Origin of the sequence: Sutterella wadsworthensis, assembly GCF_003315195.1 — a bacterium.
GTDB classification, from domain to species: Bacteria; Pseudomonadota; Gammaproteobacteria; order Burkholderiales; family Burkholderiaceae_F; genus Sutterella; species Sutterella wadsworthensis.
The window spans coordinates 1-57,671 of record NZ_QNRV01000008.1; the positions used below are offsets into that span (position 1 = coordinate 1).

Genomic DNA, 57,671 nt, shown 5'->3' on the forward strand with positions numbered 1-57,671 from the left:
CCCCGCGTTGTGGATACCAATCCGATTCAGGCCACGCTGGGCGTCTCCGCTCAGAACGGCGCCTGGACGTTTGGTCTCAACTACGGTCTGACGGCCGGCGGCGACGATCGCATGAACAATGCCTTCAACGCCAACCTCCGTTACTCGTTCTAAAAACGCGCATCGAATTGAGGAACTTATTCCTCAGTCGTGAGCTCCAAGCCTCCGTCGGCCGTACTCCAAGGGTCGGCGGAGGCGGGTGAACAACCAATGAACTGAAGCGAGACGGACTGTATGGCAGTTCGATCCCGCCTCATATCTCGCGCCCGTCTGCCGCCTGTGCGGGGGACGGGCTTTTTTTATCTTGAATTCGGATTGCGAGGTTCAAATGCCGTTCTCAGCTCCTTCATCTCCGCCCGAAACGTCCGTGCGCAACCGGCTGCGTCCGAAGTACTGCAACCCAGCCCAGCTTCGCGGAAGCGCCGTTAAGCTCTTTGAAGCCGGATTCGGTTACGTGCGGGCTGCAAGGATGCTCAATATTCCGGCCAATACGGTGAAAGACTGGTCAAACGCTTGGAAAAAGGGCACTTTCAAAACGGAAATTTCGCCGTCGCTCTTTCGCTATAACCGCTACATCAAAGAGAAGGCTGTCCGTTTGCGGCTGACCGGCCATACCCTCAAAGAAGTGTCTGAAATGACCGGGGCATCACAGACAAGCGTGAAGCGGTGGGTAGAAGCCTATGTCGCCAAAAAAGGTCTGCAAGGATCGGTGTTTAGTTCCAGAGTGCAGGAGGACGGCGGCATTAAACAATAAGCCGCAGCTTCGGGCGAAGCGGGCCATTGCGCGGACAAAACGATTTGCGGTTGGGCGGAAAGCCGTAAGAATGCCGGCGCTTTTAAGCGCCCGAACGGCCTCTTCAAAAGCGCATTGATGCATCAAGCAGTCATAGACGGCCCCAAAGACGACGAGCCGGCTTTTCTCAGCCTTTCGGTGAGCCTCTGAAGTACTCTTCTTACGCCCCATGCGGACGGCCGATCTGAGCCGATATCGGATAGTCTACCGATGGCTGAAATCATTCCCGTCCATGCCTGACGAGGCAAACATCTGCGGTACCGCTGGAGCCGTCTATTCAGCTCATCACTATTTGAATCAAGCTGGGATTGACGGCTTCATTTTGAGTGCAGAATGCATTTCTGCTCAAGATTATTTCTGCATCAAAACGCCCCTTCGAATAAAAAGAGCGCGTTTGGCCAATAGCCCGTTCCTCAGTGTTTGGAGCTCTTCACTTTCAAGATGACGGACAGAAGAAGGGCTGCCGCCATCAAACCGGCAAAAACCAGCATCGTTTGGTGGTAGCTCCCGGTCGTTTCCTTAATGACGGATAAGAGCATCGGCCCGGCAATGCCGGCCAAAGCCCAAGCCGTCAGCATGATGCCGTGAATGGAGGAGAGCTGGCGAACACCGAACAAATCCGACAGGAAGGCCGGCATGCAGGAAAACCCGCCGCCGTAGCAGCTGATGATCGTGAGAACGAGGATATAAAAAACGGCTTCCGACGGGGTTTGGGCGAGCGCAAAGAAGGCTGCCGTTTCAATCACAAAGAAAAACACATAGGTCGCGGCACGTCCCATCCAATCGGAAAGCGTGGACCAGGCGAGTCGGCCAAGACCATTGACGATGCCGATGGCGCCCACAAGGGCGGCAGCTCCGGCAGCATTCATGCCGACGGCTTCCTGGGCCATCGGAGATGCCACGGCGAGGAGTCCGATACCGCAGGTGATGTTGGTGAAGAAAAGCCACCAAAGCGACCAAAATTCCCAGGTCTGGACGGCTTCACGGCGCGTGTACTGTCTGCCGGTTTGGGCGGCAGCGGCTTTTTTGAGTTTGTCTGATGCATCGTCGGAAAGCTTCGTGAGATCAACCGTTTCACCGGCTTTCGGAGGCATCAAATAAAGCGAGGAGAGCGTCATGACAACTGCGTAAGCCCCTCCCATGATGAGAAAGTTCGCTGATAGGCCATAGAGGGCCGTGAGCTTTTGCATCAGCGGCCCGCCGATGAGCGAAGCAAAGCCGAACCCCATAATGGCCAGGCCGGTTGCAAATCCGCGGCGAGCGGGGAACCATTTGACTAAAGTTGAAACCGGCGTGATATAGCCGATGCCGAGCCCAATGCCGCCGATAGTACCGTAAAAGAAATAGAGGAGCGCGACGCTCTTCATCGAAACGGCGAGCGCCGTGCCGGTCAGACCGGAACAGAAAAAGAGCATGGAAAGGAGGCCCGAAGCACGAGGGCCGATGCGTTCAACGAACTTGCCGAGGAACGCCGCAGACAGCCCGAGAAACAAAATGGCGATGGAAAACGCCCAGGTCGTGCTCGAGAGCGAGATGCCCATCTCTGCCATCACAGGCTTCGTCAGTACGCTCCAGGCATAGACGCTGCCGATGGACGCATGAATGCCTACAGCGGAAAGGGCAATGCCGACTCGGTTTCGCTTCATTAAATACTCCGGCTGAGCCGCAAAGAAAGCAGCATTTTTATGGGGTCTTTTGGACGGCAGAGCAGACATCAAAGCAATGGGAAAGGATCCTCTTAAAGATCGGACTTCGATGTGCCTGCTGCCGCTTGGGGGGCGAACAGATGGTTTACAAAGCCTAAAAGAGTCCGCCGTTTAAAGTCAATGACATTAGATCTTGTTTCTTTTATGTAAATGCAAAAAAAGGCGAAAATAGATATTTCAGCCTAGTTATTTTGGTGATCAAAACGCAGGAATTTTCGTATTCCGATGTCGCTCTCTGCCGGCGTTTCAGGAAGTCAGTACTTTTCTGATTGAGCGAACACCATAAACGGATGCGGGAGATAACCAGCCCAATCGCGCCGTCAGTGAGGCGGACACTAATGCTCCAAGGCATGGATCTGCGGCAGACCGCACGATGCCAACGCGAATTTTCAGCTCTTGAAAAAGGCGTTCCAAATAACACTCACGGCAAGCAGCCAGAAAAGAACGGCGCTGATGCGGTTGAGCCAGAAAGAGAACTTTGGGCCGGCGAGCCGCTTGGCGCCGGCAGCGGCGATCCAGCTGTAGCCCAAATGCACGACGAAGCAGACGAGCACAAAAAGCGCCGAAAGCATGACCGCCTGCGGGAGGTACGGCTGATCCGTGCGGATAAAGGGCGGCATCAGTGAGAGCAGGAACACAATCAGCATGATGTTGGAGGCCTGCAGAACCACGGCTCCCCAAAAAATCTTCCGGAATGTGAAGCGCTCCTGGCCGGAGCGCAGTCCCTCACGCGCGGCTGAATCACCGGCAGCGGAAAGGTCAAGCGCGCCCGAGCGCCAGCTCTGAAGGCCGAACCACACCAATACCAATGCGGAGACCACCTGAAGCACGCTGTAAGCCGCCGGGGAATTGGCTATCAGGGCGCCTAGTCCCGTAGCGGAAAGCGCTGACATTAATGAACACCCCAAACACGTGCCGAGCGGAGACGCCAAAACGCACTTCATGCCGCCGCGGAATCCGCTTGCAATCGTGTAGAGCACGCCGGATCCCGGCGTGATGCAGGCAACGAAAGAAACGAAGAGATATAGCGCGATGCTCTTGTCCATGGCTCTCGGGGTCCTTCAGGTTCGAGCGTTAAATGCCGGACGAAGAAAGCGAAAAGATAGACTTAATTTCGTCGTCTGTCAGGTCACCGATCCAGGATTCGCCGACACCGACGGCAAGGTCGGCCAACTCACGCTTTTTCTTAAGCATTTCGTTCACCTTTTCTTCAAAGGTGCCGGCTGTGATGAAGCGATAGACCACCACATCCCGTCGCTGACCGATTCGCCATGCTCGGTCCGAGGCCTGATCTTCTACAGCCGGATTCCACCAAAGGTCATAGTGAATGACGGCGGAGGCGGCTGTGAGGTTCAGACCCGTGCCGCCCGCTTTGAGCGACAAAATGAAGACTTCCGACTCCGGGTTGTTCTGGAAGGCATCTACCATTTCCATGCGCTTGGCCGCGGGCACGCCGCCATGGAGAAATTCGGGCTTGCGGCCCGTGGCATCTTCAATCCATCGAACCAGTCGTTCGCCCATTTCGCGGAACTGCGTAAAGACGAGCGCCTTGCGCCCAGACTGGCGGCAGCGGCGAAGGAGCTCGAGGAGCGCTTCAGCTTTGCCGGAGTCGGGTTTATCGACAAATTCTTTTTGGAACTGCGAGGGCGAATTGGAGATCTGCTTAAGGTTAAGAATCATGCGCAGAATCTGTCCGCGGCGTGAGAGCCGCGCCTGCGCCGCATGGAGCCTGTCGCCCGCGGCTTCCTGCTCGCGGGATTCGCGGTCAAGGGTTTCGAGCGACTCCAGATTGGCCTTGAGGCATTCTTCATAGAGCGCCACCTGCTTGGGCGTGAGCGTCGTGAAGTAGTCGACCACATTCTTTTCAGGGAGTTCATCGAGAATGCCCGGGTCCGTCTTCACGCGGCGGAGGAGAAAGGGCGACGTAATGCGGCGGAACCGGTCAATCGCTGCTCGGTCGCGATGTTCTTCAATCGGCATGACAAAATCACGTCGGAACTGCGCGGGCGACCCCAAGAGACCGGGCTCCACAATAGAAAAGATGGACCAGTACTCTGCGAGCCGGTTTTCAACCGGCGTGCCCGTGAGCGCGATGACGGAATCAGCAGGAAATTCCTGTGCGGCCTTCGCCTGGCCGGTTTTGGCGTTCTTTACCGCCTGGGCTTCGTCGAGCACCAAGAGACGGAACTGCATCTGCGAGAGCTGCGGGAGTTCGCGCTTCAAAATGCCGTAAGACGTGATGATGACGTCCGGGCGGCTATGGTCGAGCGCAAAGATCGTGCGGTCCTTGCCGTGATAGATCTGCGCAGTGAGGCCGGGCGCAAAGCGCTCAATCTCGCGCTCCCAGTTGACGAGGAGAGACGCGGGCGCGGCGATCAGAACTTTGCCGCGGTCAAGTTCTCCACGGGCTTTAAGTTCTGCAACGCAGGCAATGACCTGCACTGTTTTGCCTAGACCCATGTCGTCAGCCAAAAGGGATCCGAGCCCAAGCATGGCATTCTGAACGAGCCACGAGAAGCCGCGGATCTGATAGGGGCGAAGAACCGCATTGAGTTCCACTGGGGGCGGCAGTTCCTTGACGGCAGCCGATTCGCGAATGCGCTCAAGGAGCGCCTCGGCGGCTTCTACCCGTCGGCCGTTGGAGGACCCTGAAAGCAGGGCGCGGAGCTTGTCCCAGTTGGAAAGTTCCTTCTTCTGAGCTTCCGCCCATTCGGCCACCAAGCGGTCCAGATCTTCCTTAGTGAGGTGAAAGAGCGCGCTCCCGGAGGTGAGGAGTTCTCCCTCTTGATTGATGCGTGCGCGAAGCTCAGCGAGCGTCATGCGTTCGTCGCCCACCGCGATTTCCCAGCGGAAGTCTGCAAGCGCTGCGGCATTGAGCATGCCCTGAGTGGCCAAGCGCTTTTGCATTCTGGCATTGCCGGGCGCCGCCGCCGTGAGGACGATTTCGGGTTTTTCGATCCGCCGCATGCTCTCAGGCAGCACCGCGTCGACACCGCAGGCAGAAAGCTCCGGGAGCTCGGTAAAGAGAAAGTATTCCCAGCGGCTGCGCTCAATCCGGCTCGGCTGATCGAAGTTCGGACCGAATTCAGCAAAAAGCGGGTAATCCGCCGCCAGAAGCTTCAGGGCCTCACGAACAATGCTGTTGGGGCCTGCGCCAGCCGCACTCCCTTCAGTGCCATCCCAGTCAGCGAGCGTGAGCGGTTCACCCTTGCGCGGACCTTGCCGCGGGGGAAGACTGAGCGTGAGCTTCAGTGCGCCGTTTTCGAGTACGCCCGTCAAGAGGAGCTTGGCCGGAAGCGCCGCGCCGGCGATGGGGAGTGCGAAAAAGCCCGCCAAAACGTTTTTCAGGTCCGGCAGCGATGCGGCATTGGGAGCAAAACCCTCGCCGGTAAGCGTACTGCGCACGCGGCGCCCGACGAGGTGACGCGCTATCTCCCGGTTTCGCTTGGACGTATGCCGCATGAGCGAAGTAATGAGGAGCGTGAGCGCAAGATAAACGCCCGCATAGGGCGCGTCGGGGTGATCGCTGAGGCCGGCAAAGGCTCGGCACTGCGGTGCGAGCGGCTGCAGGGGGAGGAGCGGTCCGATTAAAGCACTCACCTGCGCGAGGAGGTTCTTTACGCCCGGCGCATTCAGTGCGGGATGCCAATAGACACACATGCCGTCGGCGGACTGATCCGCAGCGTCGGATTCGTAATGCGCCGGGGCAGGGAGCGGCAGCACAGCGCGGGCCGCCAAAATCTGCGCAGCCGCTTCAGCGAGTGCGCGCCAGACGACAAACGAGGCATCCGCCCCCGCCAGATCCCGGCGGGTCGGGATCAGAAGCGCCATGATCATGTCGCCGCTTTCCTCAGCCCAATGGACCGACTGGTCTTCCGTCTGCAGGGCAAACACTATGCGGTCCCAGGGGTGGTGCCCTGAGAGGAGCTTCAAGGAGGGGAGTTCCGCGGACGGCTCCTTCTCAATGGTGGTGAGCAGAAACCGAGTCCATTTGCTGTTGGGAGAAGCGGTACCGAGCCGCTCCTGTCGAGCCTCGCGGCGGGCGAGCATCTTCAGGGCTTCGTCCGCGGTGAGCGATGCTGCCGAGAGGAGGTTCTGCATGAAGGTTCGCGCCTCAATGTCGCCGAAAGCGCACCAGGAACGCTTAGCCTGAACAGCAGAGAGCCCAGAGGACGGCAGTGCGGAAACAATCGTGGGCGAGAGCATCGGTACGCCCGGAACCTGCCAAAGCCGCAGACGCGTGAGATTGGCCTCTGCGCCTAAGTCCGGAATATCGGCTGGCGCAATGTCTGCGCTCAGCCGAAGCGCATCGTCCTCAAGATCGGCGAAGGGGAAGGTGCCTGTGAGCGCTTCGCCCGCAGCAAAAAGCGGCTCTTGAGCATGGGCGGCCGACGCCGCGTTCGTTTGGGCTTCGGAGAGCGTTTCCGCAGCGGGACCATCTGGAGACTGAGGAGCAGCATGGTTAACGCCCTCGGCTGAAAGCGCTTCATCGGCGCTCTTTTGAAAGTCGATGCCGATAAATTTGAACCAGCGCCCCGGATCGAGCTCCAAATCATGCATGAAAGCGGCAATGAGGAGCGCGCATTCGCTCGACATCATGCCGGGATCAAATTGAATCGAGCCGGGACGGCGCATGAAAATGTCGAGCCCAGAAGCATTAATGGCTTCAAGGAGCGGCGCAGGCAGGTCGCCCGCCCGAAGGCATTCCAGAAGGCCCGGAATCTTGGCTGCAGCTTCAACGATCGGGGCGGCAGCATGCACGGCACCCGGATAGAAATGCATGGCAAGCGTATAAGGCTGTCCGCGTGAATTTTTAAGCTTCAGGCGCACTGTTCGGGTAGTGGCATCCCATTCGAGCTTAGCTCCCCGAAGCGAGGCAAGGCGCTCCTCAGCTGCTATCCAGATGCCCGGCTGGGTGTATTGGGGAAAGGATTCCGAAAACGTGCGGAACCACTCATCCGTTTCCCAACTGATGCCGCTCGTGAAGGTCGCCATGCGCGTCGTCCTATGCCTTGGTTTTGTATTTACATTTTTGCTCAGGCGCAATCGGCGTTTCAACGCACTGCCCGGCTGCTGAATCTGAAGCAAAGAGTGCAATTTTAAACCAGGCGCTTCCTCTTGGGGCCGCTCAGCGCTTTGAGTCGGGCGCATTGGCCTTCATGCTTTGATTGTCTTTATGCGTCTAAGATCGACGCAGGCGTGCAGATAATGATCTTGTCAGAAGGAAATAAATCAAAACACGGAGTGAGGAGAGACGCTCTGAGCAGTCGTCTCACCCGACATCCGGAAGGAAAAAAGCAATGCGCAAACGCAGAAGAACGTGTACCACTATTTATCTGGGCAGCAATGACAAGCGCTTTGAGTACGTTACCGACGGCAATGTCAAATTGGCTGATTCGGTCACCATTGAGCGTTGGGTTGTGCGCCTCATGGCCTGCACCAAAGCATGGATGCGGTTAGATGCCGATGGAATGCGGACGATTCACGGCACGCGTATCGAGGGGCTTCTCAATATCGAACTCCAATGGCTGGCGGAACTCACCAAGGCCCGAACCATCGAAAGTGAAGCTTTCAGCGTAGATGACGATGACGACGACGATGACGGCGACGACAAACTCAAGCTGCGTCCGCTCACGGCCCGGGCCATCGTCGCTGCTGAAAAGGATCTCGATAAGCGCTTTGCCGATTTTGAAGTCGCCGGGGAAGCGGTGACATGCGTCTGGGAGGATGAAGATTTTGGTTCGCTCGGAAAAGATATCCCGCAGCGCTTGAAGCAGCTGGGCTTTAAACGCACGGCACCGCGGGCGCTCGAATTCTGCCGAAAATTGGTCTTCGGCAATGGCGATATCTCAACAGCGGAGGCGTCTGCGGAGGACATGGTTGCCGGGCTGCCTTCCACTTTCGGCCGGAACATCCGTCTCATTGCCGAAGCTTTTGATCTGACCCGTGATGAGCTTGAAACGCTGGCCTTTCTGGCGGTCGTCAAACATTTTGCCGGACTGCGCTCTATTTGCAATGCCTATGACTATGAGCGCCGCGGACTTGACTTGGTGGTTGAAGTGCTTTCGGCCGCATTCGGCCGCAAAGTCAGCAAAACTGTTTTTTCAAAATCGAAAACATTGTGGAATACCGGACTGATCAGCGGCATTAACAGCAGGACCCCGGATTTTGAAGATCAGATTAGCTTTCTCGATGACGGGGATTTGCTCGACACCATCTTTACGATTCCGCAGACGCTCGAGGAGATGTTTGCGCATGCCGTCACCGCGGCGCCGCAGTCCATCTTGACGCTCAAGGACTTCAGCCATCAGCCGGAAATTGAATCCTACCTGCTGCCCTACCTTAAAAAAGCTTTGGCAGAGCATCGGCAGGGCGTCAACGTGCTCCTTTACGGTCCCCCGGGAACGGGCAAAACGGAGCTCGCTCGCCTGCTGGCCAAAGAAACGGGGTCGGCGCTCTTTGAAGTGAGTCCCAAAAGCGGGCCGGACAACGGTTATCGCAGCGACAAAAACAATCGCCTGACGCGGTGGCACTGCGGGGAACGACTCTTTGCCAACACGTCTCATACGATGCTTCTGCTCGATGAGGCTGATGACGTTTGCAATGCAGGACTCATTTCCGTCTTCGGCATGGCAACGACCGCCCGCACCAATAAAGCTGAGCTCAATAAGACGCTCGAGACTGCACCGGTGCCTACGATTTGGGCGTGCAATTCCACCGAGTCCATGGATCCCGCTCTGATGCGCCGATTCGATGTGGTGCTCGAAATTCCGATTCCGCCCGAAAGCGTGCGCCGGCGCATCTGCCGCAAGGCGTTTGACGGCGCCGTGTCAGAACACTTCATTGACCGCTGCGCGGCCTGCGAAGAACTGTCACCCGGCGTTGCCGCCAGAACGGCCGGCGTAGTGAAGACTTTGTCGGGCGAGGTGGATGCGGATGAAACAGCTGAAAAACTCATTAACGCTACCCTCATGGCGCAGTTCGGCAAGGAGCTCCCCGCAGCCTTAAACAATGTGTCAGACATGTACAGCACTGCGTTTGTCAATACCGACGCTGATCTTGACGCCATCGCAGAGGGACTTAAACGCACCCGTTCGGGGCGGCTTTGCCTCTACGGGGCGCCCGGGACAGGCAAGTCCGAGTATGTCCGGTGGCTGGCAGCCCGTCTGGATATGCCGCTCGTGATTAAACGCGCGAGCGACCTCTTGTCGCCCTATGTCGGCATGACGGAAAAGCTCATTGCCGCCGCGTTTCACAGTGCTCGCCAGCAGGGGGCGGTGCTCCTCATTGACGAAGCCGACTCGTTCCTTCAGGACCGAGCGAACGCTCGGGCTTCCTGGGAAGTGTCTCAGGTCAATGAGCTCCTCACCCAAATGGAAAGTTTCCCCGGCATCTTCTGCGCCACGACGAATCTCTTCAAAGAGATCGACCGTGCTTCGCTGCGCCGCTTTGATCTGAAGGCCGAATTTCGTCCCATGACGACGAAGCAGACGGTTGAATTTGCGAAATGCTGCGCGGGAAAGCTTGCTCTTGGTGAAATCAGTGCCGCGGATCTTGCCCGGCTCGAGCGGCTCGACGGACTGACCCCGGGCGATTTTGCCGCGGTTCGCCGCGGCGGGCGGTTTAATCCATTAAAGAACACGGCCGATTTCGTGACTCGGCTCGAGGGCGAAGTTGAGATGAAGGAGGAGGGCCGCAAGAAGCCGCAAATCGGTTTCTACTAATAATGGATGGACTGCAAGAGGGGATTACACAATGTAACAAATATTAATAAATGCGGCTGGGAATGATTCGTATTTGTGATAATAACATTCAGTTACGTTTGTATTCGGGATTGTATGCATTCGCAGTCCCGAATGAAATCCCTCGAACTATCAGCAAACTACAACATCATGCCTGTCCGTTATCAGACACTCTCAAAATCTGCTCTCGCCGCAGCAGTTGCAGCTGCCTGTGTTTCTTTTCCCGCATGGGCTGAGGAAGATCCGGTCGACCTCGGCGCCGTCACGATCACTGCCACTGACATCAGTACCCGAACCGAACGCAATTCGACCTATAAGTCATCTGCCATGAGTACGACTACCGGGCTGGCGCTGTCGCCTCGGGAAACACCGCAGTCGGTTTCCAACGTCACGATGACCCGAATCGAGGATGAGGGGATTACGGACATGAGTGAAGCCATGCGCAAAACCACCGGCATCACCGTTATTCAGAATTCCGGTACGACTCGCTTTCTCTCGCGCGGTTTTTATGTCGACCAGATTCAGGAAGACGGCGTTTCGTCCACAGTGAGCGGCGGCGCCAGCGGGAACCCATACCGCGACGCCCAATCGCTCACCGATCTGGCGATTTATGACCACATTGAAGTGGTCCGCGGACCGACGGGACTGACGCAGTCAAACGGAGAACCCGGCGGCACTATCAATGCAGTCCGCAAACGTCCGACAGCAGATTTTCAGGCTTCGGCGAGCGCCGAAGTCGGGAGCTGGGATACCTATCGTACCGTGGGCGACATCTCCGGAAGTCTCAATGAGGCTCAGACGCTTCGCGGCCGCTTTGTCGGCATCCTCAGCAAAAAAGGCTCCTTCAAAGATGATGTGGGCGAGCAGTCCGGCACGGTGTACGGCATTCTTGAAGCCGACATTGATGAAAACACCTTGGTGACCTTCGGCGCCATTTATCAGAAGAAATCCGAAACCCCCGATTTTTTCGGACTTCCGCTCGACGTTAACGGGAATTCACTCAACCTTCCGAAGGAAACGTATCTGGGGCTGGACTGGACAAAGAGCCACTACAACAAAACCAATCTTTTCGCCGAATTGGAGCACTACTTCAATGACGAGTGGCGCATTGTCGCCAAAGCAAATTATCTGCGCTACGACTCTGACACCGTTCTCGGGGCGCTTGTCGGTCCCGCTGCAGGCTGTGATCCCGAGCATCCGTTGGGCCAAATGAATAATCATCAAAATTATGACAATTCCGGATGGCAGGCAGCCGGGGTCCTCAATGTGAACGGCGTCTATCCGCTTTTCGGGCGCAAACATGATGTGTTTCTTACTGCCAACCTGAATCGAGAACACAGTGATTCAACCTGGCGGCGAGTTTGGGACGACACTCCTTTTGACATCACGGATTTCACCGGCAGCGAAATTGCGGAACCCGATTGGGGCAACGATTCAATTCTCAAGAATCGTACAAGCTACGACGCGGATCGAACCGATCTGGGTCTGCTGCTCGGCACCCGCTACAACCTGACGGACGAGTGGCACATTATTGCCGGCGCCCGTTATGCCAAATTCAAGTCGCGCGGGCACACATACTGGCAGATTTGGAATGGCAAGCCGGATCCCGACGGTACAACAACTTCCGAACAAACCACAACCCACCTGACGCCGTACGGCGGCGTCACATGGGATTTCGCCAAATCCTCGAGTCTGTATTTCAGCTACACCGAAATCTTCAAGCCTCAGTCGGATCGTGATGCTTCCGGAAACTTTCTCGATCCTTTGGTCGGCGAAAACTATGAACTCGGGCTGAAGTCCGAGTGGTTTGACCGCAAGCTCAACACCTCGATTGCGATCTTTCATTTGTCGCAGAAAAACCGCGCGTATTACCCCGATCCGAAGAGCGACATTGCCATTGCGCTCGGCGAAGTCGTGAGCCGCGGCGTAGAGCTTGAAGCCAGCGGGGAAATTCTGCCCGGCTGGAATGTTTTTGCCGGATACACCTTCAACACTTCATCATACGAACATGATCCTTCTAAAGAAGGCGACACCTACAGTCCCTATACAGCCAAACACATTCTGAGGGCTTATACGACCTTTGAGCTCCCCGGACCGGCCTACCGCTGGACGGTCGGGGCCGGCGCGCAGGTTCAAAGCCGAACCAAAAACACGATTAACAAATACCCCTACACGCTGGAGCAGGGCGGCTTTGTTGTTTACGACGCTTCGGTCCACTACAAAATCACCGACAAGATCAAAGCAAGCTTCATCGTCAACAATATCTTTGACCGTCGGTATTTTCTCAACGTGAACAACCGCGCCCTCAGCATGAACAGCTATTACGGTGATCCGCGCAATTTCCTGCTGCGCATCTCGGCCGAATACTGATGAACCCTCCCGCCTAGGGGACCAGAGCCCGTTATCCAATAAGGATTGCGGGCTCAGCGTGTTCCCAGCAACCGTCACCCGCCCTTCGTTTATGAATCTGCTGCGCAACTTTTACCGACTCGCCGCTCCGTTCTGGCTCACGCGTCAAAGCTGGAAAGCCTGGCTGGCTTTGGGATCTGCGATTGCATGCTCGCTCTTATTTGTTCAGGTCGTCGTCCTGGTGGCGCGATGGCAGAAGGCCTTTTTCGATGCCTTGTCCAATTTCGGCGCCAAGGAAATCCCTCAGCTGCTCCTTGAATATCTCCTTTACCTCGCGGCAATGACGGCGCTCATTGTCATTGGCAACTGGATTCTCAAGCGGCTCAAGTTTGCCTGGCGTGAGCACATGACCGTTGCGTTCGAACGCCGCTGGCTTTCTGAACATCGTCAGTATCGTCTGCAGCTCTCTGGAGAACCGGACAATCCCGATCAGCGAATTGCCGAGGACTTGTGGCTGCTCTCGGAACTGACGCTCAATCTCGTCAAAAGTTTCTGTCAGACCATGGCGCGTCTCATTTCGTTTATCGGACTGCTGTGGGCTGCCTCAGGCGTACAGAAAGCCGTCATCGGCGGAGTGGAAATAGAAATTTCCGGTTATCTCGTCTGGTGCGCTCTCGGTTTTTCCGTCGTCTCTACTTTGCTGATGCACTGGGTCGGCAATCCCTTGCGGGCGCTTAATGTGACGCGTCAGCATACGGAAGCGGACTACCGTTCTGCATTGCTGCTCATTCGAGAAAATGCTGCCGAGATCGCCTTTATGAACGGAGAAGAGACGGACCGCATGAGGCTGCGGGACGCGTTCCGGCATATTCGAAAGAATTGGCGCGCGCTGATTAAGCGGGAAGTGAAGGTCGAAACTTTTACGGCGCTGCAAATGCGGCTGACGTGGTTCATTCCCATCGCTGCAACCCTGCCGCTCTACCTGCAGAAAAGCATCACGCTCGGCGGCATGATGCAGGCTCAGACGGCATTTTCAAATGTGGTCGACGGATTCGATTGGTTCATCAACTCCTACCGCAATCTGATTCTGCTGGCCGCTGTTGTGGATCGTCTGTCCGGGTTCCAAAGCGCTATGGATAAATTGCCGGAGGCGCCCGAAAGCGAACGTGTTGATGACGCCGTGCTGAAGCTTGAAAATGTCACGCTCATGAGACCGAATGCGGGCGTCCTCGCCGCCGGCATTCAAGGCGAATTCCGCCGCCCCGGCTGGGTGCGGATCAGCGGGCCGAGCGGCACCGGCAAAACGACGCTTTTGCGAAGCATCGCCGGCCTGTGGCCTTGGCGTACCGGGAAAATCACGCTCTCGCGCGGCGCCTTTTTTGTTCCCCAGAAACCCTACCTGCCTAAAGGCACGCTGAGATCCGTTCTGAGTTACCCGAACCCTAAGGTGAAGAACGGCGCTGAGCTCAAGCGCGTATTAAGGCTGGTTGGTCTCCCTCAGCTCGAGAACGAACTCGACAAGCCCATGGATTGGGGCAAACGGCTTTCCGGCGGCGAAACACAAAGAGTGTCCGCAGCGCGGGTGCTTTTGTGCCGGCCCAAAATGGTTTTTCTCGACGAACCGACTGGTCAGCTCGACTCACGCTCAGCAGAGGCACTTTTGCGGGTGCTTCAGAGTGAACTCCCGGATACGCACTTTTTTGTCATTGCGCATCAGAATGAGGTCGATCAATTAGGCGCTCGAACGTTTGAACTTCATCCTGCAGCGGGTGCTGCCGGTTAAATGAAACAACTGCAGGGACGCGAAATGAAATTGGGGCGCCCCGAAGGATGCCTTCGAGCCGCCCCAGTTTTTTTGGAATCAGGAAGCTTCTGATCAGATCACATCAGGTAAATCGCGGTCGACATGCAGATGATTGCCATCGCAACGGAGAGCGAATTCAAATTAGCCGCTTTGCCAAGATCTCCCTCAAGGGCTGCGGTGTAAATCAGGTTCATGGCCGGAACCGGCGCAAAGGCAACCAGCACCATGGCTCGGCGAACGTCGTAATCCCAAGGCAGGCAGTACCAGAAAAAGAGTGCGAGCCCCACCTGAATCACCAGACGCACGGCGAGGATCTTCAGAATGTAAAGAAGATCCTTGAATGTCACCGACAAATTGATCGATTCGCCGATCATGATCATGCAGAGGAACGTGTTGGCGGCAGCGCCGAACCCTGTAACGGTGGTAACCACTTCGGGCAGTTTGATCTCCAAGAGGCAAAGCACCACCATAAAGAGGAAAGCGACGATCGGTCCGGAGTGGAGGAGGTTGTAGCAAATGCGCTTAGCCATTGAAAGCCAGGACGTTTTCGAACGCATGCTTTCAATGATTGCGTAGGTGCCGCCCGCGGCCATCACCGCGTTGCCGACGTCGGCCATTAAGGTCGTCACCAGTCCGCTCGTCGGGAGAAACGCCTGAACATAGGGCACGGCAAAAGGTCCGATCGAGAGGCCGCAGGTATTGAGCCGGCGAAAATCCCGTTCATCTTTATCCGCAGCACGTATCGTCCAAAGAAAGGCCACAATGAGAAAGGCGATGTTGGCGAGAAAGCCAAGGAGCGCAATCAAGGCCATTTCGCCGCCGATGGTTGTGCCGTTAAGTCCCGTAATGGTTGTGCAGGGCAGCGTCACAAACATCACCAAGCCGCTGATTGCCTGAAAAGCCTCGGGCTTTAAGACGTTGAATTTTCGCAGACACCAACCGAGCGTAATGAAGGAGATAAAGGCAACGACCTTATAAAAACTCGGATCCATGATGACGACAGTGAGCGCGCGCAGGCGCTTCGAAGAAACTAGCGGTGAGTGACAACAAACACTGAAGCGGCTTGGGTCAAGCACCGTGCCCCACGCTTTCAGCATCTCAAACTTAAGCGCATCATTATCGGCGTTTCTGCGCTCTTTTGCCTCATTCCGCCGGAGGAGGTCCGATTGACGCTGGTCACACAGCAGCATCGGCCGGAATACTGAAGCCGCCGCTAGAACGCTTGCAAAACAAACGGCTCACGTCCCAAAGCGCAAAAACCTCCGCAGAAAGGAGTCTGCGGAGGTCTCTTTGAACGAGCACGAATGAGTGTTAAACCTTATCCGTGCCGATTCACTGCTCGAACCGTGCCGGCGGTCAGCTCAGCAGCAAAGCGTTCAGCCGCTTGAGGAACCCTGACGGGTCTTTAAGCGACCCTTCTTCAGCGAGGAGCGCCTGATCGAGGAGCACTGCAGCCCATTCGCTGAATTTCGCCGGATCCGTTTCCTTGAGGGCCTTCTGCACCAGCGGATTTTCCACGTTGACTTCCAGCGTGTACTTTTCTTCCGGCACCGTCTGACCGGCGGCTTCGAGCATGCGGCGCATCTGCTGCGTGAGCATCTGATCGTGAGCGCCGACCACGCATGTGGCGGAGTCCACCAGACGAGCAGAGGCCTTCACGTCGGCAACACGGTCGCCGAGCGCGGCCTTAAAGCGCGCTACCGCAGCGTCTTCATCCGCTTTCGAAGTTTCAACGGCCTGTTCAGCTTCGCCGTCCTTCGTTTTGATGTCGCCGAGCTCGAGGTCAGCTGCCGTCGCGGAGATGAATTTCTTTCCTTCGAATTCGGTGAGTGAACCCATCATCCACTCATCGATGCGGTCCCAAAGGAGGAGCACCTCAACGTTCTTTTTCTTGAGCCCCTCAAGATAGGGCGAGCCCATCGCCGCTTCGCGGCTGCCCGCGATCAGGTAGTAGATCGCTTTCTGACCTTCGGGCATGCGCTCAAGGTACTGTTTGAGCGTGACGTTTTCGCTGCCCTCCGACGCAGTTGACGCGAAGCGCAGAAGCTTAAGCACAGCTTCGCGGTTGTCCGGATCTTCAACAACGCCTTCCTTCAACACGCGTCCGAACTGCGTCCAGAACGTGATCTCTTTCTCTCCCTCGAGTTTTTCAAACATCGAGAGGCAGCGCTTGGTCAGTGCTTTCTTCAGTTTGGCAGCCGTGCGGCTTTCCTGCAGCAGTTCGCGTGAAACGTTGAGCGGCAGATCGTTCGTATCAACGAGGCCCTTGACGAAACGGAGGTAATTGGGAAGGAACGCTTCAGCACGGTCCATGATGAACACGCGTTCTACGAAGAGCTTCAGCCCCTTTTGCACATCGCGGTTATAAAGATCATAGGGCGCCGTCGACGGGCAGAAGAGGAGCGACGTGTATTCAAGGTCGCCTTCCACGCGGTTGTGTGCCCAGCAGAGCGGATCCTGCCAGTCGTGCGTCAGGTGCTTATAGAATTCTTTGTATTGATCATCGGTCACATCTTTGGGCGGAAGCGTCCAAAGCGCCTTGGCGTCATTCACTTGAACCCATTCCGTCGTCTCGGGTTCGCCTTCTTTTTCAGCGGGCTTCGTTTCAAAGAGGTAGACGGGGACCGAAATATGGTCAGAGTACTTCGTGATCGTTTCGCGAAGCGTCCAAGGCATGAGGAATGTCTCTTCGTCCTTCTTCATGTGAAGAATGACGTCGGTGCCGCGTTCAGCACGGGTTGTGAGTTCGCTCGTGAAGGTGCCCGAACCGTCGGATTCCCACTTCACCGCTTCGTTTTCGGCCGCGCCGGCAGCACGAGATACGACCGTTACTTTGTCGGCCACGATAAAGGCCGAGTAAAAGCCCACGCCGAACTGTCCGATCTGCTGCGCATCCTTGGCCTGATCAGCGGAAAGGTGCTCGAGAAAGTCTTCCGTGCCGGACTGCGCAATCGTGCCGAGATGCTGGTTGGCCTGTTCGAGCGTCATGCCGATGCCGTTGTCGGAAATGGTGAGCGTGCCGGCCTCTTTGTCAGCACGGATTCGGACGGCAAAAGCAGGATCGCCCTGAAGGAGTTCAGGGTGCGAAATGGATTCAAACCGCAGCTTATCGATGGCGTCAGACGCGTTCGAGACAAGCTCGCGCAGAAACACCTCTTTGTTGGAGTAGAGCGAGTTGGCGAGGAGCTTAAGGAGCTTGCTCACCTTGGTTTGAAAAGCATGAACTTCTGCAGCCATTTTCTTCTTGTATCTCCGAAAAATGCTTTTGGGCGGGCTTCTCATGTATTCACGTCCTCACGCAGAGCGCCGAAAAGCCCGATCAATAGGGGCTATATGGGGACGGCTTCTTGATTTTCAAGTCCTGCGGCATAGAGATGCTGCGCTGTTCGGTCAGGGCGCATGGAAAAGAAGGCAGCGCTTCAGAAAAACGCCGTTCGAAAAAAAGCGGTCTCAACCGCAAGGGCAGACCGCTTCCAAGAGATTAATGCTCTCAAAAATGAAGCCTTGAAGGCTTATCCATCAGAACTTGTGCACGATGCCCGCGGTGAACTGATAAATATCTTCGGCAGCAGCGGGCTTCTGGGCCTCATAGGCGCTCGAATTGTTCGAATGGATCCAGCCGGCGGCCGTATAAAGCGTCGTGCGGCGGCTGAGCGAATACGTATAGCCGACGGCAGTCTGGCAGGTTTTCATCGAGATTGCGCTGTCGCGGCTCGCTTCGAAATCGCCGTACCCGAAAGAGGCCTTGAACGTACCGCCAAAGAGCGGCACATCTGCGCCGATGTTGACGCCGAAACCGTCAACGCCCGAATCCTGATGGAAGGTCGTCGTCTTCGCGGCATTCGCGTAGTTTTCGAAAATCTGTCCGTAGACAAAGAATTTTGCCCAGCCGGCGTTGTAGTTCGCGCCGAGGTTATAGGAGAACGCGTCGTCAAGCTGAGCTTCATCGGCTGCGGGCTGGGCATGGTTGATGCTTTCAATGCCGGCAGCGACCATCAGCGCTTCATTTTGATAACGCACGGCAGCGCTCAGCATGCGCTCAACGCTCGACTTCCCTTCGACGCCTTTATCGCCGTAGCTTTTCGTGTCGGAACCGAAGGAGTACTGCACCGTGGCGTCAAAGCCCGCCCATTTCGGGGTCGTGTAGGCGACGGCATTGTCAATAAATTCGTAGCCGAGCGAAACGACCTGCAGATGGCCGCCGATATCGCCCCAGCCGCAGGAGAAGGGACTCACGACGTGCCCAAAGCGGGCGTAGGGGCCGTTGCCGCCCACCATGGAGCCCATACGGCCAAAGGACAGGTAGCCGAAGGTCCCGTCGAGAAAGAGCCGGGCATCTCGGCCGAAGAGCCGGCCGTTCTGCCCCAAAGAGCCCGTGTCGGTGCCAAAACCATTTTCAAGCACAAAGCCGACCTTAAGACCATTGGCGAGGGTTTCGGTGCCTTTGATGCCAAAGCGCGAACCGATGTACTGTCCGGAAGTCATCTGCAGCGCTGCAGAATCCGAGCCGTCCGCGTTGGTGCGGTCCTGCCAGGTCAAGCCGTAGTCAAGAACGCCGTAAACCTCAATGTCTGAAGCGGCGGCAGAGACGGCTGCGCAAAGGAGCGCGGCGGCGAGGAGGGTTTGCTTCTTCATGAGCCTATTCCTTTTTTTCTGGAGACCCCCGGCCGCATGTCGCCATGAAGCTTTCGGGGGGCTGCGGTTTGTTGTTGAAAAGATGAGGAAAAAACACAAAAAAACACCCGTTCGAACGGCGCGAAGTCACGCTCGAACGAGTGCTGGGAGCCGAGGCTTATGCAGGCTTAGGCCTCAATGCGGCATGCGTTAAGCCTTGGCGAGGTGCTTCCCGACGAGACGGCCGAAGGTGACCGTGCGGCCGCAGGCCACGCCGGTAGCAAGGTTCGGGTAGGTGTTGGCGAAGAAGCCGCCCGAATCGTTGCCGATAACGTAGAGACCCGGAATGGGATTGCCGTCGGTGTCGATCGCGTTCATCGTCGTGTCAATGCGGATGCCGTCCATCGTGCAGAGGATGTAGCCCGTGTTTTTGGCGCCGTAGAAGGGTGCCTTCGTAAGCGCAGCCAGACGGTGCGGTTCTTTGCCGTAGTCTTCGTCCTTGCCGTTTTGGGCGAGCGTGTTGTAGCGCTCGACCGTGGCTTTGAGCGTCTTTTCGGGGAGACCGAGCTTGCGGGCGAGCTCTTCAATCGTGTCGGCCTTCACTACAAAGCCTTTTTCAATCAGACCCGGGAGCATCTTTTCTGCGAAGACGCTCCAGAGAATGTTGGGATCAGCGCCGTTTTCAAAGGGGTGCACGCGCGAGCACCCGTGCATCTTGAACTGCTTGGTCTGTTCGGGCCAATTGGTGTCAAAGAGCGTGTAGTGGCAGTGCCCCTTCTGATATTCGTCAGCGTGAAGAATGTTTTCGTAGGTGCCCGATTCGTTGAAGAAGCGCTTGCCGTCAGCGTTAACCTTGAGCCAAGGCTGAGAGCCGATCCAGAAGAACCCCGAATCGCCCTTCTTGGCGGTTTCGGCGCCGGTCGGCTGATCAATACGCAGCGCGCAGCGGTCAAAGAGCATCGTCGAATGGGTTTCATCCATCGCCGCACCCGCCCAAAGGCAGGCACGAATGCCGTCACCGCGTGCGCCCGGCAGACCGCCGTTGCGGCCGATGACGCGCAGATTCCAGGGCTGAAGGGCTTCGAGCATCTGGTAGTTCTGCGCGTAGCCGCCGGTGGCGACGACCACGCCCTTCTTGGCGATGTAGCGCACAAACTTGCCGTCGCCCGTTTCGGCGATGCAGCCCGTCACGCGGCCCGCCTGCTTTTCAAGCTTCACCATGCAGGTGTTGTAGTCAAAGCGGGCGCCGAGTTTCTTGGCGTAATCAACCAGCACGATGTTGCCGTTAAGCTTCTTGCCGTCTTCGGTCGTCTTGCCGGCCCAGCGAGGAGAGTGGCCGATGGCAAAGTGTTCGTAGCGGGTATGGTCGTCCTTGTCGCCTGATTCATGCCAGAGCTCGACGCCGCGTTCGGCGAGACGGTCGCCGTACCAGTCAACGACGGCGCCCGACTGCTCGCAGAAGACCTTGACGAGGTCCTGATTGATGTGGCCGGCCGCGTACTGGGTCATCATCGTCACGAAATCAAACTTATCGATCTTCGTGCCCCAGGCCTTTTGATAGCGGGAGTCGAGACCGCCCACGTCGCCGCGCACGCCGGTGCCCGTCGAGAAACGATCGATGCCGATCACCTTGGCGCCTTCTTCGGCAGCCGCGCAGACCGCAAAGAGACCGCCCGTGCCGCAGCCGACAACGAGCACATCGGTGGTATAGGTCGCGGTGATGCTCTTTTCAGCAATCTCAGGCGCCTTGCCGAGCCAATCGCCCGAATCCGCATCGGCATCGGCGCCGTTGGAGACGACTTCAACGGGGATTTCACCCTTGGCCTGCGCAATGCACTTGCCGGCGGCCTTCATGACGGCATTCGACGTGATGGAAGCGCCCGAAACGACATCAATCTGAGCGGATTGGGCCGCCATGAGCGAAGTCTTGAGTCGTTCGGCAGCCGCCTGACCGATGGACGGGGTCTCGTGGGCAACATTGAGAACGACATCCGTGATGCGGTTTTCGTCAAAGGTCATCGTAACGACGATGTCGCCGATGCCGGCTGCCTTGGCCGAATAAGTGCCCGGGATATAAAGCCCCTTGGCAGGTTTGGCGGCCAGGGCGGCTGTGGAGACGGTCGAGACGGCCAGCGTCGCGCCGCCGGCAAGACCCGTTCTCAGGAACGAACGACGAGAGAGATTCGACATGTATCTTCCTTGATGCTTCAAATATTCGTGACCTCGAAAGGCCATCGGAGGTGTTCGCAGGGAATGCGCGCTCGGCGCAGGACCGCGTCGGGTCTTCCACGGCCCAAAGCGGCTGGATGCACGCATGATGGGACTGCGAGTTGTACACAGGTCAAGCGGTAAAATACCAAACGAGATCATCGAGTCGTTCGATACAATCGAACGTAGATGACGGTGCACGTCAGTCCAAAGACGGACGGAGGACAACAAGGAATCTCTTGAATTTACTTAAAATATTGACGAACATGCGGCGATATGCTGCTCAATAGGGCGCTCGATCTGTAGACTTCGCACGCCGGAGCGCTTTTGGCCGCTAAATGTTCAGCTTTCCCGATGGAGACTATGCAACATGTCTGAAATCCCAAAGAAATCAAAGCCTATTTCAGTCAGACGGTATCGCATTGGGGACTACGCCCACTACATGGGGGTAGGGCGCGACTTTTTGAAGCATTATGAAAAATGCGGTCTCCTCAGTGCGGATCACCACGACAACGGCTACCGTCACTTTGGCTTTGAACAGTCGAGTCTCATTTTGGAATGCATGCGGCTGCGCAACTGCGGCTATACCGTCCGTGAAATGGGCGGCATGCTTCGTGATTTGTCGGGCGTGGAAGTGCGCCAATCCCTGCATGAGGCGAGGGAAGCACTCGAAAAGCGCATCAAACACACGCAGGCGATTGCGGCAGAAATCGAGCGCCTTGAGGAATGGTTCGATATCCGGCAGAGCCAGCCCGAAGATTGGGAGGTCACTTCAGCTGAAGGGCGTTACTATCTGCCGCACGCCAACGGATCCCAGTTTCTCGAGGATGAGCGGATCTATGAAATTCTGCCGCAGTGGCTCGACTGGCTCTCGGTTGTAAAGTCTTCGCTTAAGTTCAATGCGCCCGATCAGGCTGGCAACGGTTTTTCATATCAATGGGGGCTTTCCGTTGAGGCGTCAAAAGCAGAGCGCTGCGGCATACCGATCAACGGTGCTGTTCAATTCATACCGCCCGAGAAGGTGTTCGTCTATCACTTCGGCGGTCTTGGCCGGCTTAAGGTTCTCGAACGCCTTGCCAACGGCACTCATCCGCTCTTTGAAGTGCTTCAATCGCTCAATCTCCGTATCACGGGCGACTGCTTCATGAATATCTTTATGACGGCAAACCGCAAAGCGGGCGGCGAAGGCTACGGAGTATTTCGAATTCCAGTGGAGCCGAAAGCATCGCCTGACGCAAAGTCGATCGGCGAAATGAAATGCGTCATTTAAAGCATTCCCTGCAGTGAAAGCCGCTCATTAGTAATGAGTGCATTAAAACGCAGCAATCCTCACACCGTCTCCAAAGGCGGGTATTCGTGCAGGTCACTCTTTAAGAGCGCCATCAATCGGCTGTTAATGAAAAGTTTTTCTCGGCCTGCCGCAGCGGAGTGCAGAATGCCGGCTTGAGTGAGTAAATTGAGGTATTTCATTGCGGTCTGCCGTTTTGCAATACCTGCCTCAGTCAATGCGGCAATTCGACAGCAGGGACGCATAAAAATGATTTGCACTAACTCAGGCGAATAAACGCCTTTGAGCAAAGGACTCGCTTCTATAAAACAGGTTGTCTCGCGCTTTAACCTGGTAATAGCTTCAGCTTTTAGGCAGGTCCAAAGAGCGGTCTCTTCAACAGCCTGAAGCATGAAAAGAATCCAGTCCTCCCAAGCCCCTTCTTTTGTGACGTTGAGAAGAGCGGCATAGTATTTGAGTTTATGCCGGATGATATATCTTGACAAATACAGAACAGGCTGGCTGAGAAGCCCGCTCTCAGCTAAATAGAGAATATTCAGGATCCGCCCCGTACGGCCGTTCCCGTCCGAAAAAGGATGAATGGCTTCGAACTGATAGTGCGCAATCGCCATTTTGACCAGCGGATCCATTTCGCTTGGTGAATGCAGGAATTCGACAAGGTTGTGCAATTTTTCCAAAATAAGCGCTTCTCCAGCGGGCGGCGTATAAATTACCTGACCGGAAGAAGCTGACGCAATGCAGGTTCCGTTAAGTTTTCTTACGGACACCTTTGAGCCGCGCAGCGTTCTTGAGACGGCAGTCATCGTCCGCAAAGAAAGCGGACAACGCTTCAGACTGTCCATTCCTTTCCAAAGTGCCTGCCGATACCGCAGCACCTCTTTGGCGGCATCATCTGCCTGCGAGTCTGCATCTAGATACTTGAACAGGTTGTCCGTCGCCGCAGCGATATTTTCAATTACGCTTGAAGCTTGGGCTTCCAGAACAGGAATAATTTGGACAAAGATCTCCTTCTCTGGGAGAAGCCTCACCGTCTGATGAAGGCGCTCTAGAGCCACGCGGGATTGGGTTGTCTGGCGGAAGATCTTTGCCGTCTCCCTAAATGGAGGCGGAAGCTCCGGAAGATTGTTATAGGGGCTGGCAGGTTTCCACATGGCAGTTTGATGTTTAAAAAGGATCAGACCTTCGACAAGAGGCCTTTTATATGTCGAAAATTGGAGCATCCATGAACATATCCGCGGTCATCTGTCGATGCCATCGACAGATGACCGGCAATCTGTCGAAAAAAACGCAAATCATCGACAGGTCGTTCAAAGCGGAGCGGCTTACCGGATGCCGTCAATCCTGATCGTGCATCGATGTCATTATGCAATTGGCGCTTCGTCGCAGCAGCATGTCAGCACATGACTCGAACAATTCGCGGCGCGGATTTCGAAGAGAGGGCAATGGCAGAGAGCCGCTGCAATGCGCTGGTCGTTACCGCCCGGCATCTTTTCACTGCCGCTCATAGAAGTATTGTTCATTAAACCGGAGGAATTGTTCAAAAGCTTTGAGAGAGAACAGCGTTTAGACACAATAAAGACATAATGCTCATGCCGAATAGAACTTCGAATGGCCGACGGTATGACTGCCAGCTGTCCCTCTCTAATATTGGCTTTGGTCTTCTCAAACGCCGCGAGACGGCCCGATCGTTCTCGAATGACTCGTTCAGCCTGTTTTTCATCGCCAAAGAATGAGCCTGCCCGGAATAATACTGTTTGAGCAGAGCCTCGCACATCAAAGCGCTTAACGGTTATGCCTTCGGCATCAAGCCGTTCTTTTGCCGCATCCGGATTGAATCCCCTTTAATCATTGAGCTCCAATACGAGCATGCATCCGCCTTATAAGACGGCATCAGCACTTACGCGGGCTTATTAAGAACAAGCAGCGCATTCCAAATGCTTCTCCGCCGAATGCAAAAGTTCAATTGCAGGCACTCCGCCGCTCTATCGCCGATGATGAGAGCATTTTCAATTCGGGGCAATGGGATGAATGGATTCCCCATAACATTATTCTCCTTTGAGCTGAATGATTTGATCAGCCAGCGGATACAGAAATGCCTGATGCGTGACGAGCACGATGACGGTATGAGGAAGCTCTTTGCCAAGCAGTTCAATCATTTCACGTGCGTTGACCGGATCCAGCCCGCTGGTCATCTCATCGAGGAGCAGAACATCGGGCTTCGCAATCAGCGCGCGCAGCAGCGAAAGCCGCTGAACCTCACCGCCCGAGAGTACGGTTGACCAGTCCGCGCTTTCGCGGAGCTTATCCGTCAGATGCGTGAGGCGGGCTTTGGAAAGGAGCGCTGCGGCCCTTTCGTCGGTGAGTTCATCGGGGGCTTTAGGATAGGCCAGCGCATCAAACAGTTCGCCTTTGGGGAGATAGGGGGTTTGAGGCATCCAAAGCACGCTGCCGCCGCAGCGGATACAGCCCGTGAAGCTCTCTGAAAAGCCCGCAAGCACGCGCAGCAGCGTGGTTTTGCCGATGCCAGAGGGGCCGGCAATAATGGCGAGGGACCCCGGCTTCAGGCTGAAGGAAACAGGAATCTCAGCATTCAGGGCGGCAGCCTTCCCGCGCGGAATTTTGAGGAGGATATCCGCAGAAAGGCCATCAGAACGCTTGCTGTCTGCGCTGTTGTGCGCTTGAATTTGCCGGCGAGTGTGATCTGCCTGCGTCAGTCCGGACTCCAAACGCTCCAGACGCTCATAAGCAGCGGCGAGTGCTGCCAGCTCTTCGTAGGACATGATGATCCATGAAAGTGACCTTGCAACATCATTAAAGGCTCCGCGTATTTGCATTAAGCCGCCGAGCTGGATTACTCCGGCCAAAAAACTCGGCAGCGCAAAGAAGATCGGAGCGAGATGCGTGAATTGGCCGATGCCGACGGTAAAGAGATTGAGATCTCTTTTGCGCTTAACCAAAGCAATCAAGACACGCAAAAGCTGATGGAAGCGCTCGGAAAGACTGGCCTCTTCGACAGACTCTGCATGTGCGCCGGCGATGGCATCGGCATGACGGCGCTTCTCCATAAGCGCAGCGCGCAGGTTGGCTTCCATATGCTGAGCATTGATGTTGAGCGGTTTGAGCTTTCGGCCGATGAGATGCGTCAGTCCGGAAGCGACAAACGTATAGAGAACGCAGACCCAGAACATGTAGCCCGGGATCGTGAAGCCCCACACTTCGGCCGAGCCCGAGAGCTGCCAGAGGATGACGGAAAAGCTTCCGACCGTCAGCAGCGAATCGTAGAGACTGACGGCAAGGCTGACGGATAAGCTGACGACAAGACGGACGTCTTCAGCGATGCGTTGGTCGGGGTTATCAGGTTCTTCACCGCTCTCGCGAAGCAGGTAATGAGCGCTTTGCGGTGAAAGCCAGCGTTTGAAGAAAACTTCGGTCAGGTCGCGGCGCAGCGCAAGCATCAGCCGATCTTTGATGTAGCCCGCCCAGACTAAAAGGATGATGATGGCCGCAGCCAGACCGATGAAATAAAAGAGTTCGCGAAAGATCGCTGCTTTATTCACCGCCTGGAGCGCATTGAAGAACCGGCCGTTCCAATCGTTGTAGAGAACAGCCAGCTTAATGTTGACTGCATAGGCGGCAAGCACAAGAGCAGCCAGCGCCCAGATTCGCCATTGAGTACGGCTGAAAAGACGGGCAGCGATCAGGCGGCGCAGGCCATTGGGCGCTATGGGTGTCCGCATGTCAGCGAATTAATAGAGGTTAATGCCGAACAGGTCTGCCGCAAAGTCGACACCGATGTGAGGCATGCGGCAGGAACCGTCAAAAGGCGATCGGCTCATCGGAGGCATCGGAGGAAGCGGAGCATGGCTTTGCTCATCCGAGGAGTCGATCGCGCATTGGAAAGTGCTTAGAACTGCGCCGAGAGCCACAGGCGGACGCCGCGGCCGCTGCCGTAGGAGCCGTTCAGCATCCGGTATTCCTTGTCAAAAAGGTTTACCACGGCGATGCCGGCCTGCAGGTTAGCCAGGTCGGCGACCTTTGGGGACCATTCCGCACCGAGCGAGTGTGTGAGGAAGCTTGAGAAATGCAGATTTTTTCCGGTCGCACGGTCCTCCACACTGCTTTCGCCGCCTTTGCTCCAGTGAGCTCGATACCAAACATTGATCGCCTGAGCGGGGAACGCATAAGCGAGCTTCAGATTGGCGGACTGCGGCGTAATGCCGTTCATGCGCTCGTTGGTCTCTTTGTCGACAGCATGGAGAAGACCGTAGCTCACAGAGGTTGAAAACTGACCTGCCGCATAGGTGCCCGAGAGCTCAATGCCTTTGCGGACAACATGGCCGACGTTTTGCGACGAGTAATAGACGGTGGGCGGTGTTGTAGGCTCAAACCAACCCTTGGGCGCAATGAAATCCTTGACGTCGTCATAGAAAAAGACCGCTTTGGCGAAAAGATGGTCATCGCTGCCGAAGACGCCGTCAGCCTTGAAGCTGGAACCCGCCTCATAGTTGAGCGACTTCTCGGGCTTTAAATCCGGATTGGGCACGACAACGGTATGGGTTCCGGGCCAAACCATCGAAAAATAGAGTTCATCGAGGATCGGCGGGCGGTAGCCGGTATTGACTGAAGCCCAAAGGCTCACCGGCTTCGCCGGCTTCACTGTAAGCGTCAGACCCGGCGTGAACTTTGAATCCGAAACAGAGGCGAATCCGGTATTGGATTCGCGCTTATAGTAGTTCCAGCGAAGCACGGGCGTGAGCGCAAGGTAATCGGTAATCGCGTACTGATCCTGGATAAACAGCCCCGCATCGACAGCATCTGAATCCGGCCGACTGGGCGCATTGACCCAATGTCCGCTGCTGTCCGCTTCAACACCGCTTTGAGATTTTTTATAGATGTCGCCGCCCACGGTGAGCGCATGCTGCCCGGCAGCCGAAAATTCGAACGTGTTCTGCAGATTGCCGCCGATTGAATCAAAATTGTTCTGCGCCTTCTTAATGCCGCTGTCAAAGCTGAAGGTTGAATCGACATACTGCACGGCAGCGCTCAGATTGAGCAGCGGTCCGCTGTTGAAATCCCATTTGCCGGTAATGCGGTTCTGTTTGTTTTTATAGAACCAGCGGTCTTGACGCCCCCATTCGTCTTGGGCTTCATCAAAGTTGTAGGCGAGTGAGAAGGCCATTTCATCCGTCGGCAGCGCGGAAACTTTGGCGATGACGGAGGTGTATTCGGCATCCGAATTATTGTCGATTCGCCGGCCGCTCGAGTTCTTCACATTGCCCGAATCCCGGCGATTGACGCCCACGAGTACGTCCCAAATATCATGACGGCCGAAGACATATGCGCTTTTCTGCCATTCCTTGGTGTCAGAGGCGTAGCCGGTCTTTACCTTCACGCCGTAGTTTTTGTCCGTACCGGCCAGAAAATCTGCAGCCGACTTAGTCGTCACAGAAAGGGTTCCCCCGATGCCGCCGTTGCCGTAGAGGGAACTGCCGCCGCCGCGCTTTACTTCCACCTGCTTAAGCAGTTCCGGATCGATAAAGATGCCGATAAATTGATTGCCGGCGGCTGTGGTGTCGTCCTGCCGAAGGCCGTCCACCAGATAGGTGATCTGATTGGGCTCGGAACCGCGAATACGGATGCGGCTGAACATAACGCTGGAGGACGATTCCACATCGACGTTCGGAATGTCGAGGAGTGTATCCGTAAAGGTCTGAGGCACGGTTTCCTCAATATCCTTCGCCTTAACGACCGAAATGGAAGAGGCCGCCTGCGAAAGCGGCTGTGCGGTACGCGTTGCGGTGACTACAACCGGATCCAATTCCAGATATGCGGCCGATTCCGCCCAGAGACTGCCCGACAGTGCGGAAAGCAGGGCGGCAGCAAGCGGAAGCTGCAGCTGCTGCGTCATCGCCGGTGATAGTGATTTGTGCTTGGACATAAAATACGCTGCAGGAACTTGTTGAGCTCGGCTGCATCCAAAAAGATGAAAATAATTCTCATTATCGCAATGTGTCCAAGACTTCTGGGCCGCCTTGTTCAATTAACCCGTCAGTAAACTAATTTACTTAGAAAACAATACCTTGAATGCGGTATGGGGGTGGTGTTCACGAGAGTAGCTCTCGTTTTTTAGACAGCCGATCACAAAAGCACTCAAAAAAATGACAGCGTTTGAGACTGCACTTTTATGCATGACGAATAGGGGGCGCCGGGTTTGCATCACCGATGTTGGTTTTCGGCAAGTGCCCATTTATTAGGCAGCCGCAGACGACGCAGACAGCCGCATCCCAACAGAAATCCGCCGCTAATCAACGTTCGGCAGACGGACGCACTCCGCGGATCTGGTAAAAGTACCAATGACAGTATGTAGGAGATAGCCAAGTGATGGCACTACATATAGTGTTTCTTAAGAAATGATACTTCCACGGGATGCGCGTTACTTCTGAAGCACTACCTATATAGAGGTAATTTGCAGCAATCTTTCAGCAGACTCAAGCAGTTCGAATTTCATCTCTCAATTCAATAGAAAAACCCTATCGATTGAAGCGTCAGCTGAGCGTCTTTTTACCTGTACACTTCCCGTCCAACTTCTGGGAAAGATTGCTGCGGGCAGAAGCGGTGGTCGGCACAGCTGTCGAAACAGCGCGTCGCGGCATTTTTTCTCTCAAAGATCAATTCGCTCGAGAGACCGCATCAGACGGCCGAGCGCTCGAGATAAAAAGAATGGAATCCGCGATGTTCAAGGTACTCAAGAAAGACAATACGCTTGAAGACTTCAAGCCGCAGAAGATCGTCGAGGCCATCATGAAGGCAGCCTTCCGCTGCGACAAGCAGATCCCTGACGAAACCATGTTCGCCATGGCGAACTCGATTTCTGAACGTCTGCAGTCGCGCAAAAAGGTGCCCGTGGCCGAACTTCACGAGCTCGTGATCGGTACGCTCGCAACCTTTGGCTTCAAGGATGTTGCGACGTCTTATGCCGAATACCGCTACTACAAGAACAACTACGCGAAGACCTTCGAGCAGCTGCGTCAGGATGCTGATGATGTTCTGCGTCTCGGCGACCGTGAGAATGCCAACTTCGATTCGTCCCTCGTTTCGACGAAGGGTTCGCTCATCAAGGGGTTCCTCACGAAGAGCCTCTATCGTCAGTTCTATCTCTCTGGGCGCGAAAAAGAATTCACTGACCGCGGCGACATCTACATCCACGACATGCGCGACATGATCCTCGGATGCATCAACTGCTGCCTCTTTGACATCGGTTCTATCCTGCGCGGCGGCTTCGAGATGAGCAATGTGCGCTACACCGAACCCAAAACCGTTCTGTCGGCACTGCAGGTGGTGGGCGACATCACGCTCGTCGCGACGGCTCAGCAGTTCGGCGGCTTTACGCTCGCGGAATTGGACAAGGCCCTGCTGCCTTACGTTCTGAAGAGCTGGAAGACGGCGCACGACAAATACATTGAGCTCGGCCTTTCGGAAGAACGGGCCGCAGAACAAAGCGACAAGGATGTCACCCGCGAGCTTGAGCAGGGCTTCCAGTCGCTTGAGCTTAAGCTCAATACCGTCCCGTGCTCGCGCGGTGACTTCGCTTTTACGACGATTTCCTTTGGTCAGTGGAACTTAAAGGACTACGCGCCCTTTGAGCGCAAGTGGCTCTCGAAGATCAACACGGTCATGCTGCAGGTTCGCCGCAACGGCCACGGTCCGCACCATAAGCCCGTGGTCTTCCCGAAGCTCGTCTATCTGTACGATGCGCCGCAGATTGCAGCCGACCAGTATTCGTCCGCACTCTTCGATGAGGCCGTGAAGACCTCGACCGAATGCATGTATCCGGATTACCTGTCGCTCTCATCGGACTACGGCACGGTTTCGAAGCTCTTCCGCGAACACGGCGTCATTACGAGCCCGATGGGCTGCCGCGCGTATCTCTCGCCCTGGCATGACGAAAAGGGCCGCTATGTGGCAATCGGCCGCTGCAACATCGGCGCTGTGAGCCTCAATATTCCGCTCATCATCCGCCTGGTGCAGCTCGAACATCCTGACAATTGGCGCACCGCTTTCTGGACGGAACTCGACGAGCGTCTGGAAGTAATCCGCGAATTCTTCAAGAAGCGCTACGACATCATCCGCCGCCAGAAGTGCTCTTCAAACCCGCTCGCCTTCACGCAGGGGGGCTTCTATGAGGGCACGAAGGATCCCGACGATGAAGTGGGCGATCTGGTCCGCTACATGACGGCGTCCTTCGGCATCACGGCGCTCGATGAAGCCACCTTCCTCTGGACGGGCAAGCGTCTGCTTGAAGAGGGCGGCGCTTTCTCCGAAGAAGTGCTCCGCCATCTGCAGGCGCGCATCAACGTCTTCAAGAAGGAAGACGGGTGGCTCTATGCGATCTACGGCACGCCCGCCGAAAGCCTCTGCGCGACGCAGGCCAAGCAGTACGACGCCTTCTGCGCCAAGCAAGGCATTGACAATGTCTTCCGCCATACGCCGCACTACAGTCCTGAATACTTCACGAACTCCTTCCATGTGAACGTGACCGAAGAAATCACGCCCTTTGAGAAGCAGGACCACGAGTTCAAGGACTTTCACCTGTGCGAAGGCGGCCACATTCAGTACGTGCGTCTCGACAATCCTGAGAACACGGATGCGGTGAAGGCCGTCATCCAACGCGGCATGGAGCTCGGCTTCTACCAAGGCGTGAATTTTGACAGTGCTTACTGCGGCGACTGCGGCACACACAGCACCAATGTGCTCATGCGCTGCCCCAAGTGCGGGAGCTCAAACCTCTCCGTGATCTCGCGCGTCTGCGGCTACCTCGGCTACAGCAATGTGAACGGCGTTTCCCGCATGAATGAAGGGAAAATGGCTGAGATCCACAACCGCAAGAGCATGTAAAACCTTTAAAGACCGCAGCAGCGGTCTTTAAGGTTCCTCGGGGGAGTTCCGGCTGAGCTCCCCCGATTTATTTATTTCTTTCGTCATGAACTACATCGGTCTATCCGCCTACGACACCGCCAATGGCCCCGGCGTGCGCGTTTCGCTGTTTGTTTCCGGCTGCACGCTTCGCTGCAAAGGGTGTTTCAATAAAGAAAGCTGGTCTTTTACGGCTGGACGCCCATTCACAGCGGAAACAGAAGCGCAGATCATGAAGGCGCTGGATTCGAAGTGGATTGCTGGTTTTTCGCTGCTGGGCGGCGACCCGTTTGAGCCGGAGCACGAAGCGGTTTTGGCCGGGCTCCTCGAGCGCATTAAGGAACGGTTCCCAGATAAAACCGTCTGGGCGTGGACCGGAAGGACCTTTAAGCACGTGGAAAAGAGCAGGCTTTTGCCCTACATTGATCGGCTCGTTGACGGCGCTTATGTGCAAAAGCTTCACCTCGAGAAGCAGGGCGCCTGGCGCGGGAGCTCCAACCAGCGGATTATTCCGCTCTATCAAGGACGTATTGACGAAAGTCCGGCGGCTCAGGCTGAAGCCGCGGCGGCTGAAGCGGAGCACTGACTGACGGGGAGGGCTGTCAAAGATCGAGGCCGGGCGATTTGCCCTTAGGATGCTTTGGCATTGGCAGTTTTGCGATCTGCGCAATATCCCTTTGCGGTGTCTGCCGCTGGACACAGCAGAAAGGCCGCGACGGCGCTCTGTTCAGGCAAACGTTTAAAAGCCGATGAAGAAGGTCTGGCAGAAAAAAAGCTGCTGCGAGTGCTTTAACTTCCGCAGCAGCTCGAAGATACATTGAAAAGCAGTGTGCCGACGGTGTTTCAAGCTTGATCAATCATGCCAAACGCCATCGGGAGCACATCCGTTTCAAGCTGCCGGCAGGCAGTCAGCACCAAACGCTTCGCGGGCCAAACGGTCAAATTCAGGGAGCCACAATTGACGCCAGACGATCTTCGTCTCATCGTCAACCCATGCAGCATCAATGCTGTTGGCTAAGAATCCCCGCAGATCGGCAAGCGAAAATCCCAGCCAATTCATCATCAAAAGCCAGCTCTCAGAAATGGAGATATGGTGCATCGTCGGGTCATCACTGTTGGGAAAGACCTTGAGACCGAGCTCAACCATGCGGCGGATCGGGTGCTTGACCGCCCATTCTTCATCCGTGAAAGTGCGCAGATAGTAGGAATTGGTCGGCACCACGGCAAAAGGGATGCCCCGATCCGCGGCGCGCTCAGCGAGCTCCGGATTGTCTGTAATCGTGTAGCCGTGGTCGATTCGCTCACACTCGAGGAGATCCATGGCGGTTTCCACATTGCGCCAGTGTTCGCCGAATTCGCCCGCATGCGCGGTCAATTTAAAGCCGGCATCGCGTGCCAGTCGATAGGCTTTCCAGAAATTTTCGGGTTCGTGGAGCGTTTCGCGGTAGTCGATCCCCAGACCGATGACCCAGGGAGAGCGGTGAGCGGTCATTTCACGCACCAGTTCAACCGCATCTTCCGGGAGCGCTTCGCGGTCAATCGACGGCACGAGGCGGCCGACAATGCCGTATTTTTCTTCGCCTTCGATCAGGCCGGCCACAATAGCGTCCTGACCTTCGGCATAGGTCATGAAGTGCTTGAGGCCGGTCCAGTTCCAGAAGAGTTCGATGTAGCGCACGCCCTGAGCAGCCGTGCGTTCAAGGTGCTCGAGCGTAATGCGCTTTAAATATTCGGGTTTCTTCAGGATCGACGATTCCAGTGCGCGGAAGATGCGCAGCACCCCCACGGGCTTTTCACCGCGGGTGTAAAAGCCTTCGATTTCAGCCATGGAAATCGGAGCGTCGGAATCGCGGACAAGGTCAATGAAGGTTTCCCGGCTCGTCGTGCCGAGAAGATGACAGTGAAGTTCAGCCTTTGGAAAAGCGGAAAAAAAGGCGAGCTGCTTGGCGGTGAGTTCACGGGTGAAGGGGGAGTCTGGGACAAAGCCGGGGTTGGTGCTGCGCATAAGGGTCATTCTTTTAAGTGTTGGGAGGCACAATCTATAGACGAACGTTTCCGTTTGGTCAAGGCCTCGGGTAAACGATTACGCGCTTCATGATTTCTCCGCACTTGAGACTCAAGTCAATTTGCGAGAGAATCGCCGCTTTCCTTTTTTCGTCGTGCGCGGAGCGCTCTTGACCCCGCCCGGCACGATTCCTCCAACGTACTGCCCGAACGCCGTCATGTTCGCCACTATTTTCGCCATTCTCATCCTCGTGCTCGCCGGCTGGGCGATTGCCAAAAACTACGATGCCAAAGTCGTGCTCTTTGCGGCCGGCTTCCTCTTGATGTACGCCGCGCTCATCATGGGGAGTGACGTTTTGACGGGCAAAGATGCCTCCGGACTCGCCTGGGCGGATCCCTTCAAGGCCGTCAAGGATCTTTTCATCAAGCAGTACGCCAACGCGGGTCTCATCATCCTGACGCTTTTCGGCTTTGCTGCCTACATGTCCAAAATCGGCGCCAACGACAAGGTGATCGAACTTCTGAGCCGCCCGCTCGCGGCCGTGAAGTCTCCCTACATCCTGGTGCCCTTGGTGTTCTGGCTGGGGACGCTCCTCTCCATCATCATTCCGAGCGCTGCGTCGCTTGCCGTGATTCTGATGGCAACGCTCTATCCGGTGCTTAAAGCCGCCAAGATGACGCCGCTCACCGCTGCCGGCGTCATTGCCACAACGGCAACCATTGTGCCGACGCCTTTGGGCGGAGACAATGTAGTCGCAGCCCGGGTGCTCGGCTTTGATCATGTGGTCGACTATGTCTTTTACCATCACGCCGTGATCTCCATTCCGGCGATCATCGTGATGGGCATCGTGCATTATTTCTGGCAGAAGCACCTCGACCGCACCGAAGGCGAAATCAATGCTGCGGTAGATGAGTCGGAACTCCGCCAAGTCAATGCCGACGCGCCCGCGTGGTACGCCGTTTTCCCCGTGCTGCCGCTCGGACTCACGATCTTCTTCTGGGCCTGCTTCAAGCACGCGAAGGTCGGGCTCGTTGAAATCACGCTCTTTTCCTTTGCGCTCGCCTTCATTGCGGAAACCATCCGCCGCCGCGACGTCAAAGCCGCCATGAAAGACGTGTCGACCTTTTTCAACGGCATGGGCGACGGCTTCTCGAAAGTGGTGGTGCTCATCGTTGCAGCCTCGACGATGGTGGCCGGCTTGAAGGCCATGGGACTCATCGATGCCATCTCTGGTCTGGTCACGGGCGTAGAAAATGCCGGCGCCGGTCTGATGCTCGTTTTTTCCGGCATCACCGCACTCATCACATTCGTGAGCGGCTCGGGCAACGCGGTTTTCTATTCCTTCATTGAACTCATTCCGCAAATCGCCGACAAAGCGGGTATCGACCCGATTATGGTTGCACTCCCCATGCAGCTCACCTCCAACGTCATCCGCGCGGCTTCGCCCGTGGCTGCCGTGGTGATCATCGTTGCTGCCGTGGTGAAGGTGAACCCGCTCATGGTGGTCAAGCGCACCTGCGTGCCGCTCCTTTCGGGGTTCGCCGCTGTCCTTCTCCTCTCGCTCATTCGCTACGCGTGAAACTTTAAGGAATCCGAGCTTCGTGCAAACTTTTCCGCGAAGCTCGGCTGCCCCGAAGGACTGCAATCCATCAAGCCGATTTGCCCCGTCCGAGACTGCACCCCTCAATCGCGTCATTGCGATTTTTAATGAATGCACAAGGGCCTTCACGAATTTTGGCCAAGATCCGGAAGAACTTCAGGTCCAACTCAATCGTCCGACAGAGCACTGGAATAGGGGAGCTGAGATCTTTTGCGGATACCGAAAGATACCGAGCTCCCTTTAAAATAAGTCCTTTCGCAGCCGCCCTGCTGAATCCGCCGTCAGCAGGGCGCTTGCTTTCTTTTGCGCTCTTATCTTTCGCTTATGAGCAGAACTCGCAAATTAGACATGCTCAGCGGATCCATCTGGGACAAGATGATCCTCTTTGCGCTGCCGCTCGCCTTTACCGGCGTGCTCCAGCAGCTCTACAACGCCGCCGACGTCGCCGTACTCGGGCACTTTGTATCAGACGAGGCCATGGCGGCCGTAGGCAACAACGTCCCGATCATCGGATTAATCGTGAGTCTCTGTATGGGACTCGCGCTCGGCGCAAATGTGGTGGTCGCTCAAGCCTTAGGCATGCGCGATGAAGAGCGGGCGAGCAGGGGCGTTCACACGGCTTTTTATGTGGCGGTTGTCTTCGGCGTGGTCATGGCGATCGCGGGCGAAATCGGGGCGGACTGGATCATCGCCTGCCTTGAAGTGCCCGAATCGGTGCAGGCCGATTCTGAACTTTACCTGCGGGTCTACCTGCTGGGCATGCCCTTCATTGCGGTCTACAACTTTTTGGCCGCTGTTTATCGCAGTCAAGGGGATACCCAAACGCCGCTTTGGGCACTCTGCTTTGCCACGATTTTCAATATCGCCGGCAATCTCTTTTTTGTGTTGGTCTGCGACATGGGCACTGGGGGCGTGGCCTTTGCCACCGTTCTCGCCAATGCGCTTGCCGCGGGGATTCTTTTCTGGCGCGAATGCCGCATGACGGGACCGCTCAGACTTGAACTTCGCCGGCTTCTGAAGCCAGACGCCGTGTCGCTGCGTTCGATCATCCGCATCGGCTGGCCCGCGGGCGTTCAGGGGGCGGTCTTTTCGTTCTCCAACCTCATCATTCAGGCGGCTATCAACAGCCTGGGAGCGGACGTGATGGCGGGGTCAGTAGCCGCATTCACGATTGAGATCAATGTGTACTGCTTTATCAACGCGTTCGGTCTGGCGGCCACCACCTTCGTGAGTCAGAACTACGGCGCGGGCAATCTGGCGCGCTGCAGACGGGCTACCTGGGTGTCAATGGGGCTCAATTTCTGTGCTTCCGTGATGATGATCGCGGTTGTGCTCATTTTCGAACGAAGCATCCTCAGCCTCTTTACGCACAGCGAAGCCGTGATGGAAATTGCCATTACACGAATTCTCCTCGTCGTGCTGGCTGAACCCATCAGCGTGGTGATGGAAACCGTTTCGGATGCGATGCGCGGCTACGGCTATTCCATGCCGCCCGCGATGGTGACGCTCTTTTGCATCTGCTCGATCCGCATCGTCTGGGTCTATACGGTTTTCGCCGCTGATCCGACGTTTGATACGCTCATGATCGTTTATCCCATCAGCTGGGCCGTGACGACTGCAGCACTCACATGGCTCTATTTCCGCCATCAAAAGATGCTGACGGCTAAGCATGCGCATTCACGGGCAACCTCCCCAGAAGCATTGCCCTTTACGGATTAGCCGCAGCGTTCAGACTGACAGCAAAAGCGCCTTCAGCCGCATCGACTGAAGGCGCTTAAACTGAAATCTAAAAGATTTCAAAAATCACAAGCCTGACAGGCCGCTTCATCAGAACACGTAACGTGCGCCGACGGAGTAGTGATAGTCCTCCTGATAATCAGACCCGTTGGCACGCGTGAGCGACCCATAGAAGGAGAGGTTGTTCGTCGTGCTGAACTGCGCGCCGACCCCGTACGAGAACCAAGTGCCGCCCAGGTCTTCCTTGAGCTTCTGATCCTGTGCACCTGCTTTCGAAGCGGTGGCTTCTGTGTCGCCCAAGAAGTCATGGTTGACCGAAGCCGTCAGATAGATCGATCCGCGGTTATCAGCGAAGTTCGCGCCGGCCTGGAAGCCAATGCGGGCAATCAACGTATCGAAATCGTCCTGAGAAACCTTCATGCCGTTGCTGCCAGTGTAGTCGTCGCCGAATACACGGCCGTAGGCGAGCTCAGCCTGCGGCGTGACATAGAAGATCTGCGAAAGATCAAAGCGGTGACCAACCTCCGCGGACAAGCCAACCGTCGTGTTGTCATAGGAAGCCTTAAACGGCGTGACGGTTGATACATCAATATCGGTGCTGATCCGACCAACACGGCCGATTAAATCGAGATAGCTGCCGGTGGGAAGAACTGCCGTGCCGTAGACGGAAAGGGTGTAGCCGTCACTGTCAGCGCTGCCGTTCGAAAAGTCCGTTGAATTGTCGGTGTAGCCAAATGCGGCGCCGACAATCCACGTGTCACCCACCTTGGCATCACCGCCCACCTGAATCGTATTGTTGGTGAGCTTCGTGGAAACGGCGTCAGAAACCTTAGCGTCCGTACCGTAGACACGAGCCCAAGCACCCAATGCACCGTTTTGGCTTCGCACGTCGCCCAGGCGTTCGCTCAAGTGATTGACTTCATAGCGCCACTGAGCAAGATTCGCTGCGTTGGCATGGGTCACTGCGGTCAAAGTCGGCGACAGACGTGAACCCTCATAGGAAACGTCACCCGTGGCGGCATCGTATTTCCAGGCACCCGTCATGTCGCTGGCTTCGCCGCCGACAAAGTTATCTTTGAGAGTTGAAGCTGCGCCGCCCCCGATGATTGAATCAAGCGCACCTGCGACTTTCTCCGCTGAACCCAGCTTTTCGGTGACAGAAGCGCCGGCTTCGAGCTTGAGATCGCCCGTCAGCGTTTCAACCGTAACGCCGTTTTCTTCTGTTGTATTGAAGGTGAGCTTTGAATTAGAGGCATTGAGAGTACCGACATGGAAAGTGCCGGCAGACTGATGGATATCCTGATTCGTAAAGGTTGCACTTCCGGCAATGGTGACATTGCCGTTCAAGGTAGTGTTGGCGGTCTGTGAGTCAGTTTTGTTTGCCAGCGTCAGAGAGCTGCCTTTATCAAAATTGAGTGCACTTTTATCACCCGAAACGGTCAGAGTGTCAGCCTTAATGGATGCCGTGCCGTTTTCACTGAGAACACCTTCTTCGCCGCCCGTAAATGTGGCATTCGCAGCTTCAGCGTTGAAAGTAATTCCCTTACCTGCAGCATTATGGAGCCATACAGCATTCTTGCCGCCGTTGACCACAAGTGAATTTTCGGCCGTAACGTCTAAAACAGAATCGCGGGAGTTCTCAGTAGAACGATTAGATCGAATGCCGTAAGTACCGCCGTCGATCGAAATATTCTTAGCAGCAAACGATCCCTTAATAGATGACGTTCCTTGGTAATCTTTCGTGTAATCAGTAACCGAAATGCCGGCTGATTGAGTGTACTTTGAGTCAGCTTTAATCACAAGATTGCCGACATTAACGTCCACCGTTTGTTGATCGGCGGAAGCTCCATTATCACCTGCCATGACCATTAATTGAATGGCAGAATAGAGAGAATTCGCAGCCTTTTCTTGAGATTGATAGTTGTCCAGTATCAGCGTGTCAACATCCTTGATGCTCAGACTTGACGTGGACTGCATATTAATGGCTTGACCGCCATCCGTATAAAACGCAAGTGTTTTGATCCCGCTGAAGTCGAGTTTGCCGCCGCCCCAGGAGTTAATGGCCTGATCTCCCTGGAACCGCTTGTTCTGGGTGCCAAAATTGACTTGTTGAACGTCAGTCACAGAAAGACTGCCATTGTAGTTTACTAAAATAGCAACGTTATCAGCACCGTTGCCCGCCTTCCCGATAAGCCTTTCTTCTGTTGAAAAATTGAGTTCGCTGAGTTTGCTGACCGTTAACGATCCACCTGTGCCTGTAAGGTAAACCAGCGAATTCGTTCCTGTTGTTTTATTGACGAAGGACAGAGTATCGGATGAAGCGTTCTGGCCTGAGTAAGTTTCTCCTTTTTTATTCAGATATAAAAAGCCTTGTGTTCCAGCATCGGCATTGGAAAGTACATTGTCAACAACTTTATTTTGCTCGTAGGTTAACAATGGTTCTGCATTAATGTTTTCAGCAGCCATGCCAAAAACACTGGCTATAGCTCCGATAACGGCAAGATGTACTGTTTTAAATTGAAGCACCTGCATCGTAAACCTCCAATAGGATGCTTTAAGTGCATTGCAATTTATATCTATCCCCCCCCCCCGTCAACGTGCAAAAAAAAGAAATGCCCGTTTATCAAAACCAAAACAAAAGTAAATATTGAACTGTATTTAACTTGCAACGAGTATACCTTTAATTGCCGGTATTCATTTACATTGTGTAATCTTAATGTTTATAAAATAGGTTCATAAAGTACATCAAAATAAATAGAAGATTTGATATTATTAAAGTAAACAAATAAAGCAATCTGCGAGAAGTCATTCGGGTCGACAGGCGTACATCAGAACCTGACTTAGATGATCCCAAATAGAAAACACAGAATTCACCATGCCTACCACCAACACTGCACATCTCGATCTTGACCGGATCGATCTGCGCATACTGCGTTTAGTCCTCATTCTGAGCAATACACAGTCCCTCACGAAGACTGCAGCAGCGATGAAACTCTCCGTTTCGCAGGCCTCCCGACTGCTTGCTGATGCGAGGGCTATTTTCGGAACCGAAATTTTCAGCCGGCATGGCCCGCAGATGGTGCCGTCTCCTCAGCTTCTGGAGCTGCTGCCGCGCCTGCAAAATGTTTTCAAAGCGCTGGATTCACTTCTAGGCGGTGCATCCACACTCAATATTCTTGAAAGCAGTGAAGTCATCCGCATTGCTGCCGTCGACAACACGGCCATGGTCTTTATCATGCCGTTCCTCAAGGAACTTCATCAGCGCGCGCCGAAGCTCGGCATCGAAATCGTGCCGTTGGGCAGTCAGTCCGCTGCCGGATTGGGATCCGGTGCGGTTGACTTCATGTATGCCTGCGATCCGCATCTGCCTGCAGATCCCTCGCTGCGTCAGCGTCTGCTGCTTGCTGCTCCTCACTGTGTTCTGGTTCGCAAAGATCACCCGCTTTGCGAGGTGCCTGACGGCATCGTCGGTCCAGAGGAGCTAGCTCGATATCCGATGGTGATTCCTACAGTTAGTCAGCCGTCGGGCCTCAACGCCATGATCATGCCGTTTCACGAAATTTCTTCACAGCGTTTTCTCCAATCGCCGTTCTTTTTGGCCAACGCATGGTCGCTTTTAGATTCTGACGGCTACACCATTCATCCCATTCCGCTCGCAGAAATTTTGACGGAACGGCTGCCCCTCGCTGCATTGAAGCCAAAAGATATTGTGATTCCGCCGTGGGTGCCGCACCTCTATTGGAGCGTGCGCACCGATGCGGATCCACTCCGGCAGTGGGTGCGTTCTTTCCTGATTAGCTGCGCCGGACGGCGATGGAGCCGGTATTGCTCTGACGATGAAGCGGGGTGGCGCGAAGCCATGGCGTCGCTTGAAGCCGCTTCAATCTGCTCGGTGTGCAGCGAGTAGGGTGAAGACGCCATTCTAAAAAATACGCGGTTCATAAAGGGACAGCACCGCCGTTCGCCGATCAGCAGCGTCTTTCTAAACATGAAAGCCGATGTTGCAAGCCGTGCGTGTCGATAGCGGAAATTCGACAATTTTTACACTTCGTTTGGTTTTCTAAACTTTGATTCATTCCGGAACATTGTTTCCGGCAGCGTTATCGGATCAATTAAAGAGAAACAAATGAAGAAGATTGTCCCAATCTGTGCAGCCGTCGCAGCGGCTGCCATGATGCTGTCCATTTCAACCCCCGCCATGGCTATGGGCGGCCCATCGGGTCCTCACGTTACGTATCCGGTGCAGGGCAACATTGGCGAAGTGATTGTCAATCCGTACAAAGTGGCACCGCTCACTGCAGTCATCCGTGACGCTGGATACGATCTTTCGGATGTCACCGTCCGCATCGTGCCGAAGACGAACGGTCAGGAGATTACTTATAAAGTTTCCCGCACAGAATTGAAGACACATGCCGGCATTCCGGTTTTCGGTCTCTATCCGGATTGGCAGAACACCGTCGAAGTGAGCTACACGCGCACGTTCCAGGGCAAGTCTGAAAAGTTCAAAGATACCTATCGGTTTTATGTGCCGAGTGTGTACACGGTTTCAACGGGCATGCCCAATCAGGTAAAGCCATTTGAAGTCAAGCCCGTCCATGTTGATCCGGATTTTTCCGATCGCCTCTACCTCATCAATTCGCAGCTCATGAGCACCATGCCTGTTGGCAGCCGCTTCGTTTGGAACAACCCGTCCGGCGGCGCGGTGGAATGGGCCTTTAATTCCAATATCGGCATCATCGACACGAAGGGCGAAGTCCGCTGGTGGCTCCTGGATCAGGAGATCGGCGACAATGAGAATCCCTGGAAATCGGGATACTTCATGGGGTTCCAGCAGACCAAGGATGGCGCGCTCACCTGGGGCTACGGCCAGAACTACTGCAAGTACGATCTCATCGGCCGCAAGGTATATGACCGTCGTCTGCCGTCGGGTTATTCGGATTTCTCGCACTCTTTTGACAACGCACAGAACGGACATTCCTTCCTGCGCGTCGGTTCTGCAGACTACCGCCGTGCCGACGGCCGACGCGTTCATACCGTTCGCGACGTTATCGTTGAAATTGATCAGGACGGCCGCGTCGTTGACGATTTCCGCCTGATGGAAATTCTCGATCCGTACCGCGACAACGTCATCAAGACGCTTGATCAGGGCGCAGTGTGTCTCAATATTGATGCCTCCAAGGCCGGTCAGACCATCAGCGCCGCTGAACTCGCCGAAATGGACAAAAGCGACAACTTTGGTGACGTTGTAGGTGTCGGCGCAGGCCGCAACTGGGCCCACGTCAATTCCGTCGACTACGATCCGACGGATGACTCAATCATCATTTCGTCCCGCCACCAGTCCGCCGCCATCAAGATTGGCCGCGATAAGAAAGTGAAGTGGATTCTCGGCGCCCCGGACGGCTGGAAGAAGGGCTGGGCAGAAAAAGTTCTGCAGCCTGTTGATAAAGACGGCAAACCTATCAAGTGCGAGAACGGTAAGTGCGAAGGCAACTTTGACTGGACATGGACGCAGCACACGGCCTACCGCATCGACGAAATGTCTGATGCGGATACCCTGATTCTGTCGGTCTTCGACAACGGCGACGGCCGTGGTCTGGAGCAGCCCGCACTCGCCGAAGAGAAATACACCCGCGGGGTGATCTACAAGATCGATCAGAAGAAGATGACCGTGCAGCAGCTCTGGGAAGTGGGCAAGGACCTTGGCCACGAATATTTCAGCCCGGTGACCGGCATCACGAAGTACATGGCCGACAAAAACTCCGTCGTAGTGTTCTATTCCACCGCTGGTCTTCTCGGCCCGTCCGCTGGTCCCAACGTTAAGGAAGAACCGGCTCATCCGTATCTCACGGAATACCGCTGGGGTGAAACGAAGCCGGCTGTTGAACTGAAAATCAACTCGGTCATGGGCTATCAGGCATTTCCGATCAGCGTTGAACAAGCCTTCACGCACTAATCCGTCGTCACGCTGAGACGCTCGATCCTCAACATATTTCGTTCCCAAGAAATCGCAAGAGGGTCGACGCGTCTTCTCACAACTTCCTCTGAAGCCGCAAGCTGATGAATTCACCAGCATCACTCGGCTTCAGATGAACAGCCTCATTTTTTTGCAGCCTGCGGACAAGACCAATTCCGCAGGAAATAAAGGAGCTCACAAATGAAACTCAAGCCTATCAGCAAGGCCATTCTGGCCGCCGCTGCCGCAGCCGGCATCATGCCGTTTGCCGCTCAAGCAGCCGACGTCAATGTGTACGGCCTGGTTGCCACCGGTCTTTACTACCAAAAGACTGAAGGAGCCGACAACGGCAATGTCGGTATGGCGCAATACAAGCAGACGCCGACCGATTCGCACTTCGGCATTACCGGCCGCGAAGATTTGGGCAACGGTCTTTATGTGGGGTTTCAGCTCGAAAACGGCTACAGCACGGATTCGGGCGCCATGTGGGAAAACGACCGTCTCTTCAATCGCGTAGCTCGTCTTTATGCGGGCAACAGTCAGATTGAAGTTTCAATGGGCCGAATTTCAACCTTCACGTGTGCTTCCGATCCGTATTCGGTCTTCCGCAAGCTCCGCGCGAATATGACGGCGTCCGGACTGCCCGGCATGGCACCGGCCACCATGGTCTTCAACGTGGGTGAAATGGACAATGCCATCGCCTTCCGTACGAACGGCGACGACGGATTCTTCGTTCAGGGCTTTTATTCCAATGGTTCGAGCAGCGAAGAAACTGAATACGGCTGGTCCAACAACAATCATGTGATTCAAGCCGCCTTCGGGTGGACGGGTCAGTCACTTCGTATCGGTACGGTGCTCAACTGGGAGCGTCCCAGCCATACTGACGGCACGAAGCCTCGCAAAAACGAAACGGCCGGCATTCATATCCTCGGGAGCTACGATTTTGGCGGCCCGGCTGTTTCAGCCATTTTCTATAAAGGCAGCAATGATTGGCGAATCGGCGGTGCACCGGACATGGCCAATATGATTAAAGGCGTCGGCGGATTGACGAATTACGAAAATTCCGAAGACGGCATGGACCTGACTGTCGGTTTCGTGAGCGTGGGCTATCCCATGGGAGCGCATTTCTTCAGCGCGGGTCTGGGCATCATTAACGCCGATTGGAAGGGCATTTCAACCAACATGAAGGAAACGAAGGGCACGGCTTATCAGGCTTCGCTCATGTACTACTACAACCTTTCCAAGCGCACGCAGCTTTATTCGGGCGTCTCATATTCTGACGGCGACAAGCTGCTCGATACGGTTGACCGCTTCAATCAGATCTTCGGAACGGTCGGTCTGCAGCACCGCTTCTAATTCTTTTTTGCGGGAGAGAGCCAAGGCGCTTTTGCGGTGTTTGGCTCTTTCGCCTTAGAAACCTTGGGAGGGAAGGCTGCTCATAAAAGGGCGTTGACGGTTTAAGGGGACTGATGAGATTTCAGAGCATCTCATCATTTCCGGGCATGATCTTTGAGCCGCCAACGCCGTTATCTTTCACGAACTGGGCTGGTGCACCGCAGCGATGCTTCAGCCCAATTTTTTTCAGCAGTCTGCTTTAAGCTGACCGGCGCTTCCATTTGAGCAGGAAGGCCGAGTTGATAATGACAAGCACCGAGCCGGCATTGTGCACCAGTGCGCCAACGACCGGATTAAGAATGCCCAGCATCGCCAGAATGATCGCGATGAAATTCAAAATCATCGAGAAACTCATGTTCACCTTGATGGTTGTCAGCATGCGCTTAGAGAGCGCTATGAGGTGCGGCAGCTCTTTGACATCGTCATCGACGAGCACAATGTCAGCAGCATCCACGGCAATGTCGCTCCCAATACCGCCCATGGCAACGCCGACATTGGCTTTCTTCAGAGCAGGGGCATCATTGATGCCGTCGCCGATCATGCAGACGTTTTCCAGACGCTTTTGATAGGTGCTGATCCAGTTCAATTTGTCTGCAGGACGGCAGTTGGCGTGTACGTCGCGAATGCCGAGTTCCCCGGCAATGGCTTGTGCGGCGCTGTGATGATCGCCGGTCAAGAGCACGGGCGAAACGTGGAGCCCTTCAAGAGCTCTAATCATTTGAGCCGCTTCATTTCGAACGGTATCGGCGAGCGCTGCGTAGCCGACCATTTTCTGATCGACGGCAATATAAACAATCGTGTGGCCTTGACTGAGATGTGTTTGAACAGCAGCTTCAGCTTCTTCGGGCACTGCACCGCCGTGTTCAGTAAGGAGCTCCCGGCTGCCGGCCAATACGGCATGACCATTAACTGAAGCACTGACGCCTCGGCCCGGCAGCATTTCAAAAGCTTCACACGGATCAATGGCGGCTCTGACATCGCTCTTAAAGCACCGCACTACCGCTTTGCCGAGCGGGTGTTCGGAGAATTGTTCTGCAGCAGCACAGACGGCATAAAGGTCATCCGCAGTGAAATCTGCAGAAATCGATTCAACATGCACCACTTTGGGCGCTCCGTAAGTGAGCGTCCCTGTTTTATCGAAAGTAATCTTGGTAACTGCAGCCAGGCGTTCAAGCGCGTCGCCTTCACGGACGAGAAAACCGTGTTTCGTTGCGTTCCCAATGGCAGCCATGATGGCCGTCGGCGTCGCCAGAACCAATGCGCAAGGACAAAAAACGACGAGAATCGTCACCGCTCGGATAATTTCGCCGGTGAAAAACCAAGTCAAAGCGGCAGAGGTTAGGGCGATGACGACGATCCAAGTGGCCCAGCGATCCGCAATACCGACAATCTTGGCTTTGCCGGCATCAGCCGACTGAACCAAACGAATCATGCGCTGAATGGAGCTGTCTTCGCCCACTTTGGCAGCACGCATGTCAAAAGCACCGAATTGATTGACTGTACCGCTCGAGACTTCGTCGCCGGGCTCTTTGTCAACAGGAAGCGATTCTCCGGTCATAACGGCTTGGTTTACGGATGTATGACCGGAGATGATCACGCCGTCAACCGGAATCGTCTCCCCGGGCAGAACACGGAGGAGATCCCCCACTTTAACGGCTTCGGCCGGCACGATCTGCTCGTTCTCAGGGGTGATTAACCGAGCTTTCTGAGGTGTGAGATGCACGAGCTTTTCAATGCCGGCACGAGCTTTGGCAACTGTGAGTTCTTCGAGGAGGCTCCCGAGCTGCATAATGAACGCCACTTCGCCTGCAGCGAAATCTTCTCCAATGATGACCGAGGCGATTAGGGCAAGGGATACCAAAAGGTCCGCTTTGATATCGAATTTCGTAATGATGCCGATGAAGGCTTCGGTGACAATCGGCACGCCGCAGAGGATGATGGCTACCCAGGCAGCGGAGAAGGGAAGCGGAGCGTCAAAAAGACTTAATAAGAGGGCAACGCCCGAAATAATGAGAAAGGCGATGTCGCGTTTCATGCCGCCGAGCCCGAGAAGATATTCAAGGCCATCGACGAGTTTGCTGACGAAGTATTTCATGACTGCAGACGGATGTGGTTTGCCGTGTTTTCGACCTCGTTTAGGCTGACCGAAAACCCGTTTCGATATACCCCCACGGGTATTTGTTTCGTACGCATGATACCTATAGGGGTAACGGTACGCAAGTGAAATCGAGCGGTTCCTATCTGCAAATCCGACAGCTGCCAAAAAAAAGAGCGGCAAATTGCCGCTCATTTCATCGGGAGGTTCGTCCGTCAAACCAACATGCCGTTAAGTCATGTTGGCGAAGCGTTCGACCGCCTTGGTAAAACTGTCAATGGTTCTGTCGGCATCACCATGTTCAATGCCGTCACGCACACAGTGTTTGATATGTCCCTCAAGAACAACGCGGCCGCAGCCGTGCAGTGCTGACTTGGCAGCATTGATTTGGGCGAGGACATCTTCGCAGGGGACATCTTCATCAATCATGCGGTCAATGGCCTGGACTTGACCCAGAATTTTTTTCAGGCGGCGATGCAGATTTTCTGCATCCATACACTGACGCATCGAAGCTCTCCGTTTTATTTGAAAAAAATGAAGCTGTATGAGCACCGTAAGGACGACAGTATAAATCTTCATACGGATGAGAAAATCGGATGAAATCTTCATTATTCAACATAACGACTATTATGTTGAATAATATTTGGAGCAAATCACCGGTATTGAACGCCTGTCGAAAACCTCAGGTATGACGAGTCCGCTTGCCCCGCAAACGGCGGCGCGCCATGCGCATCGTATAAACTTACGTTTTTTGCAGTTTGGATCAGTTTTGCGCGGCTTATAGCGCAGAACTGAGGTGCTTCATCGTTGGGTTTCAACCCGACTCCGCTGCTTCAAACACCTGCCGGCGTCCTTATGGAATGACGGCAGGCATATGCGGGATGCGGATTCCCTCGACATCCATCCTGCACAAACAACTAAAAGGATACGGCATGGAACAACGACAAACCTGGAGCAGTCGGCTGACCTATATTCTGACCGTAGCGGGCGCTACGATCGGATTCGGCGCAACTTGGCGCTTCCCCTATCTCGTTGGTCAGAACGGCGGCGGTGCCTACGTCCTGATGTTCATTTTGGTGATGCTTTTTGTGGGCATTCCCATCATCCTCGTCGAAAATGTCATTGGCCGCCGCGGGCAGGCCAACAGTATCGACGCCTTTCTGCCTGATGGCTCTAAATACTCTCCGCTCTGGAAGTTCTTCGGCTACACAGGCATTCTGGGTGCATTCGGCATCTTGTCCTACTACATGCCGTTAGGCGGCTGGGTCATAACCTATATCTACCACCTGATTCTTGGACTTTTTGGCATAGAGGGCGGTCTTGACCTTTCCTCCCCGGTCACAAAAGAGCTGACGAGCACCTTCTACCACGCCAATATTGAGCAATCCCCTCTCATGATCACCATCTGCACAGCCGTCTTTGTGCTGATCAACTGGGTGATTCTCCGCAAGGGCATTATCGCGGGCATTGAAAGATCGGTGAAATTCTTAATGCCGCTGCTTTTTCTCTGCCTCATCGTGATGGTTGCCCGCAATCTAACGCTTGACGGCGCTTGGGAAGGCGTTCGCTTTTATCTGATGCCCGACTTCAGCAAGCTTTCGGGCAAGCTCCTCCTTGACGTGCTCGGGCAGGTGTTCTTTGCACTCTCCCTTGGTTTCGGCGTCATGATCACCCTTTCGAGTCATCTCAAGAAAGATGAAAGCATGGTGAAGACCGCCGTCATTACCGGCATCATCAACACGCTGATCGCCATTCTGGCTGGCTTCATGATTTTCCCGTCGCTTTTCAGCGCCGGCCTGAGCCCGGATTCCGGTCCTTCGCTCGTCTTTAAGACGCTTCCCATTGCCTTCTCGCACATGGCTTTTGGGAATTTCTTCGCTATTGTGTTCTTCCTGCTGCTCGTCGTTGCCGCCCTGACTACCTCCATTACCATCTATCAGGTCATCATCTCGGTGCTGCATGAAAAGTTCGGCTTCCTCTACGTCAATGCCATCAACACTGCATTGATCTTCACTTTCATCTTCGGCAACCTTCCCTGCATTCTGAGCGACGGACCGCTCGCCGATGTTCGAATACTGAATCGCTCCGTCTTCGATGCCTATGACTTCATTTCCGGCAACATCTGTTTTGTCGTGACAGCACTCGGCGCTGCGGTTTATGTCGGCTGGGTCATGAAGAATCGGGCGCTCGATGAAATTACCAACGGCGGGAAGCTCCATGGTTCCGTTTACAATATTTGGTACCAGTTTGTCCGCTTTGTGATTCCGGTGGTCATTCTTGCGATCTTCATTTACGGCTTGATTCCGCTCTTCTCATAAAGAGATTGGGACCCGCGCTGCTGATGAAGCATGCAGCTTGTTCCTTAACAGCTTCTCAGAGCTCGTTTGCTTTGCGGCAGACGAGCTCTTTAGTTTGTGATGCCGGGAGCGCATAGCGGATGGTGAAAGAGCTGGGCACATTTGCGGCATGCGGGCATAGAGCCATTCTGTGCATTAAGTCGTTGCATTTCTCATGAACTTAGGCACTACGCCTTAGCTCATCAGCAGATATGATTCTGCGCCAGCCGAACAGCTGTTCCAATGATCAAAACAAACATTGCGCCGCGAGCCTATGCCCTTAAGCGGCCGCTGAAGACCATGACCCCGATGACCGCCGCCAGCCGCCCCAAATTATGGAGAAACGACATTACAGGACTGCGCGCGCTGGCGGTTCTGCCTGTACTGATCTTCCACGCTTTTCCGTCTCTGATACCCGGGGGCTTCTTTGGTGTGGATGTCTTTTTTGTCATCTCCGGCTATCTGATTTCCGGAATCATTTTCCGCGGCATAGCGAGCAGCTCATTTAGCTACCTTGAGTTCTATGAGAAGCGCATCAAGCGCATTATTCCCAACCTCATTTTGCTGCTCACTTTTGTGGCTGCAGCGGGCTGGTTCATTCTTCTCCCAGATGAATATGCCAATTTGGGGATGCACATTGATGCAAGCACGCTCTTCATTTAAAATTTCCAGCTTCTCAGTGAAATTGGCTATTTCACGGAAGATGCACTTCGCAAACCCCTGCTCCACCTTTGGAGCCTGGCCATTGAAGAACAGTTCTACATTGTTTTTCCGCTCATCTGTACGCTGATCTGGCGCTTAAGCCGTTCTGTGAAGATGATTGGCATCGCTGCTGCTCTCATTGCATTGGGTTCACTCGCAGCCTGCCTCTCCTCTTCGGATCGCAATTTTGCCTTCTACTTCCCATTGACTCGCTTTTGGGAATTAGGTGCCGGCATTCTTTTGTCTTATTCTGAAACCTTCATTGGGTTCAGTACGTCGCGTTTTTCCCAAAATGTCCGCAATGGGCTGTCCATCGCCGGCATCCTGATGATCGTCCTTCCGATGGCGTTCGTTACTGAGAGCGCAGCGCATCCCGGACTTATCACGCTGATTCCGGTTCTCGGTGCTGTTCTGATCATCGCGGCTGAACCCGATGCCTTTTTCAACCGTACGCTTCTTTGCTGGCGTCCGATGACCTTTGTCGGGCTGATCAGCTATTCACTTTATCTCTGGCACTGGCCGCTCTTGGCTTATCTCTTTATCGCCGTGCCGGATGCAACGCCCTCCGTATTGATTGCCGCATTGGCGCTGAGTTTTGTCATTGCCGCGCTCGTATATTTTTATGTCGAAAATCCTATTCGCCGATGCCGCAATTCCGGCAAAGCCGTTCTTCTTCTATTGGCTGGCTTAGTCTTAATGCTGGCACTCGGAGAGACTATTCGCCAAACTGACGGATTCCCTCAGCGCCCGCTTAAATTTGAGGACAAGGTGATCTCTGTTCGTGCAGAGAATGAATGGGATGGCTTTGAAAAGGCCCCCAGATTCAAATATGAGGGCGTGGATATTGCCACCCCCAACCCCAATGCATTCCCGTCATTGATTTTCATTGGCGACTCTCATATGGCGCAATACTATCTGCGCGCTCAGCGGCTTAGTGAACGCGAGCATGTCAACTTCGGCATGATTGCCAAAGCCGGATGGTTCCTTTTCAATGACCAACGCATGGGGGACTATGCCCGTGCAGTGAAGGCGATTGTTGCAGACAAGCGTGTACACACGCTCGTCATCGGCAGCATGTGGGGCGGAAAAATTAAAGAGGAAGAGTTTTACCAGGTGGCCGCAACGGTCCGTCCGCTGCTCGAGACCCGGAAAGACCTGAAGGTCTATGTAATGCTGGATTACCCTTGGACGCCAAATGTCGGCGGCCAGCAAGGCATCTACGATCCTTTGAAGCACGTCAACCGTATTACGGGCGACGCCGTCGGTATGGTGCAGCCATTCCCAGCAGCCGATGACTGGAAGCGCGGCAATGAAGAAATCCAAAGAATTCTTGGTGACGCTGCTGAATATATAGACCCCACCCCTATTGTCTGCCCAGGTCAGAAATGCAATCTGCAGGCTTGGTATCGGGATGGCGATCACCTGCAGCCCAAACGCATCGAAGCCGACGGCATCTGGGTAGACCGCATCTTTGAGCATGCTGCGGCTGCCGAATCCAAAGAGCGGAGCCGATGATTCAGGTCGAAGGCTGTGCGGCCATCTTTTGAATCGATGAGAATCAGCAAAAATCAAAGGAACCTCTTAGGGCTTGAGTGTTCACATACTTTGACGGAACGCAGACTCATTCGTTCTGCGTTCCGTCCAATTCTGCAGAAGCTTGAGGAGCTGCGGCCTGCCATAGAACCGCTTCTCATCAAACCTTCAATTCATCAGAAATTGCAGGCATCCAAGCGGCAGTCTCAACCCCGTGCCGCCCGATCGGGCTGTCGAAGGGGCTTAAGACCGGATTTTGATTAGCCAACAATCCTGCATTAATGCGCTAAGCACAAACCCTGATTAGGCGATGCCAAAATGAAAGCGCCATGAAATGGCGCATAACACATCAATCGTTTACTCCATTCAACACGATAAAGAGTCACGTTAATTTATTGGTTTACCGATTAAAGATGTACAACGCTTGATTTTTAACAAAGGTGCGCAGGTAAGTAAACGTTAACTAATTTACGAATCTAAACATACAAAGTTCTTTCCGTATAATCGATAACAATTCTCGTTCTAATTCTCAACGAAAGGACCTTGCTAATGAAGCCCTTCCGCCTTACCCGCCGTGCGCTTGGCAGCGCTGTCTGCATGACGCTCCTCGCTGGTACTGTTCTTTTTACTTCGCCGACGCCTGTTCACGCAGCAGCTCAGGGTAAAGACACTCTGGTATTCGTCAATTACCGTGATCTTCGAGATCTGAATCCGCACCTCTATGCCGGCGAAATGTTCGCTCAGGAAATGGTGTTTGAAGGGCTCGTCACCCTTGGCAATGACGGCAAGTATCACGGAGCAGTAGCCGAAAGCTGGGACATCTCGCCCGACGGCCGCGTGTACACCTTCAAAATTCGCCCGAATCTGAAGTTCACCGACGGCCACGTGCTTGACGCCTATGCTATCAAGGCGAACTTTGATGCGCTGATTGACAACAAAACGCGTCACTCCTGGCTTGAAATGATGCGTCTTCTTGAAGGCGTAGAAGCGCCGGATGCCAACACGTTCGTTATTAAGATGAAGGAAGCCTACTACCCGATGCTCACGGAGCTTGCGGTTACACGCCCCTTTGCTTTTGTTTCGCCCAACGTCATGAAGGACGGCAAGACCAAGAACGGTCTTACCGCCTTTATCGGTTCCGGTCCCTATGTGCTGAAGGAGCATGTGGTTGACGAATACTCCGTCTTTGAAGCCAATCCGGACTACTGGGGCAAAAAACCCGCCATTAAGCGCATCGTCGTGAAGGTCATTCCAGACAATCAGACGCGTATTCTGGCGCTGGAAAAAGGCGAAATCGACCTCATCTGGGGCAAGAACATGATCGATGCTGACGCGCTCAACAAGTACCGCGACAGCAAGAAGTTCTCGATTGCCGTTTCTTCGCCCACTTCAACCCGTCAGATCGTTCTCAATACCACCAACGATATCCTCAAGGACAAGAAGATCCGCACGGCCATTCAGCATGCGACGAACAAGTCGGTGATCTCACAGGGCGTCTTCCACGGCTTTGAGCCGGGCGCTGACACGCTCTATTCGACTTCGATTCCGTACTGCGATATCGATCTGAAGCCCTATAAGTACGACATGAAGGAAGCGGCCAAACTGATTGAAGAAGCCGGCTACAAGCGTGACGGCAAGCGCGCGCCTGCCGTCAAAGACGGGAAGCCCTTGGCGCTTGGGCTGCTTTACAACTCCAATTCGGTTTCTGAAAAGACGATTGCTGAATACCTCCAGAGCGAATTCGGCAAGCTCGGCATGCAGATCTCAATCCGCGGCGAAGAAGAACAGTCCTATCGCGACAACATGAAGAACGGCAAGTTCGACATGGTCTTCAATATCTGCTGGGGAACGCCCTATGATCCGCAGTCTTCGCTCGCTGCAATGCGTCAGCGTGTCTACGGCGACTATGAGGCTCAGCTCGGTCTCCCTGACAAGCATGAAATCGACGCAGCCATCACCAAGATCCTGACGAGTACGGATGAAAAAGAGCGCCGCGAACTCTATCGCTACGTGCTCACGCATTTGCACGAGGACGCGGTCTATCTGCCGATTTCATTCGAAACCAACAAAGCGCTTTTCAATGCTGAACTGGGCGGCGTCGGCTTCCTCTCGAACCAATACGAGATTCCTTTCGCCGACATGTATTGGAAGTAACCGCTTCTGATGCCGCAGGGGCTCGAACGCATGCATGCAGGGTCGAGCCCCTATTCGACTGCGCCGTTCCATTTATGGAAGTTTGGCGCCGGGGATTTGTCTTTCTATGCGCCAATACATCATCCGACGACTGTTGGCAACGATTCCGCTGCTCTTCGTCATCTCGTTTTTCTGCTTCATCTTTATCAATCTCATCCCGTCAGATCCGGCGGAAGTTGCGCTCCGCGTAAGACAGACGCCCGTCATTACGCCCGAAGCCATCGCGCAGGTCCGTGCGGAATTGGGCCTGGACCGGCCGTTTTTCGCGCGTTATGTCGACTGGGTTTGGAATTGCCTTCAGGGCGATTTCGGCGTGAGCTACACCAATCCGTCCCGCACAGTGCTGGGCGAACTCGGCCGCTGTCTGCCGGCCACTCTGTCACTTGCGGGCCTTTCCTTGGTCTATGTGATCGTGCTGAGCCTCCCCATCGGCTTTCTTTCTGCCGTCTATAAAGACAGCTGGTTTGACCGCATCATGCGCGGCATCGTCTTTGCGACAACGGCCATGCCCGCTTACTGGGTGGGTCTGCTCCTCATCTGGTTCGTCTCCATCAAGCTCGATTTGCTGCCGACGAGCGGCTCGGGCACTTTTGCCCATTTGATCCTGCCTGCCTTTACGGTGGCGCTAACCTACATTTCGACCTATATCCGCCTGATCCGCAACAACATGCTCGAAAACATGCGTGAAGACTATGTGCTTTACGCACGCGTCCGCGGACTCAAGGAAGGTTCGATTCTCGTCAAACACGTGCTCAAGAATTCGCTCCAGTCGTGCGTGACCGCCATCGGCATGTCGATTCCGCAGCTGATTGCCGGCACGATCGTTGTGGAAAACGTATTTGCCTGGCCCGGTCTCGGCAAACTCTGCATCACGTCGATCTTCAATCGCGACTACCCGGTCATTCAAGCCTATGTGCTCATGATGGGCGTGCTCTTCGTGATCTTCAACCTCCTCTTCGACATCATCCAGTGCGCGGTCGATCCGCGTCTGCGCAAACAGGAGACGGCCTGAAATGCTTAGAGTTTTTCTGCGCAATCCGGTCACGCAGTTCTGCCTGGTCGTGATTCTGCTTACGGTCTTTGCGGGCGTCTTCGCGCCATTGCTTGCGCCGCATGACCCGTATGAAAACAATATTCTGATGAAGTTCGCTTCACCTTCATGGGAATATCCGCTCGGCACCGATCAGCTCGGCCGCTGCGTTTTCTCACGCATGCTTTACGGTATTCGTCCAACCTTTTTCCTGTCGCTCCTCACCATGGCCGGCACGATTGGGCTGGGACTGCTGATGGGGGTTTTGGCAGGCTACTTCCGCGGACCGATTGATGAATTCATCATGCGCGTGGTCGACGTGATGCTCTCCTTCCCGTCGCAAATCATGATTCTCGCCGTGGTGGCGCTCATGGGCGTGAACATTGAGAACGTCATCATCGCCAATATCTTCATCAAATGGGCTTGGTACGCCCGAATGATCCGAACGGCCGTCGTGAAGTACACCGAATCGAACTTTATTCTGTACTCCAAGTCCATCGGTTCTGGGAATTACTTCATTCTCACGCATCACATGCTGCCCTGCATTGCTGCCGAACTTGCCGTTCTCGCGAGTCTCGACACGGGCTGGGCCATTCTGAACATCTCCACGCTCTCCTTCCTCGGTCTCGGCGTTCAGGCACCGATGCCGGAATGGGGCGCGATGCTCAACGAAGCCAAGAACGTCATGATCTCCAATCCCGAACAGATGCTCGTTCCGGGCATTGCCGTCGTCGTGCTCATCGGCGCCTTCAACCTCTTGGGCGACAGCCTTCGCGACGCCCTTGATCCCAAGGAGGTACGTCTCTGATGTCTCAGCAGTCTGTACTTGACGTACAGGATCTGTACGTCACCTTCCATCAGGATAAGAAGTCCGCCGAACTCGTCAAAGGCGTCAGTTTTTCCGTAGCGCCCGGGGAGTGTCTCGGCATTCTCGGTGAATCGGGCTCAGGCAAATCCATGACCGCCAAGGCCATGCTGGGACTTCTCGATCGTTCGTTTGAAGTTCGCGGCAAGGTGTTCTTTCAGGGAGAAAGCCTTCTGGAGAAAGATGCCGATGCACTGCGCCGTCTTCGCGGCTCACGGATCTGCATGGTGCTCCAGAACCCCATGAGCTGCTTTGATCCGCTCTACCGCATCGGCGCTCAGATGGCAGAAACCTTTCAGGAACATACGGACTGGAGCAGCGCCGAAATTCGGACCAAATCGATCGAAGTGCTTAAACTCATGAAGATCCGTGACCCGGAGGATGTGCTGCGCAAATATCCGCATCAGATGTCGGGCGGCATGCTCCAGCGCGTGATGATCGGTCTCGCGCTTGCTCTGAAGCCGTCCCTCATCATCTGCGACGAGCCGACAACGGCCATCGATTCCATCAGTCAGTACGCCATCATGCAGGAGTTTCTGCGCATTAAAACGTCCCGCAGTGCTGCGATGATCTTCATCTCGCATGATCTCGGCGTGCTCTCGCTCATTTCGGACAAGCTCGTCGTCATGCATCGCGGCCTTGCCGTTGAGCGCGGTCTGCCCGAAGAAATCTTTGAGCATGCGAAGGACCCCTATACGCGCGAACTCATCGATCGGCATCTCTCAGTCATGTCGACCTTCAGCCGGGCTATTCGAGGAGAAAAAGTTCATGCTGCTTGAAGCAAAAGACATCCGCGTTTCATTCCGCAAGGAAAATCAGACGCGGCTCTTCGGCCGTGAACGTCAGGAAGTGCTCCACGGCCTTTCGATCGACCTCAAGGAAGGTGAATGCCTTGGCATCATCGGCGAATCGGGTTCGGGCAAATCAACTTTCGGACGTGTCCTCTGCGGACTGCTTGCGCCCGACTCCGGCACGGTTCGTCTCGACGGGCTCGATCTCTACGGCCGCCTGCCGCGTGTCGACAAAGCGCGCATTCAGTCGAGCATTTCCATTGTTTTTCAGGATTACACCACTTCGGCCAATCCGCGCTTTCGCGTACAGGGCATTATTGGGGAATCCTTCCGCGCCCTGCGCCTGAAGGGTGCAAACATCAGCCGAGAAACTCAGCGCAAGGAAACCATTGAACTCCTTGAACGCGTCGGTCTCGACGAAAGCTTTCTCACCCGCTATCCGCATGAGCTTTCGGGCGGCCAGCTCCAGCGCGTGTGCATTGCCCGCGCCGTCGCTCTGAAGCCCCGCTTCATTCTGCTCGATGAAGCAATTAGTTCTCTCGATGCGGCAACGCAGATTCAAGTAATGGACCTTCTGAAGGATCTGCGGCATGAACTGAATCTCAGCTACGTCTTCATTACCCACGACTTGACCGCCATTACCTATTTTTGCGACCGCGTGCGGTTCCTGCACAACGGCAGCTTTGTAGAAGCCGTTGATGATATGAGCAGAATCGGCGACATCCGCAATGCTTACGCCCGCGATCTGCTGCGAGCTGTGATGGGCATCGGCATTCACGGCGCTCCGGATCCGGAAGCCGAAGCCCGCATGGAGCGAGATGAAGAAATCGGCACGCCGCACGGTGATGTGATGCACGTTCAGGGACAAGTTCTTTATTGACCATTGCGAGGAAAAACCCACAATGATTGAATTGTTTGAAATCGAGGGCGGCGTCACGCTGCGCGGATACCGTACATCGGGGAGCCGCCCGGGACCCCATGTGCTGATCACGGCCGGCATACACGGCAGTGAATATCCCGGCATTTTGGCCGCCAGAAAACTCAGAGCCTTTCTGTCGCAGGCCGATATTGCCGGGACAGTCACGGTCCTGCCGCTCTGCAATCCAACTGCTTTAAAGGAACGCGCCAAAGCGATCTTCCCCGAAGACGGGAAGAACCTTAACCGCATGTTCCCCGGTAACCCGGAAGGTTCTGCGTCGGAAAAGACGGCTTGGGCGATCACCCAGCTCCAAGACGAAGCAGACTTCTACATTGACCTGCACGGCGGGGATCTCTTTGAAAAACTCACTCCCTATGTTTACGTGCCCGGCAATTGTGCGCCTGAGGTGACCACAACGGCTCGTGCCGCAGCCCAGGTGCTCAGTGTACCGGTCCGGGTTTTGTCACAGGCATCCACCGGCGCCTACAACAGTGCTGCGCTTCGCGGCACGCCTTCCATTCTCATCGAGCGCGGCGCCTGCGGGCTCTGGGAGCCCGAAGAAGTAGAAGCCTACTTTGAAGATCTCAAGGCGCTCTTCGCGCACCTTGGCATTATTGACGGCAAAGCGCCGGTTAATACTGCCCAGCGTGAGGCACCGTTTGCGACCTATCTGTCGCATTCGGAGTTTGGTCTTTGGTTCCCGCGCGTCAAGGCGGGCGATGATGTCCTCAAGGGTGACCTGCTTGGGCATCTCGAGGATTTCGATGGCGCGGTGCTCGCGCAGATTCATGCCCCGCATGACGGACGCATTCTCTATATGACTGCAACGCTTTCTGCTCCGGCCGGCTGCGATTTGGTCGCCCTGGGATAAAGCATTCCATCTGAAAACACCTCTGCGCGGTACTTCAGTCCGCGGAGAAACCCCAAATGCCGTCGTCAGCCAAACGTTCAAACCGCTGACGACGGCGTTTCGTTCTTATGGGCAAACACCCCTGCCGGTCTCTGCGTCATTCGTCAAAGCTTTGCATAGTCTTCGTCTGAAACGGGTTCGAGCCATTCGT

The 57,671-nt window shown here is 55.0% G+C and carries 35 protein-coding genes and 1 pseudogene (1 of these 36 running past the window's edge); 21 read left to right on the forward strand and 15 right to left on the reverse strand.

Going from position 1 to position 57,671, the window contains the following annotated elements; genetic code table 11:
• Positions 1-367: 367 nt before the first annotated feature.
• The gene (locus tag DES29_RS05120; protein WP_021995279.1) at positions 368-793 is read left to right on the forward strand and encodes a helix-turn-helix domain-containing protein; all 426 of its coding nucleotides are present in this window, start codon (positions 368-370) and stop codon (positions 791-793) included.
• Between the two features lie 452 nt (positions 794-1,245).
• Here DES29_RS05120 and DES29_RS05125 read toward each other — a convergent pair whose 3' ends face one another.
• The 3 genes from DES29_RS05125 to DES29_RS05135 form a co-directional block, all read right to left on the reverse strand.
• A complete protein-coding gene (locus DES29_RS05125; protein WP_021995278.1) occupies positions 1,246-2,478 on the reverse strand; it encodes an L-lactate MFS transporter in 1,233 nt (410 codons plus the stop codon).
• Between the two features lie 449 nt (positions 2,479-2,927).
• On the reverse strand, positions 2,928-3,584 hold the full coding sequence (locus DES29_RS05130; RefSeq protein ID WP_021995277.1) for a LysE family translocator: 657 nt from the start codon (positions 3,582-3,584) through the stop codon (positions 2,928-2,930).
• A 28-nt stretch (positions 3,585-3,612) separates the two neighbouring features.
• The gene (locus DES29_RS05135) at positions 3,613-7,533 is read right to left on the reverse strand and encodes a DEAD/DEAH box helicase (RefSeq protein ID WP_113854541.1); all 3,921 of its coding nucleotides are present in this window, start codon (positions 7,531-7,533) and stop codon (positions 3,613-3,615) included.
• Between the two features lie 305 nt (positions 7,534-7,838).
• Between DES29_RS05135 and DES29_RS05140 the strand changes: the two genes are divergently transcribed.
• From DES29_RS05140 to DES29_RS05150, 3 genes are all read left to right on the forward strand, one after another.
• The gene (locus DES29_RS05140) at positions 7,839-10,262 is read left to right on the forward strand and encodes an AAA family ATPase (protein ID WP_046446790.1); all 2,424 of its coding nucleotides are present in this window, start codon (positions 7,839-7,841) and stop codon (positions 10,260-10,262) included.
• A gap of 132 nt (positions 10,263-10,394) precedes the next feature.
• A complete protein-coding gene (locus DES29_RS05145; RefSeq protein ID WP_113854542.1) occupies positions 10,395-12,650 on the forward strand; it encodes a TonB-dependent siderophore receptor in 2,256 nt (751 codons plus the stop codon).
• Positions 12,651-12,708: 58 nt separating this feature from the next.
• The gene (locus tag DES29_RS05150; protein WP_236578944.1) at positions 12,709-14,412 is read left to right on the forward strand and encodes an ABC transporter ATP-binding protein/permease; all 1,704 of its coding nucleotides are present in this window, start codon (positions 12,709-12,711) and stop codon (positions 14,410-14,412) included.
• Between the two features lie 98 nt (positions 14,413-14,510).
• Here the strand turns inward: DES29_RS05150 and DES29_RS05155 are convergent, their stop codons facing one another.
• The 4 genes from DES29_RS05155 to DES29_RS05170 form a co-directional block, all read right to left on the reverse strand.
• Positions 14,511-15,530, reverse strand: a complete 1,020-nt coding sequence (locus DES29_RS05155) for an AEC family transporter (protein ID WP_236578945.1) — start codon at positions 15,528-15,530, stop codon at positions 14,511-14,513.
• A 259-nt stretch (positions 15,531-15,789) separates the two neighbouring features.
• Entirely contained in the window at positions 15,790-17,670 is a 1,881-nt protein-coding gene (htpG, locus tag DES29_RS05160; RefSeq protein ID WP_005432693.1) for a molecular chaperone HtpG, read from the reverse strand.
• Positions 17,671-17,952: 282 nt separating this feature from the next.
• Entirely contained in the window at positions 17,953-19,068 is a 1,116-nt protein-coding gene (locus DES29_RS05165; RefSeq protein ID WP_016474394.1) for a porin, read from the reverse strand.
• Positions 19,069-19,257: 189 nt separating this feature from the next.
• Complete coding sequence (locus DES29_RS05170) at positions 19,258-21,237, reverse strand: FAD-binding protein (RefSeq protein ID WP_113854543.1); 1,980 nt, start codon at positions 21,235-21,237, stop codon at positions 19,258-19,260.
• Positions 21,238-21,625: 388 nt separating this feature from the next.
• On the opposite strand from DES29_RS05170, the gene DES29_RS05175 reads away from it, so the two are divergent.
• On the forward strand, positions 21,626-22,525 hold the full coding sequence (locus DES29_RS05175) for a MerR family transcriptional regulator (RefSeq protein ID WP_113854544.1): 900 nt from the start codon (positions 21,626-21,628) through the stop codon (positions 22,523-22,525).
• A gap of 59 nt (positions 22,526-22,584) precedes the next feature.
• On the opposite strand, the gene DES29_RS05180 is transcribed toward DES29_RS05175, so the two are convergent.
• From DES29_RS05180 to DES29_RS05190, 3 genes are all read right to left on the reverse strand, one after another.
• A complete protein-coding gene (locus DES29_RS05180) occupies positions 22,585-23,763 on the reverse strand; it encodes a Fic family protein (RefSeq protein ID WP_236578946.1) in 1,179 nt (392 codons plus the stop codon).
• An 825-nt stretch (positions 23,764-24,588) separates the two neighbouring features.
• Entirely contained in the window at positions 24,589-26,280 is a 1,692-nt protein-coding gene (locus DES29_RS05185; RefSeq protein ID WP_021995515.1) for an ABC transporter ATP-binding protein/permease, read from the reverse strand.
• Between the two features lie 167 nt (positions 26,281-26,447).
• Positions 26,448-28,481, reverse strand: a complete 2,034-nt coding sequence (locus DES29_RS05190; RefSeq protein WP_231293739.1) for a TonB-dependent receptor domain-containing protein — start codon at positions 28,479-28,481, stop codon at positions 26,448-26,450.
• A 794-nt stretch (positions 28,482-29,275) separates the two neighbouring features.
• Between DES29_RS05190 and nrdD the strand changes: the two genes are divergently transcribed.
• Both nrdD and nrdG read left to right on the forward strand, forming a co-directional pair.
• Complete coding sequence (gene nrdD, locus DES29_RS05195) at positions 29,276-31,438, forward strand: anaerobic ribonucleoside-triphosphate reductase (RefSeq protein ID WP_021996041.1); 2,163 nt, start codon at positions 29,276-29,278, stop codon at positions 31,436-31,438.
• 85 nt (positions 31,439-31,523) lie between these two features.
• Positions 31,524-32,042 carry an anaerobic ribonucleoside-triphosphate reductase activating protein gene (gene nrdG, locus DES29_RS05200; protein ID WP_005432707.1) on the forward strand — a complete coding sequence of 173 codons (519 nt, stop codon included), beginning with the start codon at positions 31,524-31,526 and terminating at the stop codon, positions 32,040-32,042.
• A 303-nt stretch (positions 32,043-32,345) separates the two neighbouring features.
• On the opposite strand, the gene DES29_RS05205 is transcribed toward nrdG, so the two are convergent.
• The gene (locus tag DES29_RS05205) at positions 32,346-33,461 is read right to left on the reverse strand and encodes an adenosine deaminase family protein (RefSeq protein ID WP_005431263.1); all 1,116 of its coding nucleotides are present in this window, start codon (positions 33,459-33,461) and stop codon (positions 32,346-32,348) included.
• 169 nt (positions 33,462-33,630) lie between these two features.
• Between DES29_RS05205 and dcuC the strand changes: the two genes are divergently transcribed.
• Both dcuC and DES29_RS05215 read left to right on the forward strand, forming a co-directional pair.
• On the forward strand, positions 33,631-35,040 hold the full coding sequence (gene dcuC / locus DES29_RS05210) for a C4-dicarboxylate transporter DcuC (RefSeq protein WP_021996042.1): 1,410 nt from the start codon (positions 33,631-33,633) through the stop codon (positions 35,038-35,040).
• A 369-nt stretch (positions 35,041-35,409) separates the two neighbouring features.
• Complete coding sequence (locus tag DES29_RS05215; RefSeq protein ID WP_021996043.1) at positions 35,410-36,780, forward strand: MATE family efflux transporter; 1,371 nt, start codon at positions 35,410-35,412, stop codon at positions 36,778-36,780.
• Positions 36,781-36,888: 108 nt separating this feature from the next.
• Here DES29_RS05215 and DES29_RS05220 read toward each other — a convergent pair whose 3' ends face one another.
• Positions 36,889-38,922, reverse strand: coding sequence for an autotransporter outer membrane beta-barrel domain-containing protein (locus DES29_RS05220; protein ID WP_236578947.1), 2,034 nt, complete (start codon positions 38,920-38,922; stop codon positions 36,889-36,891).
• Positions 38,923-39,673: 751 nt separating this feature from the next.
• Here DES29_RS05220 and DES29_RS05225 point away from each other — a divergent pair.
• The 3 genes from DES29_RS05225 (at position 39,674) to DES29_RS05235 (ending at position 44,107) form a co-directional block, all read left to right on the forward strand.
• Positions 39,674-40,705, forward strand: coding sequence for a LysR family transcriptional regulator (locus DES29_RS05225; RefSeq protein ID WP_021995436.1), 1,032 nt, complete (start codon positions 39,674-39,676; stop codon positions 40,703-40,705).
• 219 nt (positions 40,706-40,924) lie between these two features.
• A complete protein-coding gene (locus tag DES29_RS05230) occupies positions 40,925-42,751 on the forward strand; it encodes an aryl-sulfate sulfotransferase (protein WP_005431277.1) in 1,827 nt (608 codons plus the stop codon).
• A gap of 201 nt (positions 42,752-42,952) precedes the next feature.
• On the forward strand, positions 42,953-44,107 hold the full coding sequence (locus tag DES29_RS05235) for a porin (protein ID WP_021995225.1): 1,155 nt from the start codon (positions 42,953-42,955) through the stop codon (positions 44,105-44,107).
• A 238-nt stretch (positions 44,108-44,345) separates the two neighbouring features.
• Here the strand turns inward: DES29_RS05235 and DES29_RS05240 are convergent, their stop codons facing one another.
• Together DES29_RS05240 and DES29_RS05245 are read right to left on the reverse strand one after the other, a co-directional pair.
• Positions 44,346-46,241, reverse strand: a complete 1,896-nt coding sequence (locus DES29_RS05240) for a heavy metal translocating P-type ATPase (protein WP_021995224.1) — start codon at positions 46,239-46,241, stop codon at positions 44,346-44,348.
• Between the two features lie 231 nt (positions 46,242-46,472).
• Positions 46,473-46,748 carry a metal-sensing transcriptional repressor gene (locus DES29_RS05245; protein ID WP_005431283.1) on the reverse strand — a complete coding sequence of 92 codons (276 nt, stop codon included), beginning with the start codon at positions 46,746-46,748 and terminating at the stop codon, positions 46,473-46,475.
• Between the two features lie 425 nt (positions 46,749-47,173).
• On the opposite strand from DES29_RS05245, the gene DES29_RS05250 reads away from it, so the two are divergent.
• The 9 genes and pseudogenes from DES29_RS05250 (at position 47,174) to DES29_RS05285 (ending at position 57,481) form a co-directional block, all read left to right on the forward strand.
• Positions 47,174-48,559, forward strand: a complete 1,386-nt coding sequence (locus tag DES29_RS05250) for a sodium-dependent transporter (protein ID WP_113854547.1) — start codon at positions 47,174-47,176, stop codon at positions 48,557-48,559.
• A 327-nt stretch (positions 48,560-48,886) separates the two neighbouring features.
• Positions 48,887-49,885, forward strand: a pseudogene (locus DES29_RS12595) (acyltransferase family protein); the annotation flags it as partial.
• 90 nt (positions 49,886-49,975) lie between these two features.
• Complete coding sequence (locus DES29_RS12600) at positions 49,976-50,794, forward strand: SGNH hydrolase domain-containing protein (protein ID WP_269089628.1); 819 nt, start codon at positions 49,976-49,978, stop codon at positions 50,792-50,794.
• 567 nt (positions 50,795-51,361) lie between these two features.
• Entirely contained in the window at positions 51,362-52,966 is a 1,605-nt protein-coding gene (gene nikA / locus DES29_RS05260) for a nickel ABC transporter substrate-binding protein (protein ID WP_113854548.1), read from the forward strand.
• A gap of 106 nt (positions 52,967-53,072) precedes the next feature.
• Positions 53,073-54,017, forward strand: a complete 945-nt coding sequence (gene opp1B, locus DES29_RS05265; protein ID WP_005431291.1) for a nickel/cobalt ABC transporter permease — start codon at positions 53,073-53,075, stop codon at positions 54,015-54,017.
• Between the two features lies 1 nt (position 54,018).
• The gene (gene opp1C, locus DES29_RS05270) at positions 54,019-54,843 is read left to right on the forward strand and encodes a nickel/cobalt ABC transporter permease (RefSeq protein WP_021995220.1); all 825 of its coding nucleotides are present in this window, start codon (positions 54,019-54,021) and stop codon (positions 54,841-54,843) included.
• Entirely contained in the window at positions 54,843-55,679 is an 837-nt protein-coding gene (locus DES29_RS05275; protein WP_005431294.1) for an ABC transporter ATP-binding protein, read from the forward strand. Before opp1C ends, DES29_RS05275 begins: the two co-directional genes overlap by 1 nt.
• Positions 55,669-56,571 (forward strand): ABC transporter ATP-binding protein, encoded by a 903-nt coding sequence (locus DES29_RS05280; RefSeq protein WP_021995217.1) that lies wholly within the window; start codon positions 55,669-55,671, stop codon positions 56,569-56,571. The genes DES29_RS05275 and DES29_RS05280 overlap by 11 nt, the downstream gene beginning before the upstream one ends.
• 22 nt (positions 56,572-56,593) lie before the next feature.
• Positions 56,594-57,481, forward strand: a complete 888-nt coding sequence (locus DES29_RS05285) for a M14 family metallopeptidase (protein ID WP_016474376.1) — start codon at positions 56,594-56,596, stop codon at positions 57,479-57,481.
• A gap of 143 nt (positions 57,482-57,624) precedes the next feature.
• Here DES29_RS05285 and DES29_RS05290 read toward each other — a convergent pair whose 3' ends face one another.
• Positions 57,625-57,671 carry the end of a cupin domain-containing protein gene (locus DES29_RS05290; protein WP_005431297.1) on the reverse strand. 358 nt of this gene lie beyond the right edge of the window, so only the last 47 of its 405 coding nucleotides appear in the window; its start codon lies off the right edge, out of view — the gene reads right to left on this strand; its stop codon occupies positions 57,625-57,627.

Bases quoted from the DNA above. Each gene is read 5' to 3' on its own strand.
- DES29_RS05120 (WP_021995279.1), top strand. From the start codon at position 368: ATGCCGTTCTCAGCTCCTTCATCTCCGCCCGAAACGTCCGTGCGCAAC.
- DES29_RS05125 (WP_021995278.1), bottom strand. From the start codon at position 2,478: ATGAAGCGAAACCGAGTCGGCATTGCCCTTTCCGCTGTAGGCATTCAT.
- DES29_RS05130 (WP_021995277.1), bottom strand. From the start codon at position 3,584: ATGGACAAGAGCATCGCGCTATATCTCTTCGTTTCTTTCGTTGCCTGC.
- DES29_RS05135 (WP_113854541.1), bottom strand. From the start codon at position 7,533: ATGGCGACCTTCACGAGCGGCATCAGTTGGGAAACGGATGAGTGGTTC.
- DES29_RS05140 (WP_046446790.1), top strand. From the start codon at position 7,839: ATGCGCAAACGCAGAAGAACGTGTACCACTATTTATCTGGGCAGCAAT.
- DES29_RS05145 (WP_113854542.1), top strand. From the start codon at position 10,395: ATGAAATCCCTCGAACTATCAGCAAACTACAACATCATGCCTGTCCGT.
- DES29_RS05155 (WP_236578945.1), bottom strand. From the start codon at position 15,530: ATGCTGAAAGCGTGGGGCACGGTGCTTGACCCAAGCCGCTTCAGTGTT.
- htpG (WP_005432693.1), bottom strand. From the start codon at position 17,670: ATGGCTGCAGAAGTTCATGCTTTTCAAACCAAGGTGAGCAAGCTCCTT.
- DES29_RS05165 (WP_016474394.1), bottom strand. From the start codon at position 19,068: ATGAAGAAGCAAACCCTCCTCGCCGCCGCGCTCCTTTGCGCAGCCGTC.
- DES29_RS05170 (WP_113854543.1), bottom strand. From the start codon at position 21,237: ATGTCGAATCTCTCTCGTCGTTCGTTCCTGAGAACGGGTCTTGCCGGC.
- DES29_RS05175 (WP_113854544.1), top strand. From the start codon at position 21,626: ATGTCTGAAATCCCAAAGAAATCAAAGCCTATTTCAGTCAGACGGTAT.
- DES29_RS05180 (WP_236578946.1), bottom strand. From the start codon at position 23,763: ATGCTCCAATTTTCGACATATAAAAGGCCTCTTGTCGAAGGTCTGATC.
- DES29_RS05185 (WP_021995515.1), bottom strand. From the start codon at position 26,280: ATGCGGACACCCATAGCGCCCAATGGCCTGCGCCGCCTGATCGCTGCC.
- DES29_RS05190 (WP_231293739.1), bottom strand. From the start codon at position 28,481: ATGTCCAAGCACAAATCACTATCACCGGCGATGACGCAGCAGCTGCAG.
- nrdD (WP_021996041.1), top strand. From the start codon at position 29,276: ATGTTCAAGGTACTCAAGAAAGACAATACGCTTGAAGACTTCAAGCCG.
- nrdG (WP_005432707.1), top strand. From the start codon at position 31,524: ATGAACTACATCGGTCTATCCGCCTACGACACCGCCAATGGCCCCGGC.
- DES29_RS05205 (WP_005431263.1), bottom strand. From the start codon at position 33,461: ATGCGCAGCACCAACCCCGGCTTTGTCCCAGACTCCCCCTTCACCCGT.
- DES29_RS05215 (WP_021996043.1), top strand. From the start codon at position 35,410: ATGCTCAGCGGATCCATCTGGGACAAGATGATCCTCTTTGCGCTGCCG.
- DES29_RS05225 (WP_021995436.1), top strand. From the start codon at position 39,674: ATGCCTACCACCAACACTGCACATCTCGATCTTGACCGGATCGATCTG.
- DES29_RS05230 (WP_005431277.1), top strand. From the start codon at position 40,925: ATGAAGAAGATTGTCCCAATCTGTGCAGCCGTCGCAGCGGCTGCCATG.
- DES29_RS05235 (WP_021995225.1), top strand. From the start codon at position 42,953: ATGAAACTCAAGCCTATCAGCAAGGCCATTCTGGCCGCCGCTGCCGCA.
- DES29_RS05240 (WP_021995224.1), bottom strand. From the start codon at position 46,241: ATGAAATACTTCGTCAGCAAACTCGTCGATGGCCTTGAATATCTTCTC.
- DES29_RS05245 (WP_005431283.1), bottom strand. From the start codon at position 46,748: ATGCGTCAGTGTATGGATGCAGAAAATCTGCATCGCCGCCTGAAAAAA.
- DES29_RS05250 (WP_113854547.1), top strand. From the start codon at position 47,174: ATGGAACAACGACAAACCTGGAGCAGTCGGCTGACCTATATTCTGACC.
- DES29_RS12600 (WP_269089628.1), top strand. From the start codon at position 49,976: ATGCTGGCACTCGGAGAGACTATTCGCCAAACTGACGGATTCCCTCAG.
- nikA (WP_113854548.1), top strand. From the start codon at position 51,362: ATGAAGCCCTTCCGCCTTACCCGCCGTGCGCTTGGCAGCGCTGTCTGC.
- opp1B (WP_005431291.1), top strand. From the start codon at position 53,073: ATGCGCCAATACATCATCCGACGACTGTTGGCAACGATTCCGCTGCTC.
- opp1C (WP_021995220.1), top strand. From the start codon at position 54,019: ATGCTTAGAGTTTTTCTGCGCAATCCGGTCACGCAGTTCTGCCTGGTC.
- DES29_RS05275 (WP_005431294.1), top strand. From the start codon at position 54,843: ATGTCTCAGCAGTCTGTACTTGACGTACAGGATCTGTACGTCACCTTC.
- DES29_RS05280 (WP_021995217.1), top strand. From the start codon at position 55,669: ATGCTGCTTGAAGCAAAAGACATCCGCGTTTCATTCCGCAAGGAAAAT.
- DES29_RS05285 (WP_016474376.1), top strand. From the start codon at position 56,594: ATGATTGAATTGTTTGAAATCGAGGGCGGCGTCACGCTGCGCGGATAC.